Annotated in this window: 47 protein-coding genes, 1 tRNA gene and 4 pseudogenes; 19 read left to right on the top strand and 33 right to left on the bottom strand. The window is 59.4% G+C overall.

Annotation, left to right across the window (positions count from 1 at the left end; all coding sequences use genetic code 11):
• The first annotated feature begins 151 nt into the window (after positions 1–151).
• From ccoG to JN524_RS00245, 3 genes are all read left to right on the top strand, one after another.
• The gene (ccoG, locus tag JN524_RS00255; RefSeq protein ID WP_202368040.1) at positions 152–1,582 is read left to right on the top strand and encodes a cytochrome c oxidase accessory protein CcoG; all 1,431 of its coding nucleotides are present in this window, start codon (positions 152–154) and stop codon (positions 1,580–1,582) included.
• A 219-nt stretch (positions 1,583–1,801) separates the two neighbouring features.
• Positions 1,802–3,211, top strand: coding sequence for a GntR family transcriptional regulator MpaR (mapR, locus tag JN524_RS00250; protein WP_202368039.1), 1,410 nt, complete (start codon positions 1,802–1,804; stop codon positions 3,209–3,211).
• Between the two features lie 166 nt (positions 3,212–3,377).
• Positions 3,378–3,824 carry a hypothetical protein gene (locus JN524_RS00245; protein WP_202368038.1) on the top strand — a complete coding sequence of 149 codons (447 nt, stop codon included), beginning with the start codon at positions 3,378–3,380 and terminating at the stop codon, positions 3,822–3,824.
• Between the two features lie 321 nt (positions 3,825–4,145).
• On the opposite strand, the gene JN524_RS00240 is transcribed toward JN524_RS00245, so the two are convergent.
• The 8 genes from JN524_RS00240 to tpx all read right to left on the bottom strand — a co-directional run bounded on the left by JN524_RS00240 (position 4,146) and on the right by tpx (position 18,614).
• Entirely contained in the window at positions 4,146–4,862 is a 717-nt protein-coding gene (locus tag JN524_RS00240; RefSeq protein ID WP_202368037.1) for a hypothetical protein, read from the bottom strand.
• 636 nt (positions 4,863–5,498) lie between these two features.
• Positions 5,499–6,245, bottom strand: a complete 747-nt coding sequence (locus tag JN524_RS00230) for an SDR family oxidoreductase (RefSeq protein WP_202368035.1) — start codon at positions 6,243–6,245, stop codon at positions 5,499–5,501.
• A 245-nt stretch (positions 6,246–6,490) separates the two neighbouring features.
• Positions 6,491–8,572: a putative bifunctional diguanylate cyclase/phosphodiesterase gene (locus JN524_RS00225; protein ID WP_202368034.1), complete on the bottom strand. Its 2,082-nt coding sequence runs from the start codon at positions 8,570–8,572 to the stop codon at positions 6,491–6,493.
• A 253-nt stretch (positions 8,573–8,825) separates the two neighbouring features.
• A complete protein-coding gene (locus JN524_RS00220; RefSeq protein ID WP_202368033.1) occupies positions 8,826–10,286 on the bottom strand; it encodes an efflux transporter outer membrane subunit in 1,461 nt (486 codons plus the stop codon).
• A complete protein-coding gene (locus JN524_RS00215) occupies positions 10,283–13,390 on the bottom strand; it encodes an efflux RND transporter permease subunit (protein ID WP_027613729.1) in 3,108 nt (1,035 codons plus the stop codon). The genes JN524_RS00220 and JN524_RS00215 overlap by 4 nt, the downstream gene beginning before the upstream one ends.
• A gap of 142 nt (positions 13,391–13,532) precedes the next feature.
• Positions 13,533–16,634 (bottom strand): MdtB/MuxB family multidrug efflux RND transporter permease subunit, encoded by a 3,102-nt coding sequence (locus tag JN524_RS00210; protein WP_202368032.1) that lies wholly within the window; start codon positions 16,632–16,634, stop codon positions 13,533–13,535.
• Positions 16,631–17,938: an MdtA/MuxA family multidrug efflux RND transporter periplasmic adaptor subunit gene (locus JN524_RS00205; protein WP_135295701.1), complete on the bottom strand. Its 1,308-nt coding sequence runs from the start codon at positions 17,936–17,938 to the stop codon at positions 16,631–16,633. Before JN524_RS00205 ends, JN524_RS00210 begins: the two co-directional genes overlap by 4 nt.
• A 175-nt stretch (positions 17,939–18,113) precedes the next feature.
• On the bottom strand, positions 18,114–18,614 hold the full coding sequence (gene tpx, locus JN524_RS00200; RefSeq protein ID WP_007968505.1) for a thiol peroxidase: 501 nt from the start codon (positions 18,612–18,614) through the stop codon (positions 18,114–18,116).
• A 350-nt stretch (positions 18,615–18,964) separates the two neighbouring features.
• On the opposite strand from tpx, the gene JN524_RS00195 reads away from it, so the two are divergent.
• Positions 18,965–19,390 carry a YciI family protein gene (locus JN524_RS00195; RefSeq protein ID WP_095135552.1) on the top strand — a complete coding sequence of 142 codons (426 nt, stop codon included), beginning with the start codon at positions 18,965–18,967 and terminating at the stop codon, positions 19,388–19,390.
• Positions 19,391–19,512: 122 nt separating this feature from the next.
• Here JN524_RS00195 and JN524_RS00190 read toward each other — a convergent pair whose 3' ends face one another.
• The 4 genes from JN524_RS00190 to JN524_RS00175 all read right to left on the bottom strand — a co-directional run bounded on the left by JN524_RS00190 (position 19,513) and on the right by JN524_RS00175 (position 23,925).
• Complete coding sequence (locus tag JN524_RS00190; RefSeq protein WP_202368031.1) at positions 19,513–20,184, bottom strand: DUF3313 domain-containing protein; 672 nt, start codon at positions 20,182–20,184, stop codon at positions 19,513–19,515.
• A 310-nt stretch (positions 20,185–20,494) separates the two neighbouring features.
• A complete protein-coding gene (locus JN524_RS00185; RefSeq protein ID WP_202368030.1) occupies positions 20,495–21,469 on the bottom strand; it encodes a hypothetical protein in 975 nt (324 codons plus the stop codon).
• A gap of 306 nt (positions 21,470–21,775) precedes the next feature.
• Positions 21,776–22,255, bottom strand: coding sequence for a DUF934 domain-containing protein (locus JN524_RS00180; protein ID WP_202368029.1), 480 nt, complete (start codon positions 22,253–22,255; stop codon positions 21,776–21,778).
• Positions 22,252–23,925 (bottom strand): nitrite/sulfite reductase, encoded by a 1,674-nt coding sequence (locus JN524_RS00175; protein WP_202368028.1) that lies wholly within the window; start codon positions 23,923–23,925, stop codon positions 22,252–22,254. The genes JN524_RS00180 and JN524_RS00175 overlap by 4 nt, the downstream gene beginning before the upstream one ends.
• Positions 23,926–24,273: 348 nt before the next feature.
• Here JN524_RS00175 and ccoN point away from each other — a divergent pair, with 348 nt between their 5' ends.
• Positions 24,274–25,701, top strand: coding sequence for a cytochrome-c oxidase, cbb3-type subunit I (gene ccoN / locus JN524_RS00170; protein ID WP_202368027.1), 1,428 nt, complete (start codon positions 24,274–24,276; stop codon positions 25,699–25,701).
• Between the two features lie 18 nt (positions 25,702–25,719).
• Positions 25,720–25,938: a cbb3-type cytochrome c oxidase subunit 3 gene (locus JN524_RS00165; protein WP_202368026.1), complete on the top strand. Its 219-nt coding sequence runs from the start codon at positions 25,720–25,722 to the stop codon at positions 25,936–25,938.
• A 115-nt stretch (positions 25,939–26,053) separates the two neighbouring features.
• Here the strand turns inward: JN524_RS00165 and JN524_RS00160 are convergent, their stop codons facing one another.
• Positions 26,054–26,545, bottom strand: coding sequence for a hypothetical protein (locus JN524_RS00160; protein ID WP_202368025.1), 492 nt, complete (start codon positions 26,543–26,545; stop codon positions 26,054–26,056).
• A gap of 213 nt (positions 26,546–26,758) precedes the next feature.
• Between JN524_RS00160 and JN524_RS00155 the strand changes: the two genes are divergently transcribed.
• Both JN524_RS00155 and JN524_RS00150 read left to right on the top strand, forming a co-directional pair.
• The gene (locus tag JN524_RS00155; RefSeq protein WP_202368024.1) at positions 26,759–28,156 is read left to right on the top strand and encodes a hypothetical protein; all 1,398 of its coding nucleotides are present in this window, start codon (positions 26,759–26,761) and stop codon (positions 28,154–28,156) included.
• Between the two features lie 142 nt (positions 28,157–28,298).
• A complete protein-coding gene (locus tag JN524_RS00150; RefSeq protein WP_202368023.1) occupies positions 28,299–28,991 on the top strand; it encodes an aspartate/glutamate racemase family protein in 693 nt (230 codons plus the stop codon).
• A 21-nt stretch (positions 28,992–29,012) separates the two neighbouring features.
• Here JN524_RS00150 and JN524_RS00145 read toward each other — a convergent pair whose 3' ends face one another.
• From JN524_RS00145 to JN524_RS00075, 15 genes are all read right to left on the bottom strand, one after another.
• On the bottom strand, positions 29,013–29,522 hold the full coding sequence (locus JN524_RS00145) for a GNAT family N-acetyltransferase (RefSeq protein WP_202368022.1): 510 nt from the start codon (positions 29,520–29,522) through the stop codon (positions 29,013–29,015).
• Positions 29,523–29,698: 176 nt separating this feature from the next.
• Entirely contained in the window at positions 29,699–30,679 is a 981-nt protein-coding gene (locus JN524_RS00140; protein WP_202368021.1) for a LysR family transcriptional regulator, read from the bottom strand.
• Between the two features lie 166 nt (positions 30,680–30,845).
• The gene (locus JN524_RS00135) at positions 30,846–31,793 is read right to left on the bottom strand and encodes a peptidylprolyl isomerase (RefSeq protein WP_202368020.1); all 948 of its coding nucleotides are present in this window, start codon (positions 31,791–31,793) and stop codon (positions 30,846–30,848) included.
• Positions 31,790–32,260 (bottom strand): YbjN domain-containing protein, encoded by a 471-nt coding sequence (locus JN524_RS00130; protein ID WP_202368019.1) that lies wholly within the window; start codon positions 32,258–32,260, stop codon positions 31,790–31,792. Before JN524_RS00130 ends, JN524_RS00135 begins: the two co-directional genes overlap by 4 nt.
• Before the next feature lie 21 nt (positions 32,261–32,281).
• Positions 32,282–32,911: a DNA repair protein gene (locus tag JN524_RS00125; protein ID WP_202368018.1), complete on the bottom strand. Its 630-nt coding sequence runs from the start codon at positions 32,909–32,911 to the stop codon at positions 32,282–32,284.
• 18 nt (positions 32,912–32,929) lie between these two features.
• The gene (locus tag JN524_RS00120; RefSeq protein ID WP_202368017.1) at positions 32,930–34,627 is read right to left on the bottom strand and encodes a putative porin; all 1,698 of its coding nucleotides are present in this window, start codon (positions 34,625–34,627) and stop codon (positions 32,930–32,932) included.
• A gap of 53 nt (positions 34,628–34,680) precedes the next feature.
• Positions 34,681–35,385: an energy transducer TonB family protein gene (locus JN524_RS00115; RefSeq protein WP_202368016.1), complete on the bottom strand. Its 705-nt coding sequence runs from the start codon at positions 35,383–35,385 to the stop codon at positions 34,681–34,683.
• Positions 35,386–35,388: 3 nt separating this feature from the next.
• Positions 35,389–35,814 (bottom strand): ExbD/TolR family protein, encoded by a 426-nt coding sequence (locus tag JN524_RS00110; RefSeq protein ID WP_003224462.1) that lies wholly within the window; start codon positions 35,812–35,814, stop codon positions 35,389–35,391.
• An 11-nt stretch (positions 35,815–35,825) separates the two neighbouring features.
• Positions 35,826–37,625, bottom strand: coding sequence for a DUF2341 domain-containing protein (locus JN524_RS00105; RefSeq protein WP_202368015.1), 1,800 nt, complete (start codon positions 37,623–37,625; stop codon positions 35,826–35,828).
• Between the two features lie 12 nt (positions 37,626–37,637).
• Positions 37,638–39,236: a ShlB/FhaC/HecB family hemolysin secretion/activation protein gene (locus tag JN524_RS00100; RefSeq protein WP_202368014.1), complete on the bottom strand. Its 1,599-nt coding sequence runs from the start codon at positions 39,234–39,236 to the stop codon at positions 37,638–37,640.
• Positions 39,237–39,293: 57 nt separating this feature from the next.
• Positions 39,294–39,905 (bottom strand): transposase, encoded by a 612-nt coding sequence (locus JN524_RS00095; RefSeq protein WP_007969141.1) that lies wholly within the window; start codon positions 39,903–39,905, stop codon positions 39,294–39,296.
• Positions 39,906–40,117: 212 nt separating this feature from the next.
• Positions 40,118–40,519: a hypothetical protein gene (locus tag JN524_RS00090; protein WP_202368013.1), complete on the bottom strand. Its 402-nt coding sequence runs from the start codon at positions 40,517–40,519 to the stop codon at positions 40,118–40,120.
• Positions 40,520–40,686: 167 nt separating this feature from the next.
• Positions 40,687–41,895 carry a DSD1 family PLP-dependent enzyme gene (locus JN524_RS00085; RefSeq protein WP_202368548.1) on the bottom strand — a complete coding sequence of 403 codons (1,209 nt, stop codon included), beginning with the start codon at positions 41,893–41,895 and terminating at the stop codon, positions 40,687–40,689.
• 74 nt (positions 41,896–41,969) lie between these two features.
• Complete coding sequence (locus tag JN524_RS00080) at positions 41,970–43,298, bottom strand: D-arabinono-1,4-lactone oxidase (RefSeq protein ID WP_202368547.1); 1,329 nt, start codon at positions 43,296–43,298, stop codon at positions 41,970–41,972.
• A gap of 76 nt (positions 43,299–43,374) precedes the next feature.
• Positions 43,375–43,728 carry a c-type cytochrome gene (locus JN524_RS00075; RefSeq protein WP_202368012.1) on the bottom strand — a complete coding sequence of 118 codons (354 nt, stop codon included), beginning with the start codon at positions 43,726–43,728 and terminating at the stop codon, positions 43,375–43,377.
• 315 nt (positions 43,729–44,043) lie between these two features.
• Between JN524_RS00075 and JN524_RS00070 the strand changes: the two genes are divergently transcribed.
• From JN524_RS00070 to JN524_RS00060, 3 genes are all read left to right on the top strand, one after another.
• On the top strand, positions 44,044–45,669 hold the full coding sequence (locus tag JN524_RS00070) for an NADP-dependent glyceraldehyde-3-phosphate dehydrogenase (RefSeq protein ID WP_202368011.1): 1,626 nt from the start codon (positions 44,044–44,046) through the stop codon (positions 45,667–45,669).
• A gap of 46 nt (positions 45,670–45,715) precedes the next feature.
• Complete coding sequence (locus JN524_RS00065; protein WP_179353376.1) at positions 45,716–46,756, top strand: FUSC family protein; 1,041 nt, start codon at positions 45,716–45,718, stop codon at positions 46,754–46,756.
• Positions 46,757–46,835: 79 nt separating this feature from the next.
• A complete protein-coding gene (locus tag JN524_RS00060; RefSeq protein ID WP_202368010.1) occupies positions 46,836–48,725 on the top strand; it encodes an acyltransferase family protein in 1,890 nt (629 codons plus the stop codon).
• Here JN524_RS00060 and JN524_RS00055 read toward each other — a convergent pair.
• On the bottom strand, positions 48,712–49,608 hold the full coding sequence (locus tag JN524_RS00055) for a DMT family transporter (RefSeq protein ID WP_202368009.1): 897 nt from the start codon (positions 49,606–49,608) through the stop codon (positions 48,712–48,714). The genes JN524_RS00060 and JN524_RS00055 overlap by 14 nt on opposite strands.
• A 150-nt stretch (positions 49,609–49,758) precedes the next feature.
• On the opposite strand from JN524_RS00055, the gene JN524_RS00050 reads away from it, so the two are divergent.
• Positions 49,759–50,196 (top strand): Lrp/AsnC family transcriptional regulator, encoded by a 438-nt coding sequence (locus tag JN524_RS00050; protein ID WP_038368669.1) that lies wholly within the window; start codon positions 49,759–49,761, stop codon positions 50,194–50,196.
• 58 nt (positions 50,197–50,254) lie between these two features.
• Positions 50,255–50,581, top strand: coding sequence for a YceK/YidQ family lipoprotein (locus JN524_RS00045; RefSeq protein WP_098963888.1), 327 nt, complete (start codon positions 50,255–50,257; stop codon positions 50,579–50,581).
• Positions 50,582–50,645: 64 nt separating this feature from the next.
• Here JN524_RS00045 and JN524_RS00040 read toward each other — a convergent pair whose 3' ends face one another.
• On the bottom strand, positions 50,646–51,317 hold the full coding sequence (locus tag JN524_RS00040) for a Bax inhibitor-1/YccA family protein (protein ID WP_027613775.1): 672 nt from the start codon (positions 51,315–51,317) through the stop codon (positions 50,646–50,648).
• 123 nt (positions 51,318–51,440) lie between these two features.
• Here JN524_RS00040 and JN524_RS00035 point away from each other — a divergent pair.
• Positions 51,441–51,528, top strand: a tRNA-Ser gene (locus JN524_RS00035).
• 333 nt (positions 51,529–51,861) lie between these two features.
• Here the strand turns inward: JN524_RS00035 and JN524_RS27210 are convergent.
• Positions 51,862–51,975, bottom strand: a pseudogene (locus JN524_RS27210) (FAD-dependent oxidoreductase); the annotation flags it as partial.
• Positions 51,976–52,484: 509 nt separating this feature from the next.
• Between JN524_RS27210 and JN524_RS00030 the strand changes: the two are divergent.
• The 5 genes and pseudogenes from JN524_RS00030 to JN524_RS27200 form a co-directional block, all read left to right on the top strand.
• Positions 52,485–53,027: pseudogene (locus JN524_RS00030) on the top strand (redoxin domain-containing protein).
• A gap of 11 nt (positions 53,028–53,038) precedes the next feature.
• On the top strand, positions 53,039–53,578 hold the full coding sequence (locus JN524_RS00025; RefSeq protein WP_169841904.1) for a DsbA family protein: 540 nt from the start codon (positions 53,039–53,041) through the stop codon (positions 53,576–53,578).
• A gap of 97 nt (positions 53,579–53,675) precedes the next feature.
• A complete protein-coding gene (locus tag JN524_RS00020) occupies positions 53,676–54,776 on the top strand; it encodes a low temperature requirement protein A (protein ID WP_202368008.1) in 1,101 nt (366 codons plus the stop codon).
• A gap of 226 nt (positions 54,777–55,002) precedes the next feature.
• Entirely contained in the window at positions 55,003–55,305 is a 303-nt protein-coding gene (locus JN524_RS00015; protein ID WP_025569629.1) for a putative quinol monooxygenase, read from the top strand.
• A gap of 193 nt (positions 55,306–55,498) precedes the next feature.
• Positions 55,499–55,681 (top strand): annotated as a pseudogene (locus JN524_RS27200) (monovalent cation:proton antiporter-2 (CPA2) family protein); the annotation flags it as partial.
• Between the two features lie 38 nt (positions 55,682–55,719).
• On the opposite strand, the pseudogene JN524_RS00010 reads toward JN524_RS27200, so the two are convergent.
• Positions 55,720–56,702, bottom strand: a pseudogene (locus JN524_RS00010) (LLM class oxidoreductase).
• A gap of 550 nt (positions 56,703–57,252) precedes the next feature.
• Positions 57,253–57,474 (bottom strand): hypothetical protein, encoded by a 222-nt coding sequence (locus tag JN524_RS00005; protein ID WP_202368007.1) that lies wholly within the window; start codon positions 57,472–57,474, stop codon positions 57,253–57,255.
• Positions 57,475–57,671: the final 197 nt, after the last annotated feature.

The following is a 57,671-nucleotide window of genomic DNA, read 5'->3' as shown; positions in this document are numbered from 1 at the left end:
TGCGCCTGCGTCTGCGGGCTGCTTCAAGTTGTCGCAGGGCCTGGATCAAAAGCCATCTGATACGCTTTTTATTCAAATAGCTGAGTCTGTTATGCAAACAGATCGACGCTCATAGTTCATTTGCCTGATGGAGGCTGATGAGCGAACGACCATGAGCGAACAAATCCCCGTCCGAACCGTAGAAGCAAGCCCCACCATAAAAAATGTGCCTGGTCGCCCCATGAAGGCGAAGGCCGGCTCCACCGACAATCACATCTACACTCGCAGTTTCACCGGCCTGTTCCGTACCTTGCGCATCAGCGGCGCGGGCTTTCTGTTTCTGCTGTTCTTGGGCACCGTGTGGCTGAACTGGGGCGGTCGTCAGGCCGTGCTGTGGGACTTGGCCGAAAGCAAATTCCACATCTTCGGCGCGACCTTCTGGCCACAGGATTTCATCTTGCTCTCGGCGCTGCTGATCATTGCTGCGTTCGGTCTGTTCGCCATCACCGTGTTCGCCGGCCGGGTCTGGTGCGGTTACACCTGCCCGCAGAGCTCGTGGACGTGGATCTTCATGTGGTGCGAAAAAGTCACCGAGGGCGAACGCAACCAGCGGATCAAACTGCAAGCGGCGCCCTGGGGCCTGAACAAACTGGCCCGGCGCGCGGCCAAGCACACCCTGTGGCTGGCGATCAGCGTGATGACCGGGCTGACGTTTGTCGGCTACTTCACGCCGATCCGGCCGCTGGCCGAAGAGCTGTTCACCCTGCAGATCGGCGGGGTCAGTCTGTTCTGGGTGCTGTTCTTCACCGCCGCCACTTACATCAACGCCGGTTGGCTGCGCGAAGCGGTGTGCATGCACATGTGCCCGTATGCGCGGTTCCAGAGCGTGATGTTCGACAAGGACACTTTGGCGATTTCCTACGACGTCGCCCGTGGCGAAAACCGTGGCCCGCGCAAACGCGACGTGAAACCCGCCGAAGCCGGCCTGGGTGATTGCATCGATTGCCAGTTGTGCGTGCAGGTCTGCCCGACCGGCATCGACATCCGCGACGGCCTGCAGATGGAATGCATCGGCTGCGCGGCGTGCATCGACGCCTGTGATTCGATCATGGACAAAATGAACTACCCGCGCGGCCTGATCCGCTACAGTTCCGAGCGCGAATTGCAGGGTGGCAAGACCCATCTGCTGCGACCTCGGCTGATTGGTTATGTCGCGGTGCTGCTGGTGATGATCGGCGCACTGGCGCTGGCCTTGGTTGAGCGGCCGATGGTCTCGCTGGACGTGACCAAGGATCGCGGGCTGTTCCGCGAGAACGGTCAGGGCCAGATCGAGAACATCTACACCCTCAAGGTCATCAACAAGACCCAACAGCGCCAGGACTACACCCTGAGCCTGGTGGACGGCGACGGCTTCCAGTTGCAGGGCAAGACCGAACTGAGCCTGGCGCCGGGGGAGATTGTCGATGTGCCGGTGTCGGTGGCGATGACCACCGAACGTCCGACCAGCAGCTCGCAGACCTTGAGTTTCAAGATCGCCGACAGCGACGAGCCCGAGATTTATAGCGTGGCGAAAAGCAGGTTTGTGGCGCCGATGAATCGCTGAGCCGTTAGAATCCTCCCCCTCACCCCAGCCCTCTCCCCCAGGGGGCGAGGGGGAAAGGGAGCAGATCTCAGTGGTTTTCAAACCCGAGTTCGACTCCGGGCTTTCAAGTCGGCGTAACTCGAACATACAACCCGATCAGTCCCCTCTCCCTCCGGGAGAGGGCTAGGGTGAGGGGCTTTCCCTGACACCCTACACATCCAACCAGCACCAAGGCCCCCGATGAAACGCTACGAAAAATTCGCCGACGACATCGCTGAACTGATCCGCTCCGGCGTGCTCGGCCCCGGGCAACGGGTGCCGTCGGTGCGCTACGCCAGCCAGACCTACGGGGTCAGCCCGTCCACGGTGTTCCAGGCCTATTACCTGCTGGAACGTCGCGGTCTGATCCGCGCGCGACCGCGCTCCGGTTACTTCGTGAACACCCACGCACCGAGTCCTTTCTCGGAGCCGGTGATCAGCAGCCACGTCAACGACTCCACCGAAGTCGACGTCAGCGAACTGGTGTTCTCGGTGCTGGAATCGATCAAGGACCCGAGCACCGTGCCCTTCGGCTCGGCGTTCCCCAGCCCGACGCTGTTCCCTTTGCAGCGCCTGTCGCGCTCATTGGCCAGCGCCGCACGGGAAATGGACCCGCGCATGGTGGTCACCGACATGTCGCCGGGTAACCCGCAACTGCGCCGACAGATCGCCCTGCGCTACATGGTCGGCGGGTTGATGCTGCCGATGGAAGAACTGCTGATCACCAATGGCGCCCTCGAAGCGCTGAATCTGTGCCTGCAAGCGGTCACCGAACCGGGCGATCTGGTAGCCATCGAAGCTCCGGCGTTCTATGCCAGCCTGCAAGTGCTGGAGCGCTTGAAACTCAAAGCCGTGGAAATCCCCGTGCACCCGCGCGACGGTATCGACCTCGGCGTGCTCGCCCAGACCCTGGAGCGCCATCCGATCAAGGCCTGCTGGTGCATGACCAGTTTCCAGAACCCGATGGGCGCGACCATGCCCGAGGCTAAGAAACAGGAACTGGTGGACCTGCTGCGCCTGCATCAAGTGCCGCTGATCGAAGACGATGTCTACGCCGAGCTCTATTACGGCCAGCAAGCACCGAAACCGGCCAAAGCCTTCGACACCGAGGGACTGGTGATGCACTGCGGCTCGTTCGCCAAGAGCCTGGCCCCCGGCTACCGCATCGGCTGGGTCGCTGCCGGGCGCTACGCACAGAAAATCGAACGGCTGAAACTGATGACCTCGCTCTGTGCCTCGATGCCGGCGCAAGCGGCCATTGCCGACTACCTGCAACACGGCGGCTACGACCGCCACTTGCGCAAACTGCGCTATGCCCTGGAAGAACAGCAAAGCGCGATGCTCGCAGCGATCGCTCGTTATTTCCCGGCGCAGACACGCGTCAGCCAACCGGCTGGTGGCTACTTCCTGTGGCTGGAATTGCCGCCGCAGATGGATTCATTGAAATTGTTTCAGATGGCGTTGGCGCAAGGCATCAGCATCGCGCCGGGGCCGATCTTCTCGCCGACCCAGCGTTTCAGAAATTGTATCCGCTTGAATTACGGCAGCCCGTGGACCGAGGATTCGGAGAAGGCGATGGAGACGTTGGGGCGGATTGTGCGGTCGTTTTAGCTCAAAATCCGACCGACGGCAGGTAAAACAGGAGAAACCTAGTATTTCTGACAGTAGATCAAACGCTCAGGTCAAAATAGGCTGAAGATGAAGTTAAGTTGACTGCCGATTACCAACTTCACTTTCAGTAACCTTATCCAAAGCAATTTATGCCAAGGAGTTTGAAATGAGCGAAAAGCGCCATATTGACGACTACACGAATTTTCACTACAGATGGTCAAGTACGGCCGGCGAGAATGGTTACGTCATAGACGACAAAGCAGAGAGGGCCTTAGGGGTTAAGTTACGGCGATCAGCTGATGAACAATCCTCCCATCTCGATCTAAGGAAAAAGTTCCCTGACTTTTTCAAACAGGAAGACATAACGATCACATTCAGAATGTCCGTCCCACAAGGGGTCGAAATAAAGGAATTTACGTTCCGCGCCATTGGAGGTAACCAGAGAGTTAATATTCCCTTTCCTCCCTCGGATGGGAAATGGCATCAAATGGAGGCACGCTTGCCAATCAACGAGAGCGACCTGAAGGAACTTTGGATCCAGTTGCATACAGCACCTACTTTAACTGAGCAAGTAATTGTCGGATTTAATGACATCCATATAGTTCAGCATTAACAACTTCAAGTCAGAGTGAGCACGGAGCGAAGCTTTGATCTTCCGCGCCTCACTCCACCCGCCTGCATCTCGTTTTTACAGACTCTAATGCCCGCCCCCGATCAACAAACGCCCTCGTCGCATACGAAGTTTTATGCGACAACAACAGATAATCGCCTATACGAACTTGACTGACGCAAAAAAGTCCCGCCAGCGGCAACCGGCAGGACTGTTCAGATCAGTGACTTGCAAAAGTTACACTGCCCCAACACAGAGAAGACTCAACAGTGATTGCAATCTGCAACATCAGTTTTCTAACTGACCATCAAGAAAGGGTGCTGCTCAGCCAATATCACTCAGTTTAACGATACCTGTTCCTTTGACCACCCAGCCAATATGGACTCCATAAGGCGACCAAATCACGTTATTGGATCGCAGATTTGTCTCCGAGAAATATTGCTGCGGATCATTTTGACGGCGCCCCGCTTGCTGGTAGAGATAAGTGGGAACTCCGATCTGATCCTCGGCCGACTGAAGAAGCTGGAGTTCGGTGTTCGACAACAAGTCCGAGAACGCTTTCGACGTCTGCCTGGCTACATTCCTCAATCGAAATAGATCAGGGGCTACGGTCTCTAGAAAGAACCTTGTCGGTTGACCTTTTTCCAACACTTGCAGATTTTTAGTAGAGGTTTCTTCACCATTGGCATCCACGATACTTTCCATACTCAGAAAATAGCCGTAGAACTTTCCGGGTGTTGCGACGCGTAACGTATAACGATCGTTTTTTGAACGAAAATGGATCAGCAACGGCGTATCGCCTTCGTTATCAGCGACTGTCAGGAAACCGCCTTCACTCCCGAGCTGTCGATTATATTCCGCACGTTGTGCCGGTGTCAGGCGTGGTCGCGCCAGCCTGTTCTCCATCAGTTGATAGTTTAAAACCAGCGGCTTTCCCTCAACATACAGATGGGCGATGACCGACTTATTGGCTTCATCATTGATCGCCTTGTTCAATTCTTCATCATTAGTCGCTTTATTCAGCGCATCATTAAAACTCACTGGAAAATCCTTTTAATCTGGAAGATACCAAAATCCCACCCGCCAGAGAGCCAGACAATAAAATGACAACCTTAAGAAAATTCCGGAGTTACCGAAATAATTTCGCCACTCCAGAAAACACCACAAGGCAACATTGACGTCTCTCAGGCACGAGAAACATTACACTTTCACAACTTCCTTCACGACATTACGCTTACGTCGCTCTAGGATCAAATTGTCCGCAGCAATACACACAACTTCATATATATTACTTGGCGATACGGCAGAGTAATTTTTACCCATATAACCTGTTACAAACGCATCCCAAAATGCTACTTCATCAGGGTAAAGATCCACAGCAAACACTCCATCAGTTAGTTTTGATTCCCACTTTGTGCGGGACAACAACAAAGTAACCAAACCAATAGCCGAACACAATCCTCGCCCACCAAAAACACAATACAAACAATGTCGAAGACGGGCCGCCGAAAACATTCAATTAATAGCAGAATTTTATTTGACGGTACTACAACCGAGAGAGACAGGAGCTGAAACCAAACTCTCCAACAAGCAACTTATTAAAACCACTGAGCGCACCCATAAATACTTTGTTGCAGCTCAGTAAGTTTTAAATACAGGCATACAGCATTTTTGTTGTTAACGCCCACCGCCAAGATCAATAAACGTACCGGTCGCATACGAAGCCTTATCGGAAAGCAGCCAGACAATCGCCTCCGCCACCTCATCCGGACGGCCGCCCCGGGCCATCGGGATCGCCGATTCAAGCTTGCTGACCCGATCCGGATCGCCACTCAATGCATGGAAATCGGTATAGATATAGCCCGGACGCACCGCGTTGACCCGAATCCCTTCGCCCGCCACTTCCTTGGACAGACCGATGGTGAAGGTGTCGAGTGCGCCTTTGGACGCGGCGTAGTCGACGTACTCGTTGGGCGAACCCAGGCGCGCGGCGACCGAGGAGACGTTGACGATGCTGCCGCCCTGCCCGCCGTGTTTGGGCGACATGCGCAGGATCGCGTGCTTGGCGCAGAGGATCGGCGCCAGGACGTTGGTTTTCATGATTTTGAGAATGCGGAATTCGGACATTTCATCGACCCGCGACTTGTGCCCGACGGTGCCGGCGTTGTTCACCAGCGCGGTGACCCGCCCCAATTCGGTGTCGACCCGCTGAAACAGCGCGATCACTTCGTCTTCGATGCTGACATCGGCGCGTACCGCAATGGCTTGCGCCCCCAGCGCCCGCACTTGCTCCAGCACGCTTTGCGCGGCCTGTTCATCCGACTGATAGTTGATGCAGATCCGATAGCCCTGCCCGGCAGCCAACAACGCCGTAGCGGCGCCAATTCCGCGCCCGCCACCGGTGATTACCATGACTTTATCCATGCTGGCCCTTCCCCCCAATGCACACGTAACAGTCGGGTTGAAGAATAACCGCCATTGGGCGGTTTTGCATGGGCTCTGTCAAAGACAAAACCCTGCATGAGACTGAGATGTTTTTTGTGGCGAGGGAGCTTGCTTCCGCTCGGCTGCGAAGCAGACTTGAATCCGGCCGATACGGTACAACCGAGTAAAAACGGGGCCGCTTCGCGCGCCCCAGCGGGAGCAAGCTCCCTCGCCACAGAATGCAGTCAGACTGCCGTCAGAGCCTCTCCACGGGCAATATTCTGCATGAATGCGTCCGCCGGCATCGGATGCCCCAACAGATAGCCCTGCAGCGAATCACAGCCCAACTGCGTGAGGAAATCCTGCTGCACGCCGGTCTCCACGCCCTCGGCTACAATGCGCAAACCGAGTGCCTGGCCCAACGCCACAATCGCCGAGACGATGGCCGCGTCATCGCTGTCATGCTCCAGATCGCGGACAAAACCGCGGTCGATCTTCAGCTCGTTGGCCGGCAAGCGCTTGAGGTACATCAGGCTCGAATAACCGGTGCCGAAGTCGTCGATCGACAGGTCGACGCCCATGTCGGACAACTCCTGCAACACCTTCATGCTCGCATCCGCGTCGGTCATGGCCGTGGTTTCGGTGATTTCCAGGGTCAGGCTGTTGGCCGGCAGATGGTGGGTCGCCAGCGCCTTGGCCACGCTCTGCACCAGCCCCGCGTGACAGAACTGCAAGGCCGAGAGGTTCACCGCAATGCGCCAGTCGGTGTAACCGAGCACGTACCATTCGCGCATCTGCCGGCAAGCTTCGTTGAGCACCCATTCACCGATGGCGATGATCAGGCCGGTCTTCTCTGCCAGATCGATAAATTTGTCGGGCAGCAACATGCCCTGGGTCGGATGCTGCCAGCGCAGCAGCGCTTCGGCACCGACCGGACGACCACTGATGGCGTCGAATTTGGGCTGGAAATACAGGCTGAACTGACTGTGTTCCAGCGCGGCGCGCAGGTCCTGCAACAGCTGCAGTTGCTTGCGCGCGTTGCTGTTCATCGAAGCATCGAAGAAGCTGTAACCGTTTTTGCCGCTGCCCTTGGCGTGATACATCGCCGCGTCGGCATTCATCAGCAGTTCCTGGGCGCTCAGGCCGTTACCCGGGTACAGGGCGATGCCGACGCTGGCAGAAATCTGCAAGTCGTGCTCGGCCACGCGGAACGCCTGACCGAGCAACCCGACCTGACGCGCAGCCAGTCCCAGAGCATCGTCGGGTTCGCTCAGACGCACCAGCAGCACGAACTCGTCGCCGCCAATTCGCGCGAGCGTATCCTGACTGCGCAGATCTTCGCGCAGGCGCACCCCGACTTCACGCAGCAACTGGTCACCCATGTGGTGGCCAAAGGCATCGTTGACCGGTTTGAAACCGTCCAGATCGATAAACATCAACGCAAAACAACCGCCCTGCTCCTCGACCTTCTTCATCGCCTGATTGATCCGGTCGTCCAGCAGCATACGGTTCGGCAGACCGGTCAGGGTGTCGTGCAATGCCAGTTGCGTGAGTTCACGGTTGGCCAGGGTCAGCGAATGCGCCAGATCGGCGGTACGCGCTTCAAGGCGCGCATCGAGAATCGAAGTGAGCAAGGCGATCGACAGCACCGCCAGCGTGGTGATCAGCACCAGATTGTCGAGGCCGTTGCCCTTGAGGCCGTCGAGCGTTGCGCCGCAGAAACTGCCATCAGGAAACTGCGCGGCGGCCATGCCGGTGTAGTGCATGCCGACAATCGCGATGCCCATGATCACTGCCGCACCACCACGAATCAGACGCACATAAGGCGAGTGCTGGCGCAGGCGGAAGGCGATCCATAACGCCGCCGCCGAGGCCCCGACCGCGATCAGCAATGAGGCGCCGAACAGGGTCGGGTCGTAATCGATGCCAGGCGTCATGCGCAGCGCGGCCATGCCGGTGTAATGCATTGCACTGATGCCGGCGCCCATGACCAAAGCGCCAAAGGCCAATTGCCAAATCGGCAATTTCGGCTGGCTGACCAGCCACAGGGCAAACCCGCAGGACAGCACGGCAATCAGCAGCGACAGCGCGGTAATCGCAATGTCGTAGCCCAGGTCGATCGGCAGCTTGAAGGCCAACATGCCGATGAAGTGCATCGACCAGACGCCGACCCCCATCGCCAGTGCACCGCCGGCCGTCCAGAAATGCACTGCGCGCCCACGGGCGCTGGCGATGCGCCCGGTCAGATCGAGCGCGGTGTAGGACGCGAGGATCGCTACACACAAAGAAATGAAAACCAGGGTGAAGGAATAATTACCGATGAGCATGAAGATTCTCGCGACCACCCGCGCCGTACTGCGTCCATTCTCGGCCGGGCAAATGCGGCGATTGTACTGATTGCGCGGAAGAACGCACTGACAAAGTAATCATTTTGCCATCAACCCGATGAAACGCTTGTTTGATGGTTTTGCGAGGCTCTGGAACAACCATCACAACCTGTAGGAGCTGCGGCACGCTGCGATCTTTTGACCTTGTTTTTAAAGATCAAAAGATCGCAGCGTGCCGCAGCTCCTACACAGGCTATTCGGTGGCCAGTTGTCCGTCCCAGCCGCCACCCAGCGCCGCAATCAATTGCACGCTGGCAATCAGGCGACTCTGCAGGATATTCAACACAGTGCGCTCGTTGCTCAGCGCCGTGGCCTGCACCACGACCACATCGATGTAGGCAATCAAGCCGGCCTTGTACTGGTTCTGGGTCAGGCGCAGCGAGTCGCGCGCGGCATCCAGTGCTTCCTGACGCACGGCCGCCTCGTCCTCATACACCTTCAATTGCACCAGATAGTTTTCCACTTCACGGAAGCCGTCGAGCACGGTCTGGCGGTACTTGGCGACGGTCTGGTCATAGACCGCCTCGGTACGGTCAACCTCGGCCGAACGGATGCCACCATCGAAGATCGGCAGATCCAGCTTTGGCCCGACCGACCAGAAACGGTTCGGCAGCGTTAAAAGATTTTTCGAGGTACTGCTGCTGTAGCCGCCGCTCATGCTCAAGGTCAGATCCGGGTAGTACGCGGCTTTGGCCACGCCGATATTGGCGTTGGCGGCGATCACCGAGCGTTCCGCCGAGGCAATATCCGGGCGCCGTTCCAGCAACTGCGAAGGCAGGCTCAGGGGAATCTGCGGCAGGTTCGGAATGTTCTGCGTTTCAGCGATGCTGAATTCGGCCGGCGCCTGCCCGGTGAGCACGGCGATGGCATTCTCAAACTGCGCGCGTTGCCAGATCAGGTCGACCAGATCGGCCTGGGTGGTTTTCAACTGGGTCTGCGCCTGCGCCACCGCATCGCGCCCGGATATCCCCGCGCGGTACTGGTTCTGGGTCATTTGCAGGGATTTTTCGTAGGCCGCGACGGTGGCTTCGAGCAGACGCTTCTGCTGATCGATAACCCGCAATTGCAGGTAGTTCTGCACCAGTTCCGACTGCTGACTCAGGCGCATCGCGGCCAGATCGGCAAAACTCGCCTGGGCGCTGGCCTGGTCGGCTTCCAGGCCTCGGCGCAATTTGCCCCAGATATCCGCTTCCCAACTCACGCCCAACTGCGCGTTGTAGGTGTCGCGAATGCCACTGGCGGAACTGCTCAGGCTCGAACTGCTGCTGCCGGTGCCCTGGCTGGAGCGGGTCTTGCCCACGCTCAGGTCGACGTTCGGGTAAAACGCCCCCCGGGCACTGCGCACCAAAGCCTGGGCCTGACGGTACTGGGCTTCGGATTGCGCCACGGTCTGGTTGGAGCTGTTGAGTTTCTCGATCAGGCCATTGAGCTGCTGATCACCATACAACTCCCACCAGGCGCCACGGGCCAGCGAGTCGCTCGGATTGGCCTGACGCCAGCCTTTGGCCTCTTTGTATTGCGCGACCTCGGCGGTCTGCGGACGCTGATAGTCCGGGCCCACAGCGCAGGCACTGAGCATCGCCACGCACAGCGACAGACTCAACAGGCGCGAGCCGCGCGCAGTGGCCAGATTGAGAAGCGAACGGTCAGTCATAGCGGAGTTTCCAGAGCGGCGTCAGTACGCACGCCACGCCACTTGTTGAAGCGGTGGCGCAGCTTGTCGAGATAGAGGTAAACCACAGGCGTGGTGTAAAGGGTCAGCACCTGGCTGAAGATCAGGCCGCCGATAATGGTCAGGCCCAACGGCTGGCGCATTTCTGCGCCTTCCGCGCGGCCGAGCAGCAACGGCAAGGCGCCGAGGATCGCCGCCAGGGTGGTCATCAGAATCGGCCGCAGCCGTTGCAGGCAGGCGCTGCGGATCGACTCCAGCGGCGACAGGCCCTGATGGCGTTCCAGTTGCAGCGCAAGGTCGATCATCAGGATCGCGTTTTTCTTCACCACCCCGATCAGCAGGAACAATCCGAGCAGGGAGATCAGGCTGAACTCGCCGCCCAGCGCATAGATCGACAGCAATGCACCGACCCCGGCCGACGGCAAGGTCGAGAGAATCGTCAACGGGTGAATGTAGCTTTCATACAGCACACCGAGCACCAGATACACCGCCAGCAGCGCACCGAGGATCATGAATGGCTGACTCTTCTGCGTGGCGGCAAAGGCATCGGCGGTGCCGGCCATTTTCGCGATCACGTCTTCCGGCAGACCGACCTTGGCAATCGCCCGCTCGATCGCAGCACTGCCCTGCTCCACGGTCACGCCTTCAGCCATGTCGAACGCGATGCTTTCCGAGGCGAACTGGCCTTCGTGGCTGACGCGGTCGTCTTCCAGGCTGTTTTCGTAATGGGCGATGGTCGACAACGGAATCCGCGCACCGTCAGCGGTAATCACCTGCACCTGATTGAGCGTCACCGGATCCTGCGCGTATTTCGGATTGACCTCCATCACCACCTGATACTGGTTGAGGCTGTCGTAGATAGTCGAAATCTGCCGCTGGCTGTAGGCATTGTTCAACACCGCCGTGACCATGTTCATGTCGACCCCGAGGCGTTTGGCCTGATCGCGGTCGACAATCAACGTCACCTGCTGCGCGCCGCGCCCCTCGCGGGCATCAATGGCGGTCAGCTCGGGCAGTGCGCGCAGCGCGGTCACCACTTTCGGGTACCACTCGCGCAACGCCCCCAGATCCCCGCTTTGCAGGATGTAGCTGTATTGCGAGGTGGTCTGCTCGCGGCCACCGCCGAATTGCAGATCCTGATCGGCCATCAGCATCAACTGGGCGCCGGGCACCTTGGGCATTTCCTTGCGCAGGCGCTCGATGACTTTCTGCGCCGACAGGTTGCGCTCCTTGATCGGCTTCAGGCGTACCAGCATGAACGCGTTATTGGTGCCGTTGGTGCCGCCGATGAACCCGGCGACGCTTTCCACTGCTTCGTCCTTGAGCACGGCACGGCGGAAGGTTTCCATTTTCGGCTGCATCACGCTGAACGACAGACCATCGTCACCCCGGACGAAACCGATCAACTGGCCGGTGTCCTGCTGCGGCATGAAGGTCTTCGGTACCACCACGTACAGCGCGACGTTGACCCCGACCGTGATGATCAGGCTGAGCAAGGTCAGGCGGCGGTGGCGCAACACCCAGTCGAGGCTGGTCGCATATTTGCCGACCATCCAGTCGTTGGCGCGGCGGCTCCAGCGCTGCAGGCGGTTTTCCTGGCCCGGCGTGTGCGGCTTGAGCCAGCGCGCGCAGAGCATCGGGGTCAGCGTCAGCGAGACCACCAGCGAGACCACGATGGCTGCTGCCAGGGTGATGGAAAACTCGCGGAACAGGCTCTCGACAATCCCGCCCATGAACAGGATCGACAGGAACACCGCCACCAGCGACACGTTCATCGACAGCAGGGTGAAACCGACTTCCTTGGCCCCGAGATATGCGGCCTGCATCGGTTTCACGCCTTCGTCGATGTGCCGGGAAATGTTCTCCAGCACCACGATGGCATCGTCCACCACCAGTCCGGTGGCCAGAATCAGTGCCATCAGCGACAGGTTGTTCAATGAGAAGCCATAGAGGTACATCACCGCGAAGGTGCCGACCAGCGACACCGGCACCGCCAGCGTCGGAATCAGCGAGGCGCGGAAATTCCCGAGAAACAGGAACACCACCAGAATCACCAGCGCCACGGCGATCAGCAGGGTCATTTCCGCTTCGTGCAGCGTGGCCTTGATCACCGGCGAGCGATCCATCGCCAGGTTCAGCTTGACGCTGGCCGGCAGTACCGCTTGCAACGCCGGCAACTGCGCCTTGATCTCGTTGACCGTCTCGATGATGTTGGCGCCGGCCTGGCGGTTGATCACCAACAGCACCGCCGCGTCATCGTTGAAGAAACCGCTGTTGTAACGGTCTTCGACGCCGTCGCTGACCTTGGCCACATCCTTCAGACGCAGGGCCGCACCGTCCTTGTAATGGATGATCAGTGATTCGTAATCCTTGGCCTTCTCCAACTGGTCGTTGGCCTGGATCTGCCACAGGCGTTCGCCGTCTTCGACCGAACCCTTGGGCCGGCGCACATTGGCCCCGGCAATGGTCTTGCGCACGTCATCGAGCGCCACGCCGTACTGGTTCAGCGCCTGCGGCTCGAGTTCGATGCGCACCGCCGGCAGCGAACTGCCGCCGATCTGCACTTCACCCACACCCTGCACCTGGGACAGGCTCTGCGAAAGGATGGTCGAGGCCAGGTCATAGAGCTGGCCTTTTTCCAGCACATCGGAAGTCAGCGACAGCACCATGATCGGCGCTTGCGACGGGTTGACCTTTTTGTAGGTCGGCATGCTGCGCATCCCGCTCGGCAACAGGTTGCGTGAAGCGTTGATCGCCGCCTGCACTTCCCGCGCCGCGCCGTTGATATCACGGTCGAGGTCAAATTGCAGAATGACCCGGGTCGAACCCTGGCTGGAACGGCTGCTCATGGTGTTGACGCCGGCAATCGCGCCGAACGAGCGCTCCAGCGGCGTCGCCACCGTGGACGCCATCACCTCGGGACTGGCGCCGGGCAGACTGGCCTGAACCACGATCACCGGGAAGTCCATTTGCGGCAGCGGCGACACCGGCAACAGACCGAAACTGACACCGCCCAGCAGCATGATCGCCAGACTCAGGAGCATGGTCGCGACCGGGCGCTTGATGAAAGGACCGGAGAGGTTCATTGACCAAGATCCTTAATTTCACCGCACTCCCCTGTAGGAGTGAGCCTGCTCGCGATGAGGTCGGCACATTCAATATCGGTAGAGGCAGGCATACCGCCATCGCGAGCAGGCTCACTCCTACAAGGGATATGTGTACGGACAGTCATACCGAAACCTCTTCGCGGTCAGCATTGGTCTTGCCAAAGCGCCGACCGAGGCGGTCGAAATACAGGTAGATCACCGGTGTGGTGAACAAGGTCAGCACCTGGCTCACCAACAAGCCGCCGACCATCACCAGACCCAGTGGCTGACGCAACTCAGCCCCGGAACCGGTGGCGAGCATCAACGGCACGGCGCCGAACAGCGCGGCCAGGGTGGTCATCAGAATCGGCCGGAAGCGCAGCAGCGCCGCCTGATAGATCGCCTGCTCCGGCGCCATGCCCTGGGTGCGCTCGGCGTCGAGGGCGAAGTCGATCATCATAATCGCGTTTTTCTTGACGATACCGATCAACAGGATGATGCCGATGATCGCGATCATCCCCAGATCATTGCCGCTGAGCAGCAACGCGAGCAAGGCCCCCACCGCCGCCGACGGCAGGGTCGACAGGATGGTGATCGGGTGGATGTAACTTTCGTAAAGCACGCCGAGCACGATGTACATGGTCACCACCGCCGCCAGAATCAGCAGCAAGGTGCTCGAAAGCGACGCCTGGAACGCTTCGGCCGCGCCCTGGAACTGGGTCTGCACACCAATCGGCATGCCGATGTCCTTCTGCACCTGATCGATGATGTCCACCGCATGCCCCAGCGCCACGCCGGGTGCGAGGTTGAACGACATCATCACGGCCGGGAACTGGCCGATGTGGGTGATTGCCAGTTGCGCCTGACGTTCCTCGACATGGGCCAGGCTCGACAGACGCACTTGCGCACCGTCAGTGGTCTTGACGTGAATCTGGTCCAGCGCCGCCGGCCCGATCTTCTCCCCGGCCTGCGCCTGCAGCACCACGCGGTACTGGCTGGCCTGGGTATAAATGGTCGAGATCTGCCGCTGACCGAAGGCGTCATACAGCGCATCGGTGATGTTCTGCACCGACACACCGAGGCGTGAAGCCGCATCGCGGTCGATCACCAGATAGACCTGCAGACCCTTGTCCTGCAAGTCGCTGGCAACGTCGGTCAGTTCCGGGCGCTGGGCCAGCGCCTCGACCAGACGCCCGCTCCACTGGCTGAGCAGTTCGGCATCCGGCGAGGACATGCTGAATTGATACTGGGTGCGGCTGACCCGATCCTCGATGGTCAGATCCTGCACCGGCTGCATGAACAGACGGATGCCGACCAGTTTGTCCAGTTGCGGTTGCAGGCGCGCGATCACTTCGGTGGCGCTCAGGTCACGCTGGCCGTGGGGTTTGAGGTTGATCAGCAGACGACCGCTGTTGAGCGTGGCGTTGTCGCCGTCGACACCGATGTAGGACGACAGGCTTTCAACCGCCGGATCTTCAAGGATTACCTTGGCCAGCGCCTGCTGACGCTCACCCATGGCGGCGAAGGAAATCGACTGCGGCGCCTCGGAAATGCCCTGGATCACCCCGGTGTCCTGCACCGGGAAGAAGCCCTTGGGCACCACCATATAAAGGAACACGGTCAGCGCCAGCGTACCGATGGCCACCAACAGGGTCAGCGGCTGGTGTTTGAGCACCCACTGCAACTTGCGCCCGTAAGCGGCGATCATCCAGTCGATGACCGCGCCGCTGGCCCGGTAGAAGCGGCCCTGCTCGTGGGCTTCTGGCTCACGCTTGAGCAGGCGTGCGCACATCATCGGCGTCAGGGTCAGCGAGACCACCAGCGAAATCAGGATCGCCACCGCCAGGGTGATGGCGAACTCGCGGAAAAGCCGCCCGACCACATCGGCCATGAACAGCAGCGGAATCAGTACCGCGATCAGCGACAGGGTCAGGGAAATCAGGGTGAAGCCGATCTGCTTGGCGCCTTTCAGCGCCGCCTGCATCGGGCTGTCACCCTCCTCGATGAAGCGCGCGATGTTTTCCAGCATCACGATCGCATCGTCGACCACAAAACCGGTGGCGATGGTCAGGGCCATCAAGGTCAGGTTGTTGACCGAGAAGCCGGCCAGGTACATCACGCCAAACGTACCGATCAGCGACAGCGGCACCGCCACCGACGGGATGATCGTCGCGCTGGCACGCCGCAGAAACAGGAACGTCACCATCACCACCAACGCAATGGCGATCAGCAGTTCGTGTTGTACGTCGGTGACCGAGGCGCGGATGGTCTGGGTGCGGTCGGTGAGCACGGTAACGTCGAGGCCGGCCGGCAGGTTGTCGGTGATGCTCGGCAGCAACGCCTTGATCCGGTCGACCACCTCGATCACGTTGGCGCCCGGCTGACGCTGAATGTTCAGCAGCACTGCCTGATTCTGGTTGGCCCACGCGGCAAGACGCTCGTTCTCCGCGCCGTCGACGATTTCCGCCACATCCTTCAGACGCAGCGGCGCGCCGTTCTTGTAGGCGAGGATCAGGTTGGCGTAGTCCTTGGGCGACGTCAGTTGGTCGTTGGCATCGAGCATCGAGACCCGGGTCGGGCCGTCGAAGTTACCTTTCGGTTGGTTGACGTTGGACGCGCCGATCAGCGTGCGCACGTCTTCAAGGTTCAGGCTGTTCGCCGCGAGGGCTTCCGGGTTGACCTTGATCCGCACCGCCTGCCGCTGGCCGCCGGCAATGCTGACCATGCCGACGCCGCTGATCTGGGCGATCTTCTGCGCCATGCGCGTATCGACCAGATCGTTGAGCTTGGGCAGGAGCATGGTTTTCGAGGTGATCGCCAGGGTCAGCACCGGGGTATCCGCCGGGTTGACCTTGTTGTACACCGGCGGCGCCGGCAAGTCGGTCGGCAGCAGGTTGGTCGCGGCGTTGATCGCGGCCTGCACCTGCTGTTCGGCGACGTCCATGTTGATGTCGAGGCTGAAGCGCAGGGTCAGCACCGAAGCGCCGCCGGAACTGGTCGAGGCCATTTGCGTCAGGCCCGGCATCTGCCCGAACTGGCGTTCGAGCGGCGCGGTGACGGCACTGGTCATCACGTCCGGACTGGCGCCGGGGTACAGGGTCATGACGCGAATGGTCGGATAATCGACCTGCGGCAAGGCCGAGACCGGCAGCAGGCGATAAGCAATCAGGCCGGCCAGAACAATGGCCAGCATGCTCAGGGTGGTGGCTACCGGACGGAGGATGAACAGCCGCGAAATGTTCATGCGCCCTTCTTGGCCTTGTCAGCCGCGGCAGCGTCCGGCGCACTGGCGGCTGGTTTGCCCTGCAGGTGCCCGGTCGGGGTGGTCGGCACGTCATTGCTGTCGTTGACCACTTCCACTTCGCTGCCTTCCTTCAGGCGGTCGGTGCCTTCCAGCACCACGCGATCACCCGCGGCGAGGCCTTCGGTGACCACGGTGTTGGTGCCGTCACTGGCGCCGATCTTCAGTTGGCGGATGGTGACTTTCTTGTCGCCGTCCAATGCGTAAACGAACGTGCCGTTGGTGCCGAACTGAATCGCCGCCGACGGTGCCAGCACCACGCCTTTCAGGGTGTCGGCCAGCAGATGGACGTTGACGAACTGATTGGGGAACAGCGACTGGTCACGGTTATCGTAACGAGCCTTGAATTTCAGGGTGCCGGTGGCGACGTCGATCTGGTTGTCGAGGCTTTGCAGCACGCCGCTGGCCTGGATCTTGGTATCGCCGCGATCCCATGCCTCGGCCGGCAGTCTGGCGCCGCTGTGGTAGCGCGCCAATACGGTTTCGAGACTGTTTTCCGGCAGGGTGAAGACCACGCTGATCGGTTGGGTCTGAGTGATGACCGCAAGAAACGTGGTGTCGTTGGCGGCGACGAGGTTGCCGACGTCGACCTGACGCAGACCGACGCGACCGGCAATCGGTGCGCGGATCTTGGTGAATTCGAGATTGAGCTTGGCGTCGTTGACCGCCGCCTGATTGGTCTTGACCGTGCCCAGGTACTGGCCGACCAGCGCTTCGGCGGTGTCCAGGGTCTGCTTGGCGATGCTGTCTTCCTTGTACAGGCCGCGATAACGCTCGACGTCGACCTGTGCGTTTTTCAACTGCGCCTGATTCTGCAGCAAGGTGCCTTCAGCCTGGAGCAAGGCGTTCTGGTACGGACGCGGATCGATCTCTGCCAGCAGGTCGCCGGCCTTGACCATCTGCCCTTCCTCGAAATTGATCTTCACCAGTTCACCGCCGACCCGGCTGCGCACGTTGATGGTGTTGAGCGCAGTCACCGTGCCCAGTGCCTTGTAATACAGCGGGAAGTCGCCCGTGACCGCCGGCGCCACACGCACCGGAATCGGCCCGGCCGCGCCGCCGAAGCCCGGCCGCATCATCCCCGAACGTCCGGCATGGCCGCTCGCCGCCTTGTCGGCGCCCTCCTTGTGGGCCGAACCGGCGGGCCAGAATTTCCAGCACAGGACGGCGATGACCAACAGGACGAGCAGGCTGATCAGCCAGCGACGGGAGTTGCGAGGGGACGATTGCATGGATTGATTAACCATTGGGCGCGTGGGCTTCTTTTACGGGAGGCTGAACGATAAGCACTGATCGGATTTAAGCAAAGCAGCTTTACCGGCAATTTACCTTCAACTTACGTTTCAAGGTGTGAGGCAAAACACTGATACACAAATGAAAACGGCCTGGACAGGGCCAGGCCGTTAACAATTGTAAAAGCGCTTATTTCAGAACGGCGAGTGCTGCGTCGTAGTTCGGCTCTTCAGCGATTTCCTTGACCAGTTCGCTGTGCAGGACGTTGTCGTTCTCGTCCAGCACTACCACGGCACGGGCGGTCAGGCCTTTGAGCGGGCCGTCAGCGATGGCTACGCCGTAGTTTTCGATGAATTCGGCACCGCGCAGGGTCGACAGGTTCTGCACGTTTTCCAGACCTTCTGCGCCGCAGAAGCGGGCCTGGGCGAATGGCAGGTCAGCCGAGATGCACAGCACCACGGTGTTGGCCAGTTCGTTGGCCTGAGCGTTGAACTTGCGTACCGAAGTGGCGCAGGTCGGAGTGTCGACGCTTGGGAAGATGTTCAGCACTTTGCGCTTGCCGGCAAAGTCTTTCAGGGTGACGTCGGACAGATTGCCGGCAACCAGGGAAAAGGCTGGCGCCTTGGAACCGGCTTGTGGCAACTGGCCGTTGACTTGAACCGGATTGCCTTTGAGGGTGACTTGAGCCATGACTTTAGTCCTTCTTAACGTGGTTATTGAGCATGCAAGAGGCCGAAGTTAACCACGAAATTGTCCGACGACCTATGCCCTGCATGAAAATTGTCAGGGGCCTGCGCAAAAAATTGTATACAACCCCGACGCACCCTGTAGGAGCTGCCGCAGGCTGCGATCTTTTGATGTTGGTTTTTAACGACAGGAGCAAAAGATCGCAGCCTGCGGCAGCTCCTACCTTGGCAGTGCAGTGTGTCGGATTGCGTTTGTTAAAACGCCGGACTGCATCTTTTATTCAGAGACCTGTCGATTCACGCCCTGCCCGCTCGACTATGCAGTGAATCCCCCCATTCCCTGGAGACATCACCATGCGATTCATGATCCTTGTCAAAGCCAGCGCCGATTCCGAAGCCGGCATCATGCCCAGTGAAGAGCTGATCACCGCCATGGGCAACTTCAACGAAGAACTGGTCAAGGCCGGCATCCTCATCGACGGCAATGGCCTGCACCCGAGCAGCAAAGGCGTCCGCGTGCATTTCTCCGGTGACAAGCGCACCGTCATCGACGGCCCTTTCATCGAAACCAAGGAGCTGGTGGCCGGTTACTGGATCTGGGAAGTGAAATCGAAGGAAGAAGCCATCGAATGGGTCAAGCGCTGCCCGAACCCGATGCCGGGCGACTCTGATATCGAGATACGGCAGATATTCTCCGCCGAGGATTTCGGTGCCGAATTCACGCCTGAGGCGCGGGCGCAGGAAGAACGTGTTCGCGAGCAAGCGAAGAAAAACCTGTAATCCCTGCCCCCTGTAGGAGCTGCCAAAGGCTGCGATCTTTTGATCTGGCTTTTAAAAAATCAAAGTCAAAAGATCGTCCGATCGCGGCCCGAGCCTGCGGCAGCTCCTACAAAGGCCCCAGCTTATTTGGACTTGAGCTTCACATACATCTGACGCATGTCATTGGCCCAGCCGTCGATCACAGGTTTGACGTCGGAGGCCTTCATCGCTTGAGTTTCATTTTCCAACGGCTTACCGGTACCTTTGCGCACCACTTGCGCCACCACCTTGTTGCTCGCACCGTCGAGGAACACCGCTTCGGTGGCCAGGGTGGTTTCCTGATCGCGGATACCGCTGGCAGTGCTGACCGCTGCGGCGACCAGCGCCACCGGAATCACTTCATACACCTGCAGACCTTCGGTCTTGCTGCTCACGGCAGTGATCGCCGCCCGCACCACAATCACCCCAGGGCCGGGGCCGTTGGCCAACGGCAGATCCTTGCTGATTTCACGCTTGAGCGCCTGATCGTAATAGGAGGTGATGCCGTTGAGGGTCTGCTGCGAAATCTTTGCGGTCGGTTGCGGCTTTGGATAGAGCTGGGTTGGCTCGATGTACACGCTGGTGAACTTGCTGATGTCGACCTTCGGATCGATCCAGCGCATCACCTCGGCGCCGGACGGCGATTTGGCCTCCTTGAGCTGGCTGTAGTCCTTGAGAAAGCCGGAATACTCATCGGGAGCGACGGTTTTGCTGGAGCAACCCACCACGCCCAGGGTGGCGATGCAGAGGGTGCCCATCATTACTGATAGCTTCATGCTGTAACTCCTGTCAGAAGGCCTGAATGTGCGTATGGGGGAGTTACAGGTATAGCTAAAAGCGCGGCGATTGCGTTGCAAAACCACAAAATTCATACGAGACCCCGCGCGGCTTGGCAAACCTCATTTAAGCCACAGATGCAGATACCACTTAAGGCTGGAAGAAAATGAACATGAGCGATCCGGCGCTGAAATAAAGCGCCCCTGTAGGAGCTGTCGCAGGCTGCAATCTTTTGATCTTGTTTTTTAAAAGCAACATCAAAAGATTGCAGCCTGCGACAGCTCCTACAGGGTCATGTTCAGGGCCGTGTCACCAGGAAGACGTCGCCCCGCTCTTCAACGCCATCTCGCGCCGGCTGTTGGCGCGCATCGCCTTGATCAGCGATACCGAGCCCACCAGCAGAATCGCCGCGCCGAACAGGAAGTCGATGTTGTACAGCTGGAAGTCCTGCACCGGCCCCACCAGCAGCACCCGAACCACGGCAATCGTCACCAGCGTGGCGAGGAAATCGATCCCCGGCTCGTCGCGATAGAACACGTGCAGCAATGGCAGGCACAGCACCAGCAGGAACAACAGCACCACGACCTTGAACGAGCCTTTGCGCTCGACACTGAACGCGCATTCGTGCGGGGCGTAGGCCTTGTAGTCCTCGTCGCGGATCATCGAGTTTTTCTCGTTGATGTACTCGACGCGGTTGTACTTCTGGATCGGCGTGAAGGTATTGGACATATCCATCAGCGTGGTGATGTTCTTGAAGCGCAGGTCGATGCGCTCGCTGCCCTTGAGGTAATACAGCACCGGTTTGTAGCCGTAGCGATAGGTGTCAAAGGGGAATTCGGTGACCTGGCCCTGCACGCCGATCGGCCGTGGCTCAAGCTCGGCGTAGGCGCTTTTGGTCGGCGACGCGAGGTTGCGGTTCAGCGGCTGGATCTTGACCTGTTCGAGGAAGATCGGCGTCACGCCATACGACCACTGCAACGGTTCCAGGCGCAGACGCAGTTCGTTGCGGCCCAGGTCGTAACGGTTGAAGGTGCGTTCGGAGACCACCAGCGAGCCACTGAGCATGAACTCGCCGCGCAGGTTGTTGGTGACGCGCAAGGTCAGTTGATCCTTGCCCAACAGCGCCGCTTCGGTGGACGGCGGCGCGCCGCACCACGCGGTGCTTTCACCGGCGCCGCCCAACTGGCCGTCGCGGTTTTCCTTGAACACATAGAAGTAACTGGCCCACAGCGTCAGCATCAACAGCAACGCCGTGAGGCCCAAAATCTTTTTGCCCGCACTCACTACCCAGACTCCCTTCTTCGTTCCGTCGTCCAGCCGAAAACCCGCTGGCGACCGGGACTCTACCAAAAGGCCAGCATCGACCCAAGGAAAAATCCGGGAATGCTGCGGGATGTAAGGGTTTCCCCTGTATAGAGGGGCCGCTAGACAATTGTGGTGAGGGGATTTATCCCCGACCGGCTGCGCAGCGGCCGCAGAACCAGCCAACAGGTTTTAGCTGAAGAAGTGCTTCGGCAGATTTTAGGTCTGCTTCGCAGCCCGTCGGGGATAAATCCCCTCACCACAAAGTATCTCTCAAGCATTGGATATTCAGCGTCTGCGGAACAGCGGCCGTGGTTCGATCACCGAGCGGCCGTACAGCACGCTCATGCCGGCCAGTCCCTTCAGCGCATCCTCAGCCGATTTGTCCTCGCGCACCGCAAAACTGTCGAACCCGCACTGACGCATATGGCTGAGCTGATCACGTAACACATCGCCAATCGCGCGCAACTCGCCGGCCCAGCCAAACCGGCTGCGCAGTAGATACGCCTGACTGTAGGCGCGGCCGTCGCGAAAGCTCGGAAAATCCAGGGCAATCAACGGCAGCGAGGCCAGCCACGGCACCACGCTTTCGACCTCGTCGTCCGGCCCCAGCCACACCGCGTGGGTCGAAGGCGATTGCAGCCAGTGCGCCAGCGGCAGGATCAGCAATCCTTGCGGCCTGCGCTGCTCCGGCTCGCGGATCAGCGTCCACGGATCGCCTTCGATCAACCGCGCAACACCCTGCTCCAGGCGCAGCAGATTGTTCATACCGACACCTCCAGCGTTTTCGGGTAGACCCGCTCCTTGAACGGCTCCAGGCCAATGCGCGCCACGGTGTCGACAAACAGTTCCTCACTTTCGCGATAACGCACGAAGGTGCCGATGATCCGTTCGATCACCTGTGGCACTTCGGTTGCGCTGAACGACGGGCCGATGACCTTGCCCAATGCACTGTGCTTGCCCTGCGCGCCGCCAAGGGTGATCTGGTACCACTCGCTGCCGTTTTTATCCACGCCGAGAATGCCGATATTGCCGATGTGGTGGTGGCCGCAGGCGTTCATGCAGCCGGAGATGTTCAGGCTGATGTCGCCCAGGTCGTGCAGGTAGTCGAGGTTGTCGAAACGCGCCTGAATCGCCTGGGCAATCGGGATCGACTTGGCGTTGGCCAGCGCACAGAAATCGCCGCCCGGGCAGGCGATGATGTCGGTCAGCAGGCCGACGTTGGCGCTGCCCAGATTGCGCTCGCAGGCCAGTCGCCAGAGTTCATACAGGTCAGACTTCTGCACATCGGGCAGGACAATATTCTGTTCGTGGGCAATGCGAATCTCGCCGAAACCGAAACGCTCCGACCAGTCGGCCACCGCCAGCATCTGCTGGCCGGTGACATCCCCCGGCGGTGCGCTCAGCCCCGGTTTGGTTGACAGCACCACGCTGGTGTAACCCGGTTTCTTGTGCGGCTGCACGTTGCGCGCGACCCAGCGGGCGAACGCCGGGTTTTCGGCCAGATGCGTGCCGAAGTCCAGATCGGTATCGCTCAGGGTGTGATAGATCGGCGGTACGAAGGCACTGGCGACCCGCTCATATTCAGCCTCGGTCAGCTGCGCCGGGCCGTCCTTGAGGTGCTGCCATTCTTCCTCGACCTCTTTGGCGAACGCCTCGATGCCCAGCGCCTTGACCAGAATCTTGATCCGCGCCTTGTACTTGTTGTCGCGCCGGCCATGGCGGTTGTAGACCCGCAGGATCGCTTCGACGTAGGACAGCAGATGCTGCCACGGCAAGCCTTCGCGAATCTGCAGACCGAGGATCGGCGTGCGCCCCAACCCGCCACCGACGATCACTCGCAGCAGCATCTGCCCGTCGCGCCCCGGATAAAGATACAGGCCGATGTCATGCATCATGATCGCCGCGCGATCCTGTTTCGCCGAGCAGATAGCGATCTTGAACTTGCGTGGCAGGAACAGGAACTCCGGGTTGATCGTCGACCATTGCCGCAAGATCTCGGCCAGCGGGCGCGGGTCGATCAACTCGTCCGCCGCGACCCCGGCAAAGGCTTCGGTGGTGATGTTGCGCACACAGTTGCCGGAGGTCTGGATCGCATGCATGTTGACCTGCGCCAGGCGTTCAAGGATGTCCGGCACCTGCGCCAGTTCGATCCAGTTGAATTGCAGGTTTTGCCGCGTGGTGAAGTGGCCGTAGCCGCGATCATAATCGGCGGCAATGCTCGCCAGCGTACGCATCTGTTCGGCACTCAGTGTCCCGTAGGGAATCGCCACGCGCAGCATGTACGCGTGCTTCTGCAGGTAAAGGCCGTTTTGCAGACGCAGCGGCAGGAACTCTTCTTCGCTCAACTCTCCGGCCATGAAGCGCTCGACCTGATCGCGAAATTGCGCAACGCGCTCGAACACCAGTGCGCGGTCGTAATCGTCGTATTGATACATGCAGCGGCCACCCCATCAGAATTGTGCGCAATTCCTGTAGGAGTGAGCCTGCTCGCGATTGCGGTGTGTCAGGCAACTGATTTGTTGACTGACACACCGCAATCGCGAGCAGGCTCACTCCTACAGATTTTGCCAGCACTATGGACGAGCAGCGCAGCATGCAACAGATTCACCTGAAACGATAAAAACCATATCAGGGCGCGGCAGAACGCCGCAGGCAGCACTTATATCTGATCCGTATAAATGAAAGATTCCTGAGCCTGTTTTGTTTCCGGCGCTGTTCCTACAGTGCAGCTCGTGCCAGACCGGGTGGCCTGGCAAGACTTTGCAACCGTGGAAGAATTGACCATGAGCACAGCAACAATCGGACAGGCGTATAACTACAAGGTCGTCCGCCAATTCGTTATCGCGACGGTTTTCTGGGGTGTCGTCGGTATGGCGATGGGGGTCTGGATCGCCTCGCAACTGGTGTGGCCGGAGATGAACCTCGACCTGCCCTGGACCACCTTCGGCCGCCTGCGGCCATTGCACACCAGCCTGGTGATTTTCGGTTTCGCCGGCAGCGCGCAATTCGCCGCCAGTTACTATGCGGTGCAGCGCACCTGCCAGGTGCGGCTGTATTCGGACAAGCTCGCGGCCTTCACCTTCTGGGGCTGGCAATCGGTGATCGTGATCATGCTGATTACCCTGCCAATGGGCTACACCACCACCAAGGAATACGCCGAGATCGAATTCTCTGGCGCGGCGTGGATGGCGGTGGTCTGGGTCGCGTACGCCATCGTGTTTTTCACCACCGTGGTGCAGCGCAAGACCAAACACATCTATGTCGGCAACTGGTTCTTCGGCGCGTTCATTCTGGTGATCGCCATGCTGCACGTGGTCAATCACCTGTCGATCCCGGTGGACTGGTTCAAATCCTATCCGGTGTATTCCGGGGCTACCGATGCCATGGTGCAGTGGTGGTACGGCCATAACGCGGTGGGTTTCTTCCTGACCACCGGCTTCCTCGGAATGATGTATTACTTCGTGCCGAAACAGGCCAACCGCCCGGTGTATTCGTATCGGTTGTCGATCGTGCATTTCTGGGCGCTGATCACCCTGTACATCTGGGCCGGCCCGCACCACTTGCACTACACCGCATTGCCGGACTGGGCTCAGTCGCTGGGCATGGCGATGTCACTGATCCTGCTGGCGCCGAGCTGGGGCGGGATGATCAACGGCATGATGACCTTGTCCGGTGCCTGGCATAAGTTGCGCACCGACCCGATCCTGCGCTTCCTGGTGCTGTCGCTGGCGTTCTACGGCATGTCGACCTTCGAAGGGCCGATGATGGCGATCAAAACCGTCAACGCCCTCTCCCACTACACCGACTGGACCATCGGCCACGTTCACGCCGGGGCGTTGGGCTGGGTGGCGATGATCACCTTCGGCGCGACTTATCACATGGTGCCGAAAGTCTTCGGCCGCGAGCAGATGTACAGCACGCCGCTGATCAATCTGCACTTCTGGCTGGCGACCATCGGCACGGTGTTGTACATCGCGTCGATGTGGGTCAACGGCATCACTCAGGGCCTGATGTGGCGGGCGATCAACGAGGACGGCACGCTGACCTATTCGTTTGTCGAGGCGCTGCAGGCCAGTCATCCGGGGTTCATCGTGCGCTTTGCCGGCGGGGTGTTCTTCCTCAGCGGCATGCTGCTGATGGCATACAACGTCTGGCGCACGGTGCGGGTCGCCGACGTGGCGCTGGCACGCAGCCAGGCACAGATTGCCTGAGGCAGGGAGCCGAAGAGGATGGATATTTTCTTGAATGTGCTGGGCGTGGTGTTTCTGTGGCTGGCGGTGGAGTACTGCCTGCGCCACCAGACGACTGAAAGCCTCGATGACGCGAGCATGGTGCCGTTCGCCGATGACCCGGACGTGGCACGGCGGGTGGAACTGGCGACCGGCAAGACCGTGAAGGCCGTGGCGCCGGAAGAGGCAAAACCGGGCTGGATCAACCTCGAGATGTAGCCCCACCACCGCCCCTGTAGGAGCTGCCGCAGGCTGCGATCTTTTGATTTGATTTTCTAAAAAACAGATCAAAAGATCGCAGCCTGCGGCAGCTCCTACAGGGGGGTGTTGCAGGTCAGGCGCGATCGCGGGGGATCAGGCTCTGCAGCTGCTGCGCAAGAAAATCCGCATCAAACACAAAGGTGTCCGGATCCTTCAAACCATTGGTCTTGCGCCATTGCCACTCGCCACTGGGCAAGCCCACCAGCGAAATGCTGCCGTAGCGCGCCGCCGTCAAGCCCATCACCGCCAGAGAAATCTGCCCCCCGCTGCCCATCACGTCCGGCACGAATTCCACCGGTTTGCCGGCGATCAGGATGCTCAGTTTCTCGGTCTTGAAGGTCGAGGTTTCCACCGGTGTGCTCGGCCCGAACGCGACGTAAGCCTCGCGGCTCACCTCCAGCAGGTTCGGTGCCTGCACCGGTTCCAGCCATTGCCGGATCTGGCCGAACAGCTCGGTGATGCGGCTGGCCCAGGCCTGTGACTGGGTTTCGAACAGTTGCTTCTTGTGCGCTTCACTCTCGGCATAGTGACGAAGCATTTCGCCCAGTTGTTGTACGTCGTTCATCAGTACGTTCCTCGGGGAGAGCCTGCGATGGTCGATAGTGACAGATCGAGGCGCCGGCGTACGTTAAACCTCGAGTGCCCCATTGCCCATTCAACACTCTGGTGCGACGAGCGGTATGATTTTTACCGATTCACCTGTCAGATCTGACAGTAGGCAGCGCACCGCCGAAGGTTTTAGATAAACCATCGTTTATCCCCTCCCGGAGTGCATGAAATGTCCGATACAAAAAATCGCAATGGAGTACTGACGATTTACCCGCCACAAATTCCCGGGCTTGTTAACGCGACCCATCCAGAGAATCCGGAAGGGGGGATTCCGCTCTCGCTGAGCGTAGTCGGTTTTATTCACAACGTCGTAGATCCCTGGGTCGAGCAAAGTTTGAATGACACTGCCAGTTTATTGACCAACGGCTCGGAGATCGCCGACGCAACGCAAATCATCGGGCCGGATGAACTTCACAAATCTTTCGACATGTTCTTGACTGTATTCTCTCTGAATGAAGGGATCAATCGACTGCGCCTGCGGGTGAAACGGCTCAGCCAACCCATGCCCGAAATCTCGGCACCGCTGGTCCTGCTCTACCACGCAGAACGCCCCGGCGGTGAAATCGCAGGGAGCGGCGACAATCCGAATCTTGAATTGAGCTTTGCGTCGATCATCATCGATAAAGGTGTCGATGCCCCGAGTGCTGCCGCAGGTGTGGATGCCACGCTGAGCTACATCTTCATGCGCGAATTGGATGAAATTACCTTTTACCTGGACGGGACTACTATCAAACACACAGTGACCGCAGCCGAAGTCACTGCAAAAAGGGTAGTGATCAAGCTGACCACCGAACACTTCTGGCAGGACAACAAACGGTTCGCCCTGCGTTTCGGGGTGACCGACCAATTGGGCAACCGCTCGGGCCCGCAGGCATTCTGGTCGGCAACCACGTATCTCGATGTGCATATCCGCCAACCGGTGCTGGACCTGATTGCACCAAAAGTCCTGGAAGCCAGGGATTCGAACGGCACCGTGCTGAATTTTGTCCGGGACTTCTACGAAGCCCGGTACGCGACTGTCGAGGTGAGGTACCCCGGCTCGGCGCCGCGACAGTCGGTAAAGGTCTATTGGATAGGCCGCAACTCCACTTATGGCAGTGAGATTCAAATCGTCACCGCTGCCGGGCAGACCTTGCAATTTCGGGTTCCGCGCGAGGAAGTGGTCGACACCGTCGGCAGCGGTGCAAGTGTTTACTACACGGTTCAATTGCCGGGCTCCAACGAGGATCGCCCGTCCAAATCGCTCGACATCACCATCACTGAGCAAAAGCACCGTTTGGGTGAGCCGACGCTGAATGCAGCCAAGAACAATCTTCGGGCATCTTACCCCGAGCTCGGCAAGCCCCCCGTCCCCCACAAAGTGCGGATCTCCCTGACCGTTGGAACGACTCGCTACGACAGCGCCGAAATCTTCATCGTTGAGGGCTCGACGTACACCGACGTTCCTGTTCCGTCGAGCTGGATCACACCCAACAAAGGCAAATTGGGGCTGTTCAACTTCACCCTCAAAAAGACAGGCACGACCGAGCCGATCATCTTTTCCTGGTATTTGCGGGTGGTGCTGTGAGTCTTTGGCGCAACTGGCACCATGACACCTGGCAACAGGATCGTCGGTACAGTTGATTTCACACTGGCGTCCGTCCGGGAACAAACAGAAACTTGCCTCTGGCCTGGCCTTTCGACCCAGGCCATAAGCCAGAGGAATTTCAATGCGCACCATCGGCCTGATCGGCGGCATGAGCTGGGAATCCAGCGCTGAATATTATCGTCTCATCAATCAACAGGTCCGCGACCGCCTCGGCCCGCTGCGCTCGGCGCAAATCCTGATGTTCAGCGTCGACTTCGGCCCGGTCGAACAGGCCCAGCACGCCGGGCGCTGGGACGACGCGGCGGCGATTCTGGTGGATGCCGCGCGCAGGCTCGAGGCCGGCGGCGCCGAATGCGTAGTGCTGTGTACCAACACCATGCACAAGGTCGCGGCGCAGATTCAGGCAGCGATCAGCATTCCGTTCCTGCACATCGCCGAACCGGCGGCGCAGGCCGCTTTGGCCATCGATGCGCACACGGTGGGCCTGCTCGGCACCGCGTTTACCATGGAGCAGGACTTTCTCAAGCAGCGCCTGATTGCGCAGGGTTTGACGGTACTGATACCGGACGACGCCGAACGCAAGGACGTGCACCGGATCATCTATGACGAACTGTGCGTCGGGGTGATCAGTGACGAATCACGCAAAATCTATCAACGGGTGATCGAAGCGCTGACCGCGCGCGGCGCCCAGGCGATCATCCTCGGCTGCACGGAAATCGGCCTGCTGGTCAAACCCGAACACAGCGTCCTGCCCCTGCTCGACACCACCGAGTTGCATGCGCAGTCGGCGGTGGCGTTCGCGCTGGGTGATTGACCCCCACAGGATTTTTTGGGCTTATCGACGACGCAGACGGGCCATGCTCAGGGTGTCGACCCATTGCCCGTCGCGCACGGCGTAGTCACGAAACAGGCCTTCGTTCTCAAAGCCGAACTTGCGGTAGAGATTGATAGCCGCCTGGTTGTCGGCGTACACCGAAAGTTCGACCCGGTGCAGGTTCATCCAGTTGTCGGCGACGTCCAGCGCCGCGGCCAGCAATTTCGACCCGACACCTTTGCCCTGCCACGCCACAGCGACGGCCATGCCGACACTGCCGGCGTGGGCGCGGCGAATTCGTGAATAGTTTTCCAGCCCGAGATGACCGACCACCACGCCCTGGTGCAGCGCCACCAGTTTGACCATCCGCTCGTTCTCCGCCAGTAGCCGTTGACGCCAGATCTCGGTGGACTGAAAGGGCATCTGCAGCACCTGCCGGGTCACGGCCGGATCGTTGTACAGCGCGGTGACGGCCTCGATATGGGATTCGTTGAAGCGTTCGAGGGTGATGGCGGGGTTGTGGTCGGGCATGGCGGATCCTTCCTGGATCGATGTGTGGCCTGACACTCTAAACTGCTTGTTCAAACACGTACAAACTGTAGGAGCTGCCGCAGGCTGCGATCTTTTGACTTTGCTTTTAAAAGACAAGATCAAAAGATCGCAGCCTTCGGCAGCTCCTACAGGGAATGGTGTGTCGGGGGACTGAGTTAATTCTGGAACCATTCCTGGCGTTCGTTGAAGGTGTGGTGGATGAGTTCGACCAGCGTGCGAACTTCTTCTATCGCCTGGGATTCAACGTTGACCGCCAACCAAGCCTGTAACTGCATCGGCTCATCGAATAACCCCGGCAACGCCACCAGCCCGTGATCGAAACGGCTCATGTAGGCCGGCAACAAACCGATGCAGGCGCTGCAGCGGATCATTTCCAGCATCAGTTCATAAGATTGCATCTGCACCACGCCGGCCAGGCGTTGTTCGACCAGCTCATTCCACGGCCGGAAGCTGTCGATCTGGCGGTCGTGCTGCCATTGCACCAGCATGAAATCGCTGAGGTCGTCGGCACTCGCCGGGCGCGCGGTGACCCGGGAATAGCGTTTGGCGATGTGCGGCAGGTAATCCAGACGCGCCAGGGCCTGCGGCTGACTGGTGGCGAAGGTCGGGCCGGGACTCGGGGTTTCGCCGTGGGCCAGCCACAGCACCACGTCGGCACTGACCGCGCGCAACGCCAGTTCGCTGTCCAGCGCGATTATCTCCAGGCGCACGCTGGCATTGCGCCGCAGCAACGCGATCAGGTCGCGACCGAGGATGTCATGCAGGATCGATTCGGCAACCGCCAGGCGGATCAGCGGCTGCTCGACCACCGGCAGTTTGCGTTCGTGGGCCAGCGCGACCAGTTGCGCCTGCAACTGCTGACCTTCACGGGTCAGGCTCAGGGCGCTGCCCTGAAAGCTGAACAGCGAGTGCTGCAGCTCCTGCTCAAGCTGCGCCAACTGCTTGCGCAGCAAGGTCGAGCGCACGTTGAGGCTGCGCGCGGCCTGCATGAAACAGCCACAGCGGGCACTGACCAGAAAATATTGCGCGACCTCCGCATCGATGGTCGCGGCTTGCGCCAGCCACGGCTCGCGCTCGTCCTGTGCCCACCGGAAATCGGGGCTACCCTGTCGTCCTGCGGGTTCGGTGAATGACATCGATGACTCCCTGTCGATCTTTGTTGTTGATGGCTTCCAGCGCGGTATGAAACTTCTGAACCTGTGAAGATCCTGTGGGAGCTGGCTTGCCAGCGATGGGGCACTCACATCCAGCCCCTGTGTTGCCTGACACTCCGTCATCGCTGGCAAGCCAGCTCCCAAAGGATTATTGGTTGGTTTCGAGGATTTTGTTCAGCTCGGCCCCATCGATACTCAGCGTCGCGGTATTGAGCATCCCGTCCAGATAGGCCTGGGCAATCTGCTCCTGCCGTTGCGCCCGCAAGGCCTGGGTCAGTTGATCGCGCAGTTCATCCAGTGTCGCGGTACGTGCCGGTTGCTGTTCGGTGAGTTTGATCACATGGAAGCCGGCTGCGCTCTGCAGTGGATCGGACACCGCGCCGACCTTCAACTTCGCCACCGCACCCCGCACCTCCGGCACCAGTTGCTGCAACGGTTGCAGCCAGGTATCGCCGCCGCGTTCGGCGGTCAGCCGATCCTGCGAATACTGAGTCGCCAGCGCGGCAAAATCCGCCGGCGTGCTCTGGGCCTTCTTGCTCAGCTCGGTCGCCTGTTTGCGCACGGTTTCCAGGCTCTGCGCATCCGGCACCGCGAGGAAAATCTGACTTACCCGGTACAACGCCGGAGTCTGCCAGTTGCCCTTGCCAGCGTCATAAGCCTGCTGCAACTCGCTCGCACTCGGGTAGTCCGCCGGCACCTGGCTGACCGAACGCAGATAATCGCGAAAGACAATCTGCTCGCTGGCCGCGCGGGTTTGCCGCACCACGTCCGGACGCTGCGCCCAGCCCTGAGCATCGGCCTGTTCCAGCACGGCTTTCTCCGCCAACCGCGTACGCAGCCAACGCTCCAGCGCTTCACGGTTGCCGCGCAATTGCTCGCGAGTTGCCGGCGGGACGGTCGCCAGCAGCGTCTGCAACTCCTGCGGCGTCACCTGCTGATTGCCCAACCGCGCTACCGCAGGCCCCGCAGCAACCGCCGCCAACGGCGACGATTGCTGGGCGGCAACCGGGTCAGCACCCGGTCGCAGCACCAGCGCCACGGCTACCACCAACAGCGCCACTGCCCCGGCGCCGATCACCATGGCAGGCTTTTTCACAGCGCGACTTCCTCTTGCTCAGCGGTAGCGACTTCGGCCGTCGAGGCTTGCGCCGCCTGGCTGAAATCACGCAGGTAGACGATGAACTCCTGCAACAGACGATCCCACAATTCCAGATTGCCGCGCAGGTGATCGTTGCTCACACCGGCCGCCAGCACCACGTCCATTTCCATCACCAGAAACTCGCCCTGCAACGACAATCGCGCAAAACGCCGGGTGGCGTTCCACTGTTCGGCCACGCCCTGTGGCAACTCACCTTGCACCCGCAGCGCACAGCTGAAAGTGAAATCGACGTAGCTGCCCTGCTCCACCGCCGGGTTGCCGAAACGCACGGCATAACCGATGCCCTGACTGGCGCTGAGCAACTGCACGATGCCGTTCTGTTCGGTCTGGTTGACGCGATAACCGGCCGCTTGCAGGACGTCGGTCAGGGATTGTGGGGACACATGGCTGATCAATTGAGTCATGACTTCTTCCTTGTTTGTAAATCAGTGTGCGAGCGCAGCTTGCGGCGCGTCGAATTGAGTCTTGTAAAGCTCGTCTCCAAACCCCTGGGCCAGCTCATCGAACTTGACCCGGGCACTGCCCGCAAAGGGCTGGCGGATCTTCATCACCTCGGCCACATCGATGTTTTCGTAGGCGCTGAGGATCTGCTTGGCGACGCCGTACATCTGCTGATTCTTGACTGAACATTGCTGCACTTGTGTGTCACGTTCAGCCAATTGCGCTTGAAGCTTAGACCGTTCTGCCTCTTTGGCACGGGCCATGACCAGCAACTCGTCGTAGGCCTTCTTGAACTTGCCGACCTGTTCGCTGCTGGCGGCGACTTGCGCCTGGGCCTGGTTGTGCAGGTTCTGCTGCTGGCCGGCCAACTGTTCGGCGACGCCTCTGGCCTTGGCCAGTTCGGCGGTCAATTGCTTGATCTGCGCTTGCGCAGCCTTGGCCTCGTTCTGCGCCGCCAGTTGCGCGGCGCTGGCCTGGGCCTGCTGACTTTGCAGGGCCTGCAACTGCTGAGTGGTGCTGCGCAACTGGGTACGCAGACGCTCTTCCATGCCTTCGGCGTGCGCGCCTTGTGCGATGAAAAAACTCAGCCCCAACAGAAAAACTCGTGCGTGCATGACCGTACTCCCGGCGCCTTAGAAGCGCGTGTTGATCTCAAGCTGCAAGACATCGATGTCGAACGGCGCGCCGTACACCGCCTCGGTGCTCAGCCAGCGGCCGGTGGCGTAGACGTTCTTCGCCAGACCGTAATTACCGCCGAGGAAATAGCCCTTGGCGTTGGTGCCGCCGAGGTGGAACGAGGAATCGTTGAAGCCGTCGGGCAAGGCGTCCGGCTGGATGTACTTGTAGCCGGCGAACATATTCCAGTCGCCCTGCTTCTTCAGGTCCAGCGCGTTGCCGAGGGTGAACTGCACCATCCACGCATTGGCGCCGCTTTCGATCTCGCCGTTGCTGTTGAGGTTGTTGACGATCTGCCCCTCGGCGCGCTTGCGCATGTCGCCTTCGTCGTAACCGAGGTTGTGGATGTAGTTGCCCTGGCTGCGCAGCTTGAAGTCCTCTGGCAGATCGGCATCCCACACCAGGTTCAGGTCGAGCAGGTTGAACTCCGACGCCAGGCCGACGAATTGCGGCTGCGGCGTGGTGGTCGGGTTGGCCGGGTTCGGCGTGATGTCGCGCAGCAGGAACACGCTGTTGCCCTTCTGCATGAACGCCGCTCGAGTGCCATCGGTGTCGCAACCCGGGGCGCCGGCCCACGGTTCGCAAGGGCTGGAGCGTTGGCCTTGAATGTCGTCGAAGCGGTAGTAGGCCAGCGCACCTTTGAGGCGGTTGTTGCTGTTGATCGCCCACTTGGCGCCGAGTTGCGCGCCGTACAGCCACTTGTTGTCGCTTTCTTCCTTGTCGAAACCGTTGCTGGTGGTGGTGTCGTTGGTGTAATCCACCGGGAACGCGCCGACGGTGCCGAACACACCCCAGTCGCGGTTGAGCTTGTGGTCGAAAATCGCCGCCACGCCGTCGAAATTCAGGTCGTTGGAATAGAGCATGTCGGTGGACATGAACGGGTTGGCGAAACGCCCGCCGGTCAGGGTCAGCTCATCGGTCGGCTTCCAGTTCAGGTAGCCCTGATCGAGCCAGATATCTTTCTTGGCAAACCCGCCGCCGAGGTTCTGCGTGGTCGACACCGGGTTGTTGTCCGAGCCGGTGCCGATGCGGATGCCGGCGGTCCATTCTGGCGAAATCACCGCTTTCATGCCCAACCGCGCACGAATGCGAAATTGATTGGTGCGGTCTTCACGGGTGTTGAGCAACGGCGGCAGGCTGGTGCTGCTGTTGGGGTTCACGTCGTACGGGCCGTTGTTGTTGAGTTTGGCGAAGTCGACGATTTCGTTGCTGTTGCTGCCTGAGTAGTAGCGCGATTCGTCGCGCAGGCGGATGTCGCCATCGAAGCTGATGCGTGACGCCCAGTCCGGGAAGGTGTTGGGCGCCGCCCAGTTTTCCTGCTTGGCGGTGGCCATGACCTCGGCCTTGACCTGATCGCGGATCTGGTCGCGCACCGCGGCGGGCACGTACTGCACGCGCACATCGCCCGGTGCTGCGACCGGACCTGCCACCACCGCAGTCGAAGCCGCTGCCTGCTTGGCCTGGGCGGCTTCGTTCTGCGCCTGGGCGATCAGCGCGTCGGCCTTGTCCTGTTTCAGAATGCCCTGCTCGACCAGCAAGCGGATCAGATTGATCGTGGCGTTCTCCGAGGGCGCAGGCGCTGCCGCTGCCTGCCCGACCAGGGTCGCGATGACCATGCCGACCGCCAGGGACAATCGATTCACGTTGGAAATCATCTGCACACAACTCCTTTTGGCAAAGCTTGAATGCTTGGCAATGAATAAGTGGGTTAACCCGGACGCCGCCCTTGCAGGGACAGGCGCACAGGCAAAGTGATGGAGGCCGGTGGCCGTTCGCTCAGATGGGGCGCGTTACGCAATGCGGCCAGCACCTGAGTGTCGATCTCGGGCTTGCCGCTGGACTTGACCAGCTCGACCCGGGTGATTTCGCCGGCGCTGCTCAGCCACACATCGGCCTGCAGCGAAAATGCGAGGTTGCGCAGGTCGGGGTTCTCCCGCAGCAAACGCTGAAACGTGAACGCGAGGAACTGGCTGTAGGTGCCGGTGCCCAGGCGTCCGCCACCCGCACCGGCCATGCCGCCGGCCTTGCCGGCGCCGATGTTGAAAGCGTCGTTGCCACTCTGCGCGTCACCGTCCATTTGCATCGGGTTGGCCAGATCGTCCGCCGGCGATGGCGGCGCTTCTTCCTCGGGCTTGACCTCTTGCGGCTCGGGCGTGGGTTCGGGCTCGACGACTTTTTCTTCCACCGGGGTTTCCGGCTCCGGTGGTTTTTCCGGAGGTGGCGGCGGCGGTGGCGGCAACGGAATGATCGTCGGCACCTTCGGCGCTTCACGGCGCACGCCGCTCATGTCATTGGCCCACTGCCACAGGAACCACGCGGCGAGCGCGCCGAGCAGCAGCCCGGCGCCCCACTTTACAAAGCGCATCGGCGACCTTTTCACCGGCAGCGGCTCGATCGGAAGTTGTGCGGTCATCACTCAGCCCTGCGTCGGTTTGCCGGTCACCAGACCGACCTGAGACAGTTCGAGCCGGCGCAACAGATCCAGCACTTCAATGACCTTCTGGTACTGCACCGTGGCGTCGCCGCGCACGATCACCGGGAAGTCCGGGCTCTGCGCCTTCTCGATACGCAGGCGCTCTTCCAGCTCGGCCAGGGTCACCGGGTAGGCGTCGAGAAACACCTGACCGCCGTCGTTGACCGAAATCGCCTTGGTCTTGGCCTCCGACAGCGACACCGAGGCGCTGGCCTTGGGCAGGTTGATCTGGATCCCGGAGACCTGCGCGGTGGCGGTGAGGATAAACATCACCAGCACCACCATCAGCACGTCGACCAGCGGGGTGATGTTGATGCTGTCAACCGCTGCATCTTCGTCATCGTCGTGGGAGGCATTTACGGACGCCATGGCAGTGCTCCTCAGGCCGGTACGGAGTGGTTGGCGTGATGGCCGCGCTGATGCGCCGCTTCGCTGGACTGGCCTTCCCCGTGCATCTCCGCCAGACGGGTGATGAACTCGTCGACGAACACGCGCATGTCGGCGCTGACTTCCTTGTTGCGGGTGATCAGGCGGTTGTAGCCAAACAGCGCCGGGATCGCGACGAACAGGCCCATGGCGGTGGCGAGCAATGCGGCGGCCATGCCGGGCGCGATGGCGTTGATGTTGACGTCGCCGGCCATGGCCGTGCCGAGGAACACCACCATGATCCCCAGCACGGTGCCGAGCAGGCCGATGTACGGGCCGCCGGCGATGGCGTTGGACAGGGTCGAAAGTTTCGAGCTGAGGGCCTGGTTCTCGCGGGTGCGCACGCCGTCCATCGAGCAGCGAATCGCTTCAATCGTCGCTGCCGACACCGAAGAGGTATCGGCGCCCTGCTCGCGGCGGGTACGGATTTCCTTGACCGCCACCGAGTACAGACGCCACAGCGGCGAGTGCTGCAGACGCTGGGCGAGTTGCGCGTCGTCGGCGAACATTTCCAGACGGGTACCGACCTTGGCGAACTGCTCGCGGAAGTCCTCGTTGGCCTTGCTCACGCGGCTGAGGGTGCGGTTCTTGCGCAGCATGATGATCCACGACTGGAACATCATCAGCACCAGCACGGCGATGATCACCCAGGCGTCCACCGGCACCGCGTTGAGCAGGAAACCGAGGCTGCCGAAGCCGAAACCGGACTGTTCTTCATCGACACCATAGGCCACCAGTTTCGACTCGGCGCCTTGGGAGGTCGCATCAGCCAGCAGCAATGGTGCCGGGCGCGCGACTTTCGACAGGCGCAGTTCGTCGATGGCGCCCACGAACGGCTGGTACGGGCCAGCGGTCAGATCGCCGCCAACCGCCATCAGCGAATTGAACGCTGGCATCGCTTGCGCGAGGGTCGCACTCTCACGACCGTTGATGTACAGGCTGACTTTCGAACCTTCGGCGGTCAGCGCGACATGCTGCCATTGCCCCGGATTCAGCGGCTGAGTGGCCACGGCGCGCTGGCCGTCGATCTCCACGAACGGCACGCCTTGATTGACCCCGATCAGCAGGCTGTTGGCGCCTTCACGGCGGGCGAGGATCAGTTGCTCGCCATTGGCCTGATCCAGACGCAGCCAGGCGCTGAAGGTGAACGCGCTGCCAGCGCTGTGCTGCAACGACGGACTGGCCGGCAGCAGCAACGGCTGACCGCTGAACTGCAAGGCGCGCCCGATCACACCGTCAATCGCCGCGCCAGTGGCGCTTTGTGCGGTGTTGCCGTAGGCGCTGGTGTCCTTGGCCGGGGTGCCGGTGGCGCCGTCGAAGTGATAGAGCGCGGTGTAATTCGGATCGAAGGTCAGCTGGCCGTTGCCGGTGGCCGGAGCCTTCTGATTGCCGTAGTACATCCAGATGTCCTGACGCTGGCCGCCCTCGACATTCGGTACATCGACCCAGATCAGCGCCATGCCCATCAGCGCGTCGAAGCTTTCGATCTGGTGGTTAAGCACGGTCTTGTCATCGGCGGCGACGAAGCGCAAATCCGCGCCGTCTTCCTTGACCCCGTCGAAGGTGAAATTGCCGGTGTGCAGGCGCACCAGCAGCGCGGTGCGGCCCAGGGCCTGATTGATCCCGGCGCCCTGCGGCGTGGTGTCGACGGCGATCTGTTTGCGGTAATGCCAGTCGTCCTGCCACCAGGCCTGCGCCGTGGCCGGGAGCACGAAGCCCAGGCAGATCAACAACGAAAGAATGAGGCGCTGCATGAACGTGCTCCTTTAGAAAGTGGCTTGAAGGTTGAAGTGCAGGCGCGACTCCTGCTTCGAGGTGTTCGGCCCTTCGAGTAGCGGGTAACCCCAGTCGAGGCTGCCGGACAGCCATTTGCTCAGGCTGGCGCGGGTGCCGAGGCCGACGCTGGCCAGGGCATAACTGGCGTCCTGGTCCGGCAACTCGTCGCGCAGGTACAGTTGCGCACCTTCGGCAAAGGCGTAGAAGCGCCATTCCTGCATCCAGCTGCCGGTGTATTTCGCCAGCGACGGGGTGCGCAGCTCCTGACTGAGCAGCACGCCGTCATCGCCGGTGCGCTCGGCCGCCAGATAGCCGCGCACCGAGGTCGCGCCGCCAGCGGAAAACTGTTCGTTGGAAACCAGCGGCCCCGACGCCAATTGGAACGCGCCTTTGCTCGCGCTCTGCCAGTCTTTGTCGAAGGTCCAGGTGAAGTTGCTGTCGCCCTTGACCACGGCGAAACTCGGGTTGGCGCGGTAGCGTTTGTAGTCGAAGTCTTCGTCGGAACTGCCGTAGCCGAAAATGCTGCGGGTGGCCGCAACCAGGCTCAGGCCGAGGCCGAGCTGGCTCTTTTCGGTGTAGCGGAAGCCGTTGTAGGCGAAGGTGAACGGCGCGTATTTCAGCGGCACCTTGTCGCTCTCGCCGGACAGGGTCAGGCGTTCGTCGAAGTCCTTGAAGTCGATACCGGCCGACAGCGAGTTCGACCAGTTGCCACTGGACGGCAACGTGTAGATCGCCGACACGCCATAGGAATGCCCCTTGCCCAGCACGTTGCTGCCACCGATGGTGGCGACGTTACTGTCGGATTGATAACCGGAGAACTGCACGCTCCAGCGCTCGCTCAGCGGCGCGGTGTAGGAAGCCGACCAGACCTTGGCATTGTCGGTGTCCTGCGGGGCGGTGAAGTACGTCAGGTTGATGCTGTGGCCGAGCTGCCAGAGGTTGTTGTAGCCGAGGCTGGTGACGGCGCGCAGTTTCTCGGTGTCGGCGCTGTAGTCGTTGTTGAGGCCGACGCTGGCGCTCCACGGGTTCTGGTCTTCGACCTGCAAATCGACGTCCATGGTGCCGGGGCGCTGACCTTCGCGCACCAGCGGCATGACCTGACGGCCAGGGGTTTTATTGAGCTGCGCCAGTTCGCCCTGAACCTTGGCGAAGTCCGGCACCTCGCCTTCTTTCAGGGCCGGGACGTTGTCGCGGATGTCCAGCGGCGAATAGTGTTTGGCCCCGACCACGCGCACCCGGCCGACCTTGGTTTCGCTGACTTGCAGATAGACGATGCCGTCCGCCACCGCTTGCTCCGGCAACTCGACGAACACCGATTGGTAGCCACGCTCCTGATAGGCCTTCTGCAGGGCATCGCGGGCGCCTTCGATGTCAGTCATGGCTTTTTGCGGGCCGAGAAACGGATACACCGCTTCTTCGATGGCCCGGGCGTCGAGCACGGTGTTGCCGCGCACGAAGTATTCGTTGACGTCCACCAGACGTTGCGGCGCGGCGCCTTGGGCAGCCTCTTCGGCGAATGCCGGTTGCGCGCCGGCCGTCACCAGCAGCCAGCCCCACAGCGCCAGCCGTGACGTGAAAATCTGATCCACACTACCCCCTGAATTCGCGATGACCTGTTGGCGCTGTTGCGCGCCTTGTGTGTTGCGTCAGTTGCTGACTGTCGAGGCACCGCTGTGCTTGCCGAGCCAGGTGTGCAGCAGCGCGAAGTTCAAGGAGAACTCGGGCATTTGCAGCAACGCACCGCAGAACACTTCGCCGATGATTTTCTGAATGAGCTGCACCGCACGCGGGTTGTTGAGCAGCGTGGCGATGTCGCGACTGAGGACGTTGAAGCTCCAGACTTTCTGGTTCAGGCCAAGCCCGACGAACCAGCGAAACAGCAGGTTGTAATTGAGTTGTTCATACAGTTGCTGCTCGCTGGGCACCGAATACAGCAGTTGCAGGAGCAGGATGTGCATGACGGTTTGCGCGGGGATGAGCATGCCCGGCTCGGCATTGAGCTCGTGCAGCAGGCCTTGGTGGGCGTCGAGCAAGTCGTCGATCTGCGGGCGCAGCAACACCAGCGAATGGCCGGGCGGAATGTAGCTGGAGACCTCTTTCAAGGCGCCCTGCCAGTCATCCTGCGACACGATCCAGACCCACGGCGCGCCGTAGCGATACACCGACACCGGCTTTTTGCGCGCGGCTTCGACGATCTTCGACAAGCGCTGATCAAGCTCCTGCATGCCCACTTTCGAGTAGCGTTCCATAGTCCCCATTGCCTCACTCCCGGCGTCCCGCCTCGGCTTGTGAAAAGCGCCCCGTTGGGCCCCTCAAGCGCGTTACATAGGCATGACCGGACTGGCTATGTGCTACCGAACTTTTGTCATGAAAGCTTCATTAATGAATTGGCGGAGAACCCGCAGGCGTAAAAACCGTGGGATCGAGCCTGTTCGCTCCCACGGTCCTGGATGATGCAGAAAAATGCAGATCAATTTTTCAGATCGAATTTGCCATTGGTGATGCTCAGTGTTTTTGGCCCTTGTGAATCACTGTCAGGATCGGCGGTCATTTCAAAGTTGAACGTTCCCGTAACGGCCACAGCCCCCCCTACACTCGTGGCAGTCAGAGAGCCAGATTTCCCTGTAAATCGAAAGGTGTAGTCGTCACTACGAAACAAATATTTCACTGCGAGCAGTTCGGAAAAAACGAACGTATGCTTGCCCTCCCGCTTCGGAAAATCCAGGTAAAACCATTCCATGCTTTTCCCGACTTCTCTTTTCGCCAGCACTCTGTAGGCAGGGCCGTCCTCTGTGAGTTCGAGCTTGTTTGCCTGAGTCGTGCCCCATTTATCGCTTGAGAACTCGAAATAACCGGTAGTCGCCATTTCCATCACCTATCCATAAAAGGGATTTATGAACAACGCCTAAAGGTAATCCTCGCCCCTTCAACCACGACGCCATGAAACCGATTATTGCGCGCACCGCAAACGCACCGTCTACTGTCAGACCTGACAGTGGACGGGCTCTGATATCGGTCGCACGCTGTATGATTTGGCCCTCAGCTGTACACCGGCCAGGTGTCGACGATCTTGCCGCCACGCACGGCCAGCAGATCACCGAATTGCAGGAGCACCGCTTCGGTCTGGGTCGGGCGCAGGAACACTTGATCCTCGACGGTCAGGCCCACGGCGCTGGAACCGTTGACCATCTCCTGATTCGAGCTGCGCCCGTACACCCCATTGCTCTGCAACCCCGGCGGTGATTCGAACTCGGCCATCCAGTTGCCGCCGTAGATGAAAAAAGTCTGGCGCTGGTTGGTGTCCCACCACCAAAACAGCGTCGACTTGTCGTCCAGCGCCGGGATATTTACCGCGCCGGTACTCTTCAACACCGGGGTGGCGATGTAGGTCGCCGGCACGTGATCAACCAGCGATGGCAGGTCGTAATGCGTCGGCTTGAGCATCGCCGTACCTACCGAAACCTCGGTGCTCAGCGTCTCGTTCTCGTGGATGCGGTAACTCGGGCTGCCGGCAGTGTTCAGGCACAGGTTGTCATTCCACAGCGTCGGAAACTGCTGCCGGGTGAAGTCCACGCAACGTTGATAAATCAGCATGACCTTGGCGAACAGCTCCTCGGGCGAGCCGAGTATCCCCGGCACGCCCATGCCCACAAACGGGTCGTAGCCCATGAACCCGGCGAACTGCAGATGCTGTGGATTGGCGCTGATCAGCGTGAGCATCTGCCCCAACACATTCACATCACTGACCCCGCCGCGATGCAGGCCGACATCCAGTTCGATGTTGATGCGCATCCGCGTGCCCAGCCCTTGCGCCAACGCCAGGTATTGCTGTAGCCGCGCAGGCCCGTCGAGCAGCCATTGCAGTTGCCTGGACGGATCGAACGGGCCTTTGTGGGTCTGATAAAACAATTCGGCCGAACGCACCGGCAACGGCTTGCCGAGCAGGATGTCGGACTGCGGAAAAGTTACAGCGTCGTGATTGAGGAACGGCTGGTGAAACGACATGAGTTTTTGCGTTCCGGCCCGTTGCGCGATGTAGCTCAACAGCCCCGGAGACGGCAGCGATTTCTCCACCAGACGCAATTGCTTGCCGCCGCGTTTGACCGACTGCATCACCACGTCGATGTTGTGATCGAGGCGATCCAGATCAATCAACAACACCGGACGCATCGGGCCGTTGTCCTTCAGCTCTTTATTCAGCGCGCGGAAATATTCACTGTACGGGCCGCCACGATCACCCGGTCGCAGCCAGGCGCCTACGCCCACTGACAAAGCGCCGACACACAGCGTGCCGAGGAGAAAATTGCGTCGATTGACCGCCATCAGCTCACCCCCAGAATCGACGACAGATGCGCATTGAGAAAGCGTCCGCTCGGGTCCAGCGCCTGACGTACGTCGACAAACTCGCGCCAGCGCGGGTACAGCGGTTGCAGATTCTTCGCGTTGAGCGTGTGCAATTTGCCCCAGTGCGGACGGCCGTTGTACTTCCAGAAGATCGGCTCGACCGCGGCAAAGAAGTTGTGATGATCCATCTGGTAATGCTGGTGCACCGAGATCGAACAGCTGTCGCGGCCCTCGAACATGCTCAGCGGAATGTCGTCGGCCTTGACGTAGCGGTACTCGATGGGAAACCAGGTGCGCAGGTCCTTGTCCTGAATCAGCTTGAGGATTTCACGCAGACACGCCGGGCCGTGTTCGGCGGGCACCGAGTATTCCATCTCGTTGAAGCGCACGGTGCGCACGTTGGCGTAGATGTCGAACGAGTCGCCGACCCGATCATCGAAACTCGCCATATGCCGCAGGCTGTTGAGCAGCGTGCGGCGCAGCTCGGGGAAGTCGCTGCCGTATTTGTCGATCTTCTCGATCAGGGTCACGAACTCATTGCCGCCCTCCTCCTCAGGGGGAATCGGCGGCGTGGCCGGGTCGCTGGTTTCGTTGAGGGCGATGGACAGCGCGTAGTCGGAATGGGTGACCACGAGCATTTCCCAGTGCTGGTTTTCCCGGGTGTTCTTGTCGAGGTCTTCCAGCAGCTCTTCGGTCTTGGCGATCCACTGGCGTTCGCGCAGGCGGTAGGCCGGGCGATTTTGCAGACGGATTCTGGTGGCCACGCCAAGAGCGCCGAGCGAAACGCGAGCCGCGTTGAATACTTCAGGGTGACGCTGGCTGTCGCAGTCCAGCACCTCGCCATTGGCCGTCACCAGTTGCAGGCCACAGACGTGTGCCGAGTACGACTGAAAGGTTTTGCCGGTGCCGTGGGTCGAGGTGGAAATCGCCCCGGCGAGAGTCTGGTAATCGATATCGGCCATGTTCTGCAGGGCCTGGCCGACGTCTTTCAGCGGCACGCCCATGCGCGACATTGGCGTGCCGGCGCCGAATTCGGCCTGCAGGGTTTTCAGGTCGTGGTCGAGCAGCCCGGTGAAGTAGCTCAGCGACAGCAACGTGCCGTCGGTGGGCACCAGTGCGCTGAACGAATGTGCCGAGCCGACCGGGCGGATCTTGCCCTGGGCCTGACGAATCGCAGCGCTTAGTTCATCAAGATTCTTCGGTGCCAGCCGCGCCGCCGGCAGACAACTCTGCCCGCCCGACCAGTTGCGCCAGGGAATCAGTCGCGGGGCGCGCAGCAACTGCCCCAGCGCGGGATTGGCCGCCAGTGCACTGAACGCGCCGACGATGCTTGCCCGTTGCAACAACTGACGCCGTGTCAGATCCATGCTCATGCGCGCGCCCTTATTGTGGGAGGGGCTGGTCGGCCATGAAGCCGATCAGTTGCAGGAATTGTTCTTCGCTGCACTCGACGCACTGGCCCATCGGCGGCATGCCGTTGTAGCCGTTGATGGCGTGGTCGAGCAGCGTGTCGGCGCCCTGGCGAATGCGCGGCTCCCAGGCTTGACGATCGCCAGTCAGCGGCGCATTGGCAGCCGGGTTGGCGTGGCACAGCTGGCAGCTGTTGGTGTAGATCTGCGCCAGGGCCGGGTCGGAGGGGGTGGCGTTGTGAATGGTCGCCGGCGGTGCGGATTTTTCGTCGCAGCCGCACAGCGTCATGAACAGCGCCAGCAGTAAAGTGAGTGGAATTGCCCGCATAACGATCCTCGAGGGTGGCAGCGCTTATTGTTGTGATCACACCTTAAGGCAGGTACGGCAGCGGGTTGAGGGCATTGCGGGACAACGATGGGGCCATCCGGGGCCACACCATCTTTCTGTAGGAGCTGCCGCAGGCTGCGATCTTTTGATCTTGCTCTTCAAAAACAAAGTCAAAAGATCGCAGCCTTCGGCAGCTCCTACAGGGCTTGGCGTGACATTCGCGTGACATTGGCGGGTTTAAATTTCGGCGTATTCAGGCGTATAACCTGTAAAGACTTTTTGATCTGTATACGGACATCAACACGGGGTAGCGACATGACCACAGCAAACATCCTTGGCAATCTGTTCCCTTCTGTCAGCGACATCCCGGAAAAATACCGCCTCGACGCTCAGGTCGAGCAGCGCGAATACCTCGTCGATGGCCAACTGCGGCGCTGGGACGGCCCGCTCGCCACCGTGCGCAGCCCTGTGTATCTGCACGGCGAGAACGGCGATGAACAAGTGATTCTCGGCAGCACTCCGCTGCTGGATGCCGACACCGCGCTCACCGCCCTCGACGCCGCCGTGCGTGCCTACGATCGTGGTCAGGGCCTGTGGCCGACCATGCGCGTGGCCGAACGCATCCAGCACGTCGAAGCGTTCCTCGGCCGGATGCGCCAGCAGCGCGAAGCCGTGGTCAAGCTGCTGATGTGGGAGATCGGCAAGAACCTCAAGGACTCGGAAAAAGAGTTCGACCGCACCTGCGACTACATCGTCGACACCATCAACGCACTGAAAGAACTCGACCGCCGCTCCAGCCGTTTCGAACTGGAACAGGACACTCTCGGCCAGATCCGCCGCGTGCCGCTCGGCGTGGCACTGTGCATGGGGCCTTACAACTATCCGCTGAACGAAACCTTCACCACGCTGATTCCGGCGCTGATCATGGGCAACACCGTGGTGTTCAAACCGGCCAAGCTCGGCGTGCTGCTGATCCGCCCGCTGCTCGAAGCGTTCCGCGACAGTTTCCCGACCGGCGTGATCAACGTGATCTACGGCAGCGGCCGCGAAACCGTCAGCGCGCTGATGGCCAGCGGCAAGATCGACATCTTCGCCTTCATCGGCACCAACAAGGCCGCCAGCGACCTGAAAAAACTGCATCCGAAACCACACCGCTTGCGCGCCGCGCTGGGCCTGGATGCGAAAAACCCCGGCATCGTCCTTCCGGAAGTCGATCTGGACAATGCGGTCAGCGAAGCGGTCACCGGTTCGCTGTCGTTCAACGGCCAGCGCTGCACCGCGCTGAAGATCCTCTTTGTGCATGAGGACGTGGTCGATGCCTTCATCGAAAAATTCAACGCCAAACTCGCCACCCTCAAGCCGGGCATGCCGTGGGACAGCGGCGTGGCGCTGACGCCGTTGCCGGAGTCGGGCAAGGTCGACTATCTGCACGGTCTGGTGGCCGACGCGCAGAACAAGGGCGCAAAAGTGGTCAACCCGAATGGCGGCGAGAGTCGCGAGTCGTTCTTCTACCCCGCCGTGCTGTACCCGGTGACGCCGCAGATGCGCGTGTACAACGAAGAACAGTTCGGCCCGGTGGTGCCGATCGTGCCGTACCGTCACCTCGATACCGTGATCGATTACGTGCTGGAATCGGACTTCGGCCAGCAACTGAGCCTGTTCGGCACCAACCCGGTGGCGATCGGCCGACTGGTCGACACTTTCGCCAACCAGGTCGGGCGGATCAACCTCAACGCCCAGTGCCAGCGCGGCCCGGACACCTACCCGTTCAACGGGCGCAAGAACTCCGCCGAAGGCACGCTGTCGGTACACGATGCCCTGCGGGTGTTTTCGATCCGCACACTGGTGGCAACCAAGTTCCAGGACAGCAACAAGGATCTGATCAGCGAAATCATTCGCGGCCGCGATTCGAGCTTCCTCACCACCGACTACATCTTCTGACGAGGACTTTGCACTGAGCACCTTCAGCACCCAACGACTGCCACCGCTGCTGCGGCGAATCCTGCGTCCGTTGCTGGACCCGTACCGCCGCTACCAGCACGCCCGATTGATTCACGCGGTGCGGGTAGCGCTGGGGCTGCTGGCGACCATCCTGCTGACCACCGGCATCAACCTGCCCCACGGCGAGTGGGCTTCGGTGACCATGCTGGTGGTGATCGGCGGCCTGCAACACCACGGCAACATCGGCAAGAAAGCCGCCGAACGCGCCACCGGCACCCTGATCGGTGCCGGTGTCGGTCTGCTGCTGGTGGCGCAACAGGCATGGCTGGGCCTGCCGTGGCTGACCTACTTTGCCATGGCGGTGGTCTGCGGCTTCTTCTCCTATCACGCGATCGGCAAGGGTGGTTACACCGCCCTGCTTTCGGCGATCACCGTGTTCATTGTCGCCGGGCATGGCGACAACCCAATCACCGACGGCTTGTGGCGCGGGGTCGACATTCTGATCGGTATCGCCCTGGCCCTGGCGTTCTCCTTCGCCCTGCCGCTGTACGCGGTGTATTCGTGGCGCTACAACCTGGCCGATGCCTTGCGCGACTGCGCCACGTTGTACGGGCGGATCATCAGCGGCCAACCGGTCAGCGCCGATGAACATCTGAAGCTGATGGGCCGGGTGACCACAGTGATGGTGCAACTGCGCTCGCTGATGCCTTCGGTGTCCAAGGAAGTGAAAATTTCCATGACCGAGCTGGACGCGATTCAACGCAACCTGCGGATGTGCGTCAGCACCCTGGAAATCCTCGGCAACACCCGCCCGGATGCCAACGACCCCGAAGCCATGGCGCACCTGCAATCGGCGCTACGGGCCGAGCACCGGGTGATCCGCGTGCAACTGATCGGCATGGCCCGGGCCTTGAAGTCTGGCGCCACGCAACGTCTGCAGCGCCCGCTGGAATTGCCTGACGCGAGCCTCGACACACCGGTCTACAGCACGCTGGACGGTTACCGGTTGCTGACCCGACAACTGGCCGCGAACATTGGCGAACTGCGCCAACGCCTGGCGATGACGGCGCCGCGCTGGAACATCTGAATCAGCGGAAAAAACCATGTAACAAAGCCGACATCATCACTACAATGCGCCGCACAACGGATGTGACATGGACGCATAAATGCAATTCAGGAAGAGTATCAACGCCCTGCGGGCACTGGCCGTGCTCGCGGTCGTGCTGTTTCATTTCAAGGTGCCAGGGTTCGAGGGCGGGTTCGTCGGCGTAGACGTGTTCTTCGTCATCTCCGGCTTCCTGATGACCGGCATCATCGTCAATGGCGTGCAGCAGCAGAACTTTTCCCTCCTCGGTTTCTACGCCTCCCGCGCCCGCCGCATCATTCCCGCCCTGCTGGTCCTGTGCGTTGCGCTGCTGATCTTCGGCTACTTTTATCTGCCGCTGGATGACTTGCGCGAAACCATCCGTACGATCAAGAGCAGTCTGCTGTTCAGCTCGAACTTCAGCTTTGCCCAAAGCGGCAATTACTTCGCGGCGCCGCTGCATGAAAACTGGTTGCTGCATACCTGGTCGCTGTCGGTCGAATGGCAGTTCTACCTGCTTTACCCCGTGCTGATCATGGGGCTGCACCGGTTCTTCGGCACCGATAAAACTCGCTTTGCCTTGCTGGCCGTGGCGCTGATTTCGCTGCTGGCGTCCATCGTCGTGACCCGCGTCAACCCGACGTTCGCCTTCTACATGCTGCCCACCCGCGCCTGGGAAATGATCGCTGGCGGGCTGGTTTTTCTGTTTCCCCTAAGATTGAGCCAGCGCGGCGGCGCGATTTGCGAAGGATTCGGCTTGCTGGCGATTGCCGTCAGCGTGCTGGTTTTTTCTGAGGCGGATCTGTGGCCGGGCTACCTGGCACTGGTACCGGTACTGGGCACGATGCTGGTGATTCATGGCAACACCCGATCCGGATTCAGCCGCAATCCCGCGCTGCAGTTTGTCGGGAGCATTTCCTACTCGGTGTACCTCTGGCATTGGCCGCTGGTGGTACTGCTTTACCTGTGCGGCCTGTTGAATAGTTGGCCGCACGTAATCGACGCGATGATCGCCTCGTTCGCCTTCGGCACCCTGTCCTTCTACCTGGTGGAATCGAAGGTGAACAAAGGTCCGACCGCCGCACGCACGGTGATCAAGTTCGCGTCACTGACTTTGGCTGTGGTTGCGGTGTCGGCAGCAACGTCGTCGCTGGTCAAGCAGCACCCCGATTGGCGCCCGGCGCTGGTCGAACTCGGCCAGCCGGAATACACCAGCAAGCTGTATCCGCAGGAGTGCTACCCGAATGCCTATGCGGCGGCGGATTGCAAACTGGGCACGGGTGATGTGTCGGTGATTCTGTACGGCGACAGCCATGCGCAATCCACCGCAGCGGCGGTGCAGATGGACAACCCGCAAGCGGCGTTGTCGTGGTCACGGGGCGGTTGCCCGACCCTGACGCACTTCGCCATGCACGACAAGACCGTCGAAAGCCAGTGCCGGGGCTTCAATCAGGAAAAGCTGCAACAACTGAAAACCGCGTACGCCGGGGTGCCGGTGGTGCTGTTCAGCCGTGCGGCGCTGTACGCGGATTCGGGCCGGGAAAACAGCTACCGGATTTCCTTTCCCGAGCGCCAGGCTACGTTTGCCGAAGCGTATACCGAAGAGTACGTCAGCACGGTCTGCTCGATCGCGGAAAACCATCCGGTGTATATCGTCAAACCGATCCCGGAGATGCCTTTCAGCGTCTACAAGGGCTTGAATCTGAATCAGCGTCTGTTCCGGCAAAACACAGACATTTCCTTGCCGTTGCAGGTCTATGAGAAGCGCAACCGCATCGCCATCGCAACCATCGAAGCCGCCGCCAGCCGCTGCAACGCGACGGTGATCGACCCGACGCCGTACCTGTGCCCCAACGGCAATTGCATGGGCTCCATGGACGGCGTGCCGCTGTACTTTGACGATAATCATCTGGTGGATGCCGGCAATCAGCAGCTCAAAGGCCTGTTCAAGGATCTGATCAAGCCGATTTGAGCTGGCGCCGGCCTTTCAGGCCCCAGCCCTGTTGCATCCCGGCGGCGGCCAGCAGAATCGCCACGACACCGACCCATTGCAGGATCTCCAGGCGATGGCCGAAGGCGAACCAGTCGACGAAAATCGCCGCAATCGGGTAGATGAAGGACAGCGCACCGGTCAGGGCAGTCGGCAGTTTCTGGATCGCGCCGTACAGCAGCACGTACATCAGGCCGGTGTGGACAATGCCCAGCGTCACCAGACTGGCCCAGGCGCCGTTGGTTTGCGGCAGGCCGTTGAAGTGCGCGAACGGCGCGAGCAACAGCACTCCGGTGCAGACCTGGATCAGCGCGATCAGATGCGGCGGCGTGCCGGTGAGGCGCTTGATGATCAGCGCCGCCATCGCGTAGAGCAACGCCGCGCCCAATGCGAGCGCAATACCCAGCAGATACTCACCTCCGCTCTCACCCTGCGTGCCATGGGCGCTAACGATTGCCAGCATGCCGAGAAAGGAAATCGCCAGCCAGAACAGCTTCTGCAAGGTGATTTTCTCGCCGAGAAACAGCGCCGCCAAACCCACCAGCATGAACGGCTGCACGTTATAGACCGCCGTGCCGATGGCGATAGAGGCGCGGGAATATGAGCCGAACAACAACACCCAGTTGCCGACAATCGCTACCCCGCTGAGCACCGCGAGCAGAAACGTGGTGCGGGTCAAAATGCCCGGACGCAAGAAGCCGAACGCCGCGCATATCAGCAGCAAGGTGCCGGCGCCGAACACACAGCGCCAGAACACCACATCCAGCACCGGTTGCCCGGAGATCAGCACGAACCAACCGATGGTCCCGGAAATCAGCATGGCGGCGGTCATTTCCAATGAACCACGGCGGATTGTGTTGTCCATCATCGATCTCCCTAAGCGTTTGACGAAAGCATGGCAAAAGTATGCCAAGCCGACCCCGAGCGCCTCCAGAGCAAAAAGCAGGCTAAACTCGGTTTCTGCCTTTTTTATCGCGGGTGGTTTTCCTCAAATGCCTAATGCCGGAGTTGCGCCATGACCGACGATATCGACCAGATCCTCATCAGCGCCTTGATGGAAGACTCGCGCCGCTCGCTCAAGGCATTGGCGCAGATCAGCGGCCTGTCGTCACCCAGCGTGGCCGAACGCCTGCGCCGGCTGGAGGAACGCGGCGTGCTCAAGGGCTATACCGTCGAGATCGACCCCAAATGCTTTGGTTATCAACTCCAGGCCATCGTCCGGGTACGTCCACTGCCGGGGCAACTGCAGGAAGTGGAACGACAGATCATGTCGATCCCGGAATTCACCGAGTGCGACAAAGTCACCGGCGAGGACTGCTTCATCGCCCGCCTGCATGTGCGATCGATGGAACAGCTGGACACCCTGCTCGACCGCCTCAACACGCTGGCCGAAACCAACACCGCGATCGTCAAGAAAACCCCGGTCAAACGCCGTTTGCCGCCGATGGCGTGAATGCTTTCTGCGCCTGTTCGGCGTAGATTGAGGTTTTTCCGGCGAAGGATTGGCGGTCATGAGAATTCAGGCAGTGATGCTGACAGTGTTGATGCTCAGCGGGTGCGGGACGGTGCAGACCGTCGTGCTTAGCGACAAGGCTTCCGTGGACCAGTTGAAGACCAAGAAAAGTTACTGCGGCGCTGTGCCGCGCATTTACAGCGGTGCAACCTACGACTTCTGCATGCTGCACGCCGAAAAGCCGGATGACGTCGACGCGTTCAATTACAACAACGCCTCCCTTGGCCTGGTGGTCGATGCGGCGGTTTCGGGTGTGCTGGACACATTCTTGCTGCCCTACACGATTTACAAGCAGCAGGCCGATGGCAGCATGGTGATTAACTGATCCGCTTTTCGCAGACAACAAAAAACCCGCCGAAGCGGGTTTTTTGTTGATTCACAAGCAGCGATCAGTCGTCGCGGCTCATGATGCCGAAGATCTGCAACAAGCTGATGAACAGGTTGTAGATCGATACATACAGGCTGATGGTTGCCATGATGTAGTTGCGCTCGCCACCGTGGATGATTGCGCTGGTCTGGAACAGAATGCACACCGATGAGAACAGCACGAAACCGGCGCTGATCGCCAGTTGCAGGCCGCTGATCTGGAAGAACATGCTCGCCAGCGTTGCACCCAGCAACACGAAGAAACCGGCGGTGATGAAACCACCGAGGAAGCTCATGTCCTTGCGGGTGATCAGCACGTAGGCCGACAGACCACCGAACACCAGCGCGGTCATGGCGAATGCCGAACTGACCACTTCTGCGCCGCCCTGCATGCCCAGGTAACGGTTGAGGATCGGGCCGAGCAGGAAACCCATGAAACCGGTCAGCGCAAAGGCGGACACCAGGCCCCACGCGGAATCACGGAGTTTGTTGGTGAGGAAGAACAGCCCGTAGAAACCGATCAGCACTACGAAAATGTTCGGGTAGCCGACACGCATCTGCTGGGCCACGAACGCCATCACACCGCTGAATGCAAGGGTAAGCGCCAGTAGACCGTAAGTGTTGCGCAGGACGCGGCTAACCTCTAGCTGCTCAGCCTGCACGCTGTTGTGAACTGCGTAATCCTGTTCGCGCATGGCGACACTCCTGTTGGTTTGAAACGTTCAGTGGCAAAGATCATAACAGACGCTCTGTAACAAGCCATGCACAGAGTTTGACAGTGTGTTTCATTCAGGTATTATGGCGCCCGCAACGCAAACGGAGGTGTGGCCGAGTGGTTTAAGGCAACGGTCTTGAAAACCGTCGACTGTAACAGGTCCATGAGTTCGAATCCCATCGCCTCCGCCATCTTATGTACGACAAAGCCCTGATTATTCAGGGCTTTGTCGTTTCTGGCGTCCTGAAAAATTTCCGCCTAGCCGAATGCGTTCCATAACTTGACGAGCAGCGCGGATCGGCAGATGTCGCCGAGAACTTGCACGGCGCACTCTGGACGATCGACTAGAACGAGGAGTTCATCAAGATGACCTTGGCCGTTTTGATGGCGCCCGAGTGACCGCTTCCGGCCAATAGCGGTCAGTGACAATATTCGCAAAGGCTACCGCTCAGCTTCCCGAAGACCGATCTCGACTATTCGTTAGGTACAGCACCATCGCTGCACGAGCCGCATCTTTGATTACCTTCAGCCTCAACCAAGATGATATTCGCGCCTTTATCAGCTAGGTGATACGCCAGCGAAGTGCCCACGATGCCGGCACTGATGACAACGACTCGTTTGCCCAGAGCATTTCTCATATCAACCTTTATTCTGTCGACCTGAAGGCGGTTCATTGTCTGCCACTGGTCGATTTCTGCTTGTCGTAACGGGCAGCAGTTGTCGTCCAGAAAGCAGATGTAGATTTGTCTGAAGTTGCGAAATAGCTGACAAAATCATCGTGTTAAAACGCCGCCTGAAATGGCAGCAAGATAAGCGCGTGAGTGTTGTTGGCACTGGAGGGTTCCGAAAATTCGTTCAGCTACTACGGCAAGCGTCATCAACGACTATAGTCATTGGTGAGCCAGAGCGAATCTGACCATTCCCCTGCCAACCTGGCCTAATCCAATTCCGCGATTACACGGCGGATCTTCTTGTGTTCCTTGATGCGGAACGTGAACGTTTCGCTGCCGAAATCACTCAGGCTCAGGCTGAGATCGAGGCAGCGTTGTCTTTTTTTGAACCCCTTGATGGTGGATGGAGTTATCCCGCCGGGCACGTCGCATCCCACTGAGCACGTCCCAACCACCCATCTATCAAGGTTCAAGCAATGAATACTTTGAAGTTCGATGATGCACAAAAAACCAATGGCGACCTGGTTCAGGGTCCGCTGCCGGCCGGCACTGTCGCGCCCGACTTCACTCTTCACGCAACCCCTGATCAACAGTTGTCGCTGCGCGAGTTAAAGGGGAACCCCGTGATACTGGCGTTTTATCCCGCTGACTGGACTTCGGTGTGTGGTGACCAACTGACCTTGTACAACCAGTTGTTACCCACCTTCAGAGAATACGGTGCGGTGCTATTGGGTATCTCGGTTGACAGCGCCTAGTGTCATCAGGCCTTTGCCAAAGATAGGAATTTTCACTTCAGCCTGCTGGCCGATTTCGAGCCCAAAGGGGCGGTGGCACGACAGTATGGAGCGTACGAGTCCCAGCTCGGAGTTTGTAAGAGGGCACTGTTCGTGATTGACAAGGAGGGGGTGGTCGCCTGGAGCTACGTCTCACCAATGGCAATCAACCCTGGGGCGGACGGCATTCTGGATGCGCTGGATGCTCTGGCGAATTCGCCACAAGGCACGCCAATCAAAAATTAACAGGTGATTACATGGCCACTCTCAAAGTCCCGGTAAGTGCCAACGACCATCGTCAGGGAAGTGCGCATGCCAAGGTCACCTTGGTGGAATTTGGCGACTATGAATGTCCCTATTGCGGTGAAGCGTATTGGATGGTCAAGAATCTGCAACAGCATTTTCGCAATGACTTGCTTTTTGTGTTCCGTAACTTCCCTCTGACCACCGCTCACCCCCATGCATTGGGTGCAGCGGTCACCGCTGAGTATGCCGGGAGTCGAGGGTTCTTCTGGGAGGCTCACGACGAATTGTATGAAAATCAGGATCGATTGGGTCTGCCGTTGTATCGCGCCATTGTCCTAAAACACGGCCTTTCCAGCGAAGAACTTGACGTTGCCGTGCGAGAGGACACTTACATCCCCAAAATACAATCCGACTTCAATGGCGGTGTACGCAGCGGCGTGAACGGTACTCCGGCGTTTTACTTTGACGGGCTTCGCTATGACGGGGTCCCAGAGTTTAACGAGATGAGTCAAATGATTGAGCTTCTGTTAGTGCGCGGACGAAATCGCTAGAGAGCCAAATCGGCTTGGCATCACCCACATCGGAGCCGAGGAAAAACCAACGTAGCTTCCTTTTACATTAAAGAGGTGTACACGGAGCCGGCAGCTAATGAAATCTTTGAAATATTATGAAAAAAATCGACATGCAACATGGTTGGAGTTGTTTTTTGACCTAACTTTCGTTGTTACGATTGGCCAGGTTACGCACACTCTCGGACATGTTCATGAAGGCCACTTTGAACATAAGCAACTATGGACATTCTTACTGCTTTTTGTACCGTTGTGGTGGATCTGGTCCAGTCACACGATTTACTCCAACAGGTTTGATACAGACAGCAATCTTCACCGTTTGGCAACATTATTCATAATGCTCCTGCTCATTGTGCTATCGGCACGGATCGGGGAAAACCTGGAAGTGAACTACCCGCTTATTATTGCCTGCTATTTTGGTATACGTGCGATGATCAGTGTTATGTATATTTCGTCCATTAGTAAACTCGATTCTCGCGGCGAACTTTCCTCAAGGCTCGGCTTCGCCCTATTAGTTAGCGCAGTTATTAGCCTTTCATCCGTTATTTTTGACCCGCCCTTGCGTTACCTTGTTGCTTATATTGGGATTGTTCTTGATATTCTGTTTCCTGTATTTTTCTGGACTAAATTAAAGCCGTTGCCAGCACACACAGAGCACTTGGTTGAGCGCATAGGCCTACTCACCCTAATCTTATTGGGGGAGTCAATTATTAGCCTTTCCGGAGGCTTATCTAACATTCAATGGGGTTATTACAATGTGATGGCGGCCATCACCGGATTCATCATGATCTGCAGTATCTGGTGGATCTATTTTGATAGTTTTTACCTGCTGAGCAAAAATCACAGCAGTATGAGTGGGCACGCCTTGATCTACTCGCACCTTTTTCTTTTTATGGGGTTGGCGCTTCTGGCAAATTTGATCAGGCATGCGATCCTGAATGACATTGCGATGCGCGATTTCCAGATTATGTCGATCACCGGCATGGTCTTGTTTTTCCTGGGGAAGCAATATGGCTATTTCATAGCTGTGAGTCGAATAAGGAAATACATACTGCAAAACACCTTGATCGTGTTTTCTTTAGGTGGGTTAGTTATATTTCTACCGCGTGTCGAGTACATATTGGTCGGCTTGACAGTCACCATGATCTGTTATGTTCTCCTGAATTTCAGATATCGTTGAGTCTTGATTATCAGGCCACAGCTCGGGAAAAGTGATCAAGCGGCTGGTCTGCGGTTTGCGCGCTGCCTACTACGTCATTCTCAGTGTCCGAGCGACATGCGACGCTACCCTTGGTCTCTTTGGGTTTGTAATCGTGGTGTCGTCGACCATAGTTAACAGCCGGATGCCCCTTTTAGCTATTGCGACCAGATAGCACCAGCCGCATCGTAACAACAGGAGCCACGTCATGGTCAAAGTAGCGTTGTTCGTTCGTCTGGAAGCAAAACCTGGGAAAGAGAAAGAGGTGGAGCGCTTTCTCTTGAGCGGCCTTCCTTTAGTGGAGGAGGAGCCAGCCACTACAGCCTGGTTTGGAATCCGCTTGGGGCCGTCTACCTTTGGCATCTTTGACGCATTCCCGGATGAAGCGGGCCGGCAGGCTCATCTTTCGGGCAAGGTCGCGGCGGCGCTTATGGCAAATGCTGCCGAGCTGTTTGCCGAACCTCCATCAATCGAGAAGGTTGACGTCCTTGCGGCCAAGCTGCCCGGTTAAGCAAATCCAACAGGAAGTTCCATTCAGTTCGGGGAGGCCCAGGATGTATTTTGTGAAAATCAGGATAGCCTGGGCCTGCTGCTGTTCCGGGCGGTGATCAATCAAAACACCTGTATTGAAGATAAAAGTCATGGCTAAAGTGCCGTGTCAAGGATTCATACCATGCTCGCGCGCTCGGTTAAGTGAAAGGATACGCGCGCAAATCGTGTCCATGGACGGCGTGGAAGCCGCACAGAATCTGCAAGGCAACGTGTTCATCACGGGTTTAGGCTGGGTAGGGTAGATTGTTTGCCGGGCACCGGTCGCTCATGGCGCGAAGATCTCCATCAGTGATATAGAACCGGAGGTCATCCGCGCCGTGACACCTTATGGTTTCGTCAAGTGAGCATTCGTCGGCGTAGCAGTGACCGATGTTCAATGAGCTGCCTGACGCGGCTGCACTCCGAACTGCGCAACGATGTGCGTACCCAATTCCTCGATAACCTCCGCCGCAGGGCGCTTGCCATATTTGAGATTGAGAATGACGTGGTCCACGCCGATTTCCTCAAGCGACTCCAGCAAAAACCGTAGATGGTAACGTCCCAGTCTGAAACCCAAATGGATACGTGTGGGTGGCGTGGACGGATTCTCATCGAGATCGATGTACAGCGACTGAGTAAAGGGCTTGTACACAGAGCCACATTGCCTGGTGACCTCCAATCGCCAATCTTCCACGACCAGCCGCTGCATATTCGGAATGCGCGGATAGTTGATCCATCCGTTGCTCTCACGCGCGATCCAATCCAGTGACTGGCGACTGTTGCCGGTCACGAGCATTGGAATGAATTGGGTGGTAGGTTTCGGAATCAGGTCTGCGCCTTGCATTTCACCAGTGCTCCAGTGGATGGGCTCAAAACTGGTGCTGTGGGCGCGGCGAATCACTTCGTAGTGTTCTCGAAAGATCTCTCCACGCCTTTCGGGATCGACGCCAAACGCCGAAAACTCCACTGGCCGATCTCCCGAAGCAACCCCCAGAATCAAGCGACCAGTGCTCAACTGATCGACGCTGGCTGACGCCTTGGCCGTGTGCAGGGGATGGTGCAGCGGGATGGCGATGGAGGCGTGCCAAGTGTAATCTCCGAGGTATGGGCGGCCATATAACCCAGGTAAACCCAGGGGTCGAAGACTTGGCCGACATCGCCGAAGCCAGGGTCGCGAAGCGGCACGTCGCGAAACCAGAGCGCGCAGAAGCCCAGCGCCTCGGCTTGTTTAGCCAGTGTGACCTGGTTGAGCATGCTCGGAGTGTCCCCGTCGAACGCCTCCATGGGAAAGAATAATCCAAGGCTCAAATGCCCCTGAGTGAAGGTTCGGCTGAACCCTCGATGCTGCTGGTAAGGAATCGTGCTCGGCCGATACATACGGATTGACCTCATGGCAGAACGTGAACAGCGCCCCCGTTTCCAGAGGTGCTGCGGCATCGGTCGCTTTTGAACGGCAGGTGGGGGGACTGGATCTGGCTTTTACCCGTTGCGCCGTACTGCTGGTCATGTGGACCGGATTCAAGGGCCAGTTACTGGCGATAGGCGCGGGTCGGTCCGGGTGGGTGTTAAGTGGACGGTCAAAGGAAGTCAGATCTCTCGGCTCTATACCACCAGATGGGCAAGGCGTTCGAGGAATCATTCTATAAGCGTAGGCGGTTTTGCAGCTCTCCGCCATATTCTTACAATCGAGCCGCTGCCGGGCGAAAGTTGCGTATCGAAGACAGTTATCGGTCGTTTCCTGCCATTCCAGAACGGCCGCTAATGGCCGATAGCAGCCCTGTCATCAGTGGTAGCTATCGGGCAATGCTAGATATCAGAATAGGGCCAGAATGAGCAAAGCCATTGCGTTGGTCTCGCAAAGCTTTAGCAGGCGCTGATCGAAGGCGTTCATATTTCAACCATTTGCCCGCTACCAGTACGTTCTGTCTTAGCCATACAGGTACAAAAGGTCGTCGATCAGCTCTAGCTCCTGCTGCGTGTACTGAACCTTGTTGTACTGTCTAATGTCCTCAAGCACACCCTTGATCGGAACTTGCCGCGAAGGATCCTGAACAATTTCGATCAGACGGTCGTAATCGGGATCTCTTCCCTTGAGGTATTTTTCAATCAGTTCTTTGAGCGCTACGCGCGCCTCTAGATCGGTTAGCACTGTTACTTCTCCGGCAAAATCGTGACTTCAGCTGCTTTGATGATAGTGGTGGTACCAGGTTTAGGGATGAGTTGCTGCGCACCACCCATACCGTACTCAGGATTCGATTTGGTGAACGGCTCCAGTTTCGGACCTTTACCACCGAGTTCGCGCTATCTTCCTGTGACGATGTTTGTCCACTGTCCACTGTCCGCTTC

The organism is Pseudomonas sp. MWU318 (genome assembly GCF_016756945.1).
GTDB lineage: Bacteria > Pseudomonadota > Gammaproteobacteria > Pseudomonadales > Pseudomonadaceae > Aquipseudomonas > Aquipseudomonas putida_A.
This window is presented reverse-complemented; position numbering and strand designations above follow the sequence as displayed.

Excerpts from the sequence above, each read along its gene's own strand:
- JN524_RS00120 (WP_202368017.1), bottom strand. The coding sequence starts at position 34,627 with ATGATTTCCAACGTGAATCGATTGTCCCTGGCGGTCGGCATGGTCATC.
- JN524_RS00150 (WP_202368023.1), top strand. The coding sequence starts at position 28,299 with ATGCGCACCATCGGCCTGATCGGCGGCATGAGCTGGGAATCCAGCGCT.
- JN524_RS00145 (WP_202368022.1), bottom strand. The coding sequence starts at position 29,522 with ATGCCCGACCACAACCCCGCCATCACCCTCGAACGCTTCAACGAATCC.
- JN524_RS00245 (WP_202368038.1), top strand. The coding sequence starts at position 3,378 with ATGAGCGAAAAGCGCCATATTGACGACTACACGAATTTTCACTACAGA.
- JN524_RS00220 (WP_202368033.1), bottom strand. The coding sequence starts at position 10,286 with ATGACTGACCGTTCGCTTCTCAATCTGGCCACTGCGCGCGGCTCGCGC.
- tpx (WP_007968505.1), bottom strand. The coding sequence starts at position 18,614 with ATGGCTCAAGTCACCCTCAAAGGCAATCCGGTTCAAGTCAACGGCCAG.
- JN524_RS00205 (WP_135295701.1), bottom strand. The coding sequence starts at position 17,938 with ATGGTTAATCAATCCATGCAATCGTCCCCTCGCAACTCCCGTCGCTGG.
- JN524_RS00195 (WP_095135552.1), top strand. The coding sequence starts at position 18,965 with ATGCGATTCATGATCCTTGTCAAAGCCAGCGCCGATTCCGAAGCCGGC.
- JN524_RS00160 (WP_202368025.1), bottom strand. The coding sequence starts at position 26,545 with ATGAACGACGTACAACAACTGGGCGAAATGCTTCGTCACTATGCCGAG.
- JN524_RS00050 (WP_038368669.1), top strand. The coding sequence starts at position 49,759 with ATGACCGACGATATCGACCAGATCCTCATCAGCGCCTTGATGGAAGAC.
- JN524_RS00070 (WP_202368011.1), top strand. The coding sequence starts at position 44,044 with ATGACCACAGCAAACATCCTTGGCAATCTGTTCCCTTCTGTCAGCGAC.
- JN524_RS00110 (WP_003224462.1), bottom strand. The coding sequence starts at position 35,814 with ATGGCGTCCGTAAATGCCTCCCACGACGATGACGAAGATGCAGCGGTT.
- JN524_RS00025 (WP_169841904.1), top strand. The coding sequence starts at position 53,039 with ATGGCCACTCTCAAAGTCCCGGTAAGTGCCAACGACCATCGTCAGGGA.
- JN524_RS00060 (WP_202368010.1), top strand. The coding sequence starts at position 46,836 with ATGCAATTCAGGAAGAGTATCAACGCCCTGCGGGCACTGGCCGTGCTC.
- JN524_RS00155 (WP_202368024.1), top strand. The coding sequence starts at position 26,759 with ATGTCCGATACAAAAAATCGCAATGGAGTACTGACGATTTACCCGCCA.
- JN524_RS00055 (WP_202368009.1), bottom strand. The coding sequence starts at position 49,608 with ATGGACAACACAATCCGCCGTGGTTCATTGGAAATGACCGCCGCCATG.
- JN524_RS00095 (WP_007969141.1), bottom strand. The coding sequence starts at position 39,905 with ATGGGGACTATGGAACGCTACTCGAAAGTGGGCATGCAGGAGCTTGAT.
- JN524_RS00125 (WP_202368018.1), bottom strand. The coding sequence starts at position 32,911 with ATGCACGCACGAGTTTTTCTGTTGGGGCTGAGTTTTTTCATCGCACAA.
- JN524_RS00190 (WP_202368031.1), bottom strand. The coding sequence starts at position 20,184 with ATGAAGCTATCAGTAATGATGGGCACCCTCTGCATCGCCACCCTGGGC.
- mapR (WP_202368039.1), top strand. The coding sequence starts at position 1,802 with ATGAAACGCTACGAAAAATTCGCCGACGACATCGCTGAACTGATCCGC.
- ccoG (WP_202368040.1), top strand. The coding sequence starts at position 152 with ATGAGCGAACAAATCCCCGTCCGAACCGTAGAAGCAAGCCCCACCATA.
- JN524_RS00075 (WP_202368012.1), bottom strand. The coding sequence starts at position 43,728 with ATGCGGGCAATTCCACTCACTTTACTGCTGGCGCTGTTCATGACGCTG.
- JN524_RS00090 (WP_202368013.1), bottom strand. The coding sequence starts at position 40,519 with ATGGAAATGGCGACTACCGGTTATTTCGAGTTCTCAAGCGATAAATGG.
- JN524_RS00115 (WP_202368016.1), bottom strand. The coding sequence starts at position 35,385 with ATGACCGCACAACTTCCGATCGAGCCGCTGCCGGTGAAAAGGTCGCCG.
- JN524_RS00020 (WP_202368008.1), top strand. The coding sequence starts at position 53,676 with ATGAAATCTTTGAAATATTATGAAAAAAATCGACATGCAACATGGTTG.
- JN524_RS00040 (WP_027613775.1), bottom strand. The coding sequence starts at position 51,317 with ATGCGCGAACAGGATTACGCAGTTCACAACAGCGTGCAGGCTGAGCAG.
- JN524_RS00140 (WP_202368021.1), bottom strand. The coding sequence starts at position 30,679 with ATGTCATTCACCGAACCCGCAGGACGACAGGGTAGCCCCGATTTCCGG.
- JN524_RS00105 (WP_202368015.1), bottom strand. The coding sequence starts at position 37,625 with ATGCAGCGCCTCATTCTTTCGTTGTTGATCTGCCTGGGCTTCGTGCTC.
- JN524_RS00225 (WP_202368034.1), bottom strand. The coding sequence starts at position 8,572 with ATGCTCATCGGTAATTATTCCTTCACCCTGGTTTTCATTTCTTTGTGT.
- JN524_RS00210 (WP_202368032.1), bottom strand. The coding sequence starts at position 16,634 with ATGAACATTTCGCGGCTGTTCATCCTCCGTCCGGTAGCCACCACCCTG.
- JN524_RS00215 (WP_027613729.1), bottom strand. The coding sequence starts at position 13,390 with ATGAACCTCTCCGGTCCTTTCATCAAGCGCCCGGTCGCGACCATGCTC.
- JN524_RS00130 (WP_202368019.1), bottom strand. The coding sequence starts at position 32,260 with ATGACTCAATTGATCAGCCATGTGTCCCCACAATCCCTGACCGACGTC.
- JN524_RS00175 (WP_202368028.1), bottom strand. The coding sequence starts at position 23,925 with ATGTATCAATACGACGATTACGACCGCGCACTGGTGTTCGAGCGCGTT.
- JN524_RS00230 (WP_202368035.1), bottom strand. The coding sequence starts at position 6,245 with ATGGATAAAGTCATGGTAATCACCGGTGGCGGGCGCGGAATTGGCGCC.
- JN524_RS00015 (WP_025569629.1), top strand. The coding sequence starts at position 55,003 with ATGGTCAAAGTAGCGTTGTTCGTTCGTCTGGAAGCAAAACCTGGGAAA.
- JN524_RS00165 (WP_202368026.1), top strand. The coding sequence starts at position 25,720 with ATGGATATTTTCTTGAATGTGCTGGGCGTGGTGTTTCTGTGGCTGGCG.
- ccoN (WP_202368027.1), top strand. The coding sequence starts at position 24,274 with ATGAGCACAGCAACAATCGGACAGGCGTATAACTACAAGGTCGTCCGC.
- JN524_RS00045 (WP_098963888.1), top strand. The coding sequence starts at position 50,255 with ATGAGAATTCAGGCAGTGATGCTGACAGTGTTGATGCTCAGCGGGTGC.
- JN524_RS00180 (WP_202368029.1), bottom strand. The coding sequence starts at position 22,255 with ATGAACAATCTGCTGCGCCTGGAGCAGGGTGTTGCGCGGTTGATCGAA.